This is a genomic window from Pseudonocardia sp. D17, from assembly GCF_036984265.1.
GTDB classification, from domain to species: Bacteria; Actinomycetota; Actinomycetes; order Mycobacteriales; family Pseudonocardiaceae; genus Pseudonocardia; species Pseudonocardia benzenivorans.
Map to the genome: position 1 here is coordinate 64,652 of NZ_BPRG01000168.1, position 57,459 is coordinate 122,110.

General features: G+C 74.9%; 56 protein-coding genes (2 of these 56 only partly in view). 25 read left to right on the top strand and 31 right to left on the bottom strand.

Annotated features, from left to right (window positions below; all coding sequences use genetic code 11):
• From era to hrcA, 13 genes are all read right to left on the bottom strand, one after another.
• Window positions 1–355: the start of a GTPase Era gene (era, locus tag PSD17_RS24000; RefSeq protein ID WP_339124614.1), read on the bottom strand. 575 nt of this gene lie to the left of the window's left edge; 355 of the gene's 930 nt are visible here — the first part of the coding sequence; its start codon is at window positions 353–355; its stop codon lies beyond the left edge, outside the window.
• Entirely contained in the window at window positions 352–1,611 is a 1,260-nt protein-coding gene (gene lhgO / locus PSD17_RS24005) for an L-2-hydroxyglutarate oxidase (RefSeq protein WP_013676551.1), read from the bottom strand. Before lhgO ends, era begins: the two co-directional genes overlap by 4 nt.
• Window positions 1,608–1,976, bottom strand: a complete 369-nt coding sequence (locus PSD17_RS24010) for a hypothetical protein (protein ID WP_013676552.1) — start codon at window positions 1,974–1,976, stop codon at window positions 1,608–1,610. The genes lhgO and PSD17_RS24010 overlap by 4 nt, the downstream gene beginning before the upstream one ends.
• The gene (locus PSD17_RS24015) at window positions 1,957–3,504 is read right to left on the bottom strand and encodes a hemolysin family protein (protein WP_379652993.1); all 1,548 of its coding nucleotides are present in this window, start codon (window positions 3,502–3,504) and stop codon (window positions 1,957–1,959) included. The genes PSD17_RS24010 and PSD17_RS24015 overlap by 20 nt, the downstream gene beginning before the upstream one ends.
• 4 nt (window positions 3,505–3,508) lie before the next feature.
• Entirely contained in the window at window positions 3,509–4,045 is a 537-nt protein-coding gene (gene ybeY, locus PSD17_RS24020) for an rRNA maturation RNase YbeY (protein WP_103382379.1), read from the bottom strand.
• Between the two features lie 113 nt (window positions 4,046–4,158).
• Window positions 4,159–5,178 carry a PhoH family protein gene (locus PSD17_RS24025; protein ID WP_103382380.1) on the bottom strand — a complete coding sequence of 340 codons (1,020 nt, stop codon included), beginning with the start codon at window positions 5,176–5,178 and terminating at the stop codon, window positions 4,159–4,161.
• Between the two features lie 217 nt (window positions 5,179–5,395).
• Complete coding sequence (locus PSD17_RS24030; protein ID WP_339124615.1) at window positions 5,396–5,929, bottom strand: isochorismatase family protein; 534 nt, start codon at window positions 5,927–5,929, stop codon at window positions 5,396–5,398.
• A 113-nt stretch (window positions 5,930–6,042) separates the two neighbouring features.
• Entirely contained in the window at window positions 6,043–7,707 is a 1,665-nt protein-coding gene (locus PSD17_RS24035; protein WP_103382382.1) for a thiamine pyrophosphate-binding protein, read from the bottom strand.
• A complete protein-coding gene (locus tag PSD17_RS24040) occupies window positions 7,704–8,477 on the bottom strand; it encodes a cyclase family protein (protein ID WP_339124700.1) in 774 nt (257 codons plus the stop codon). Before PSD17_RS24040 ends, PSD17_RS24035 begins: the two co-directional genes overlap by 4 nt.
• Before the next feature lie 128 nt (window positions 8,478–8,605).
• Complete coding sequence (locus tag PSD17_RS24045; protein ID WP_339124617.1) at window positions 8,606–9,400, bottom strand: alpha/beta hydrolase family protein; 795 nt, start codon at window positions 9,398–9,400, stop codon at window positions 8,606–8,608.
• Between the two features lie 242 nt (window positions 9,401–9,642).
• On the bottom strand, window positions 9,643–10,389 hold the full coding sequence (locus PSD17_RS24050; RefSeq protein ID WP_339124619.1) for a 16S rRNA (uracil(1498)-N(3))-methyltransferase: 747 nt from the start codon (window positions 10,387–10,389) through the stop codon (window positions 9,643–9,645).
• A gap of 22 nt (window positions 10,390–10,411) precedes the next feature.
• Entirely contained in the window at window positions 10,412–11,563 is a 1,152-nt protein-coding gene (gene dnaJ, locus PSD17_RS24055; RefSeq protein WP_339124621.1) for a molecular chaperone DnaJ, read from the bottom strand.
• 102 nt (window positions 11,564–11,665) lie between these two features.
• Window positions 11,666–12,685: a heat-inducible transcriptional repressor HrcA gene (hrcA, locus tag PSD17_RS24060; protein ID WP_041762075.1), complete on the bottom strand. Its 1,020-nt coding sequence runs from the start codon at window positions 12,683–12,685 to the stop codon at window positions 11,666–11,668.
• A gap of 134 nt (window positions 12,686–12,819) precedes the next feature.
• Between hrcA and PSD17_RS24065 the strand changes: the two genes are divergently transcribed.
• From PSD17_RS24065 to PSD17_RS24080, 4 genes are all read left to right on the top strand, one after another.
• Window positions 12,820–13,245 (top strand): hypothetical protein, encoded by a 426-nt coding sequence (locus PSD17_RS24065; protein ID WP_339124624.1) that lies wholly within the window; start codon window positions 12,820–12,822, stop codon window positions 13,243–13,245.
• 70 nt (window positions 13,246–13,315) lie between these two features.
• Window positions 13,316–14,443, top strand: a complete 1,128-nt coding sequence (locus PSD17_RS24070) for a hypothetical protein (protein WP_339124626.1) — start codon at window positions 13,316–13,318, stop codon at window positions 14,441–14,443.
• Between the two features lie 11 nt (window positions 14,444–14,454).
• The gene (locus PSD17_RS24075; protein ID WP_379652768.1) at window positions 14,455–15,387 is read left to right on the top strand and encodes an ABC transporter ATP-binding protein; all 933 of its coding nucleotides are present in this window, start codon (window positions 14,455–14,457) and stop codon (window positions 15,385–15,387) included.
• Window positions 15,384–16,214 carry an ABC transporter permease gene (locus PSD17_RS24080; RefSeq protein ID WP_013676566.1) on the top strand — a complete coding sequence of 277 codons (831 nt, stop codon included), beginning with the start codon at window positions 15,384–15,386 and terminating at the stop codon, window positions 16,212–16,214. Before PSD17_RS24075 ends, PSD17_RS24080 begins: the two co-directional genes overlap by 4 nt.
• A 17-nt stretch (window positions 16,215–16,231) precedes the next feature.
• On the opposite strand, the gene PSD17_RS24085 is transcribed toward PSD17_RS24080, so the two are convergent.
• From PSD17_RS24085 to PSD17_RS24110, 6 genes are read right to left on the bottom strand one after another with little or no spacing between them, the layout of a single operon-like run.
• Complete coding sequence (locus PSD17_RS24085; RefSeq protein ID WP_339124630.1) at window positions 16,232–17,029, bottom strand: esterase/lipase family protein; 798 nt, start codon at window positions 17,027–17,029, stop codon at window positions 16,232–16,234.
• A gap of 28 nt (window positions 17,030–17,057) precedes the next feature.
• A complete protein-coding gene (hemW, locus tag PSD17_RS24090) occupies window positions 17,058–18,227 on the bottom strand; it encodes a radical SAM family heme chaperone HemW (protein WP_339124631.1) in 1,170 nt (389 codons plus the stop codon).
• 10 nt (window positions 18,228–18,237) lie between these two features.
• Entirely contained in the window at window positions 18,238–20,571 is a 2,334-nt protein-coding gene (locus PSD17_RS24095) for an HlyD family efflux transporter periplasmic adaptor subunit (protein ID WP_339124633.1), read from the bottom strand.
• Window positions 20,571–21,803 carry an ABC transporter permease gene (locus PSD17_RS24100; RefSeq protein WP_339124634.1) on the bottom strand — a complete coding sequence of 411 codons (1,233 nt, stop codon included), beginning with the start codon at window positions 21,801–21,803 and terminating at the stop codon, window positions 20,571–20,573. Before PSD17_RS24100 ends, PSD17_RS24095 begins: the two co-directional genes overlap by 1 nt.
• On the bottom strand, window positions 21,800–22,528 hold the full coding sequence (locus tag PSD17_RS24105; protein WP_013676571.1) for an ABC transporter ATP-binding protein: 729 nt from the start codon (window positions 22,526–22,528) through the stop codon (window positions 21,800–21,802). The genes PSD17_RS24100 and PSD17_RS24105 overlap by 4 nt, the downstream gene beginning before the upstream one ends.
• Entirely contained in the window at window positions 22,525–23,958 is a 1,434-nt protein-coding gene (locus PSD17_RS24110) for an efflux RND transporter periplasmic adaptor subunit (RefSeq protein WP_339124635.1), read from the bottom strand. Before PSD17_RS24110 ends, PSD17_RS24105 begins: the two co-directional genes overlap by 4 nt.
• A 359-nt stretch (window positions 23,959–24,317) precedes the next feature.
• Here PSD17_RS24110 and PSD17_RS35430 point away from each other — a divergent pair, with 359 nt between their 5' ends.
• The 12 genes from PSD17_RS35430 (at window position 24,318) to PSD17_RS24165 (ending at window position 38,518) form a co-directional block, all read left to right on the top strand.
• Window positions 24,318–24,401, top strand: coding sequence for a putative leader peptide (locus PSD17_RS35430; RefSeq protein ID WP_379653349.1), 84 nt, complete (start codon window positions 24,318–24,320; stop codon window positions 24,399–24,401).
• 125 nt (window positions 24,402–24,526) lie between these two features.
• Window positions 24,527–26,206, top strand: coding sequence for a nitrite/sulfite reductase (locus PSD17_RS24115; RefSeq protein ID WP_013676573.1), 1,680 nt, complete (start codon window positions 24,527–24,529; stop codon window positions 26,204–26,206).
• 64 nt (window positions 26,207–26,270) lie between these two features.
• Window positions 26,271–26,447: a hypothetical protein gene (locus tag PSD17_RS24120; RefSeq protein WP_013676574.1), complete on the top strand. Its 177-nt coding sequence runs from the start codon at window positions 26,271–26,273 to the stop codon at window positions 26,445–26,447.
• The gene (locus PSD17_RS24125) at window positions 26,444–27,148 is read left to right on the top strand and encodes a phosphoadenylyl-sulfate reductase (RefSeq protein WP_013676575.1); all 705 of its coding nucleotides are present in this window, start codon (window positions 26,444–26,446) and stop codon (window positions 27,146–27,148) included. Before PSD17_RS24120 ends, PSD17_RS24125 begins: the two co-directional genes overlap by 4 nt.
• A gap of 8 nt (window positions 27,149–27,156) precedes the next feature.
• The gene (gene cysD, locus PSD17_RS24130) at window positions 27,157–28,059 is read left to right on the top strand and encodes a sulfate adenylyltransferase subunit CysD (RefSeq protein WP_013676576.1); all 903 of its coding nucleotides are present in this window, start codon (window positions 27,157–27,159) and stop codon (window positions 28,057–28,059) included.
• Window positions 28,059–29,408, top strand: coding sequence for a sulfate adenylyltransferase subunit 1 (locus tag PSD17_RS24135; protein ID WP_339124637.1), 1,350 nt, complete (start codon window positions 28,059–28,061; stop codon window positions 29,406–29,408). The genes cysD and PSD17_RS24135 overlap by 1 nt, the downstream gene beginning before the upstream one ends.
• A gap of 39 nt (window positions 29,409–29,447) precedes the next feature.
• Window positions 29,448–30,545: an ABC transporter substrate-binding protein gene (locus PSD17_RS24140; protein WP_013676578.1), complete on the top strand. Its 1,098-nt coding sequence runs from the start codon at window positions 29,448–29,450 to the stop codon at window positions 30,543–30,545.
• A 62-nt stretch (window positions 30,546–30,607) separates the two neighbouring features.
• Window positions 30,608–31,408 carry an ABC transporter ATP-binding protein gene (locus tag PSD17_RS24145; RefSeq protein WP_339124638.1) on the top strand — a complete coding sequence of 267 codons (801 nt, stop codon included), beginning with the start codon at window positions 30,608–30,610 and terminating at the stop codon, window positions 31,406–31,408.
• A complete protein-coding gene (locus PSD17_RS24150; protein WP_339124640.1) occupies window positions 31,398–32,300 on the top strand; it encodes an ABC transporter permease in 903 nt (300 codons plus the stop codon). Before PSD17_RS24145 ends, PSD17_RS24150 begins: the two co-directional genes overlap by 11 nt.
• A complete protein-coding gene (locus PSD17_RS24155) occupies window positions 32,293–33,045 on the top strand; it encodes a sirohydrochlorin chelatase (protein ID WP_013676581.1) in 753 nt (250 codons plus the stop codon). The genes PSD17_RS24150 and PSD17_RS24155 overlap by 8 nt, the downstream gene beginning before the upstream one ends.
• A 510-nt stretch (window positions 33,046–33,555) precedes the next feature.
• The gene (locus PSD17_RS24160) at window positions 33,556–33,741 is read left to right on the top strand and encodes a hypothetical protein (protein WP_013676582.1); all 186 of its coding nucleotides are present in this window, start codon (window positions 33,556–33,558) and stop codon (window positions 33,739–33,741) included.
• A 115-nt stretch (window positions 33,742–33,856) separates the two neighbouring features.
• Window positions 33,857–38,518, top strand: a complete 4,662-nt coding sequence (locus PSD17_RS24165; RefSeq protein ID WP_339124643.1) for an ABC transporter transmembrane domain-containing protein — start codon at window positions 33,857–33,859, stop codon at window positions 38,516–38,518.
• A 76-nt stretch (window positions 38,519–38,594) separates the two neighbouring features.
• On the opposite strand, the gene PSD17_RS24170 is transcribed toward PSD17_RS24165, so the two are convergent.
• Window positions 38,595–40,547, bottom strand: coding sequence for an FAD/NAD(P)-binding protein (locus PSD17_RS24170; protein WP_013676584.1), 1,953 nt, complete (start codon window positions 40,545–40,547; stop codon window positions 38,595–38,597).
• 392 nt (window positions 40,548–40,939) lie between these two features.
• Here PSD17_RS24170 and PSD17_RS24175 point away from each other — a divergent pair, with 392 nt between their 5' ends.
• A complete protein-coding gene (locus PSD17_RS24175; protein ID WP_013676585.1) occupies window positions 40,940–42,037 on the top strand; it encodes an LLM class flavin-dependent oxidoreductase in 1,098 nt (365 codons plus the stop codon).
• Between the two features lie 248 nt (window positions 42,038–42,285).
• Window positions 42,286–42,699 carry a hypothetical protein gene (locus PSD17_RS24180; protein WP_013676586.1) on the top strand — a complete coding sequence of 138 codons (414 nt, stop codon included), beginning with the start codon at window positions 42,286–42,288 and terminating at the stop codon, window positions 42,697–42,699.
• 16 nt (window positions 42,700–42,715) lie between these two features.
• On the opposite strand, the gene PSD17_RS24185 is transcribed toward PSD17_RS24180, so the two are convergent.
• The gene (locus PSD17_RS24185; RefSeq protein ID WP_339124644.1) at window positions 42,716–43,066 is read right to left on the bottom strand and encodes a MaoC/PaaZ C-terminal domain-containing protein; all 351 of its coding nucleotides are present in this window, start codon (window positions 43,064–43,066) and stop codon (window positions 42,716–42,718) included.
• 293 nt (window positions 43,067–43,359) lie between these two features.
• Entirely contained in the window at window positions 43,360–43,782 is a 423-nt protein-coding gene (locus tag PSD17_RS24190; protein WP_339124645.1) for a PaaI family thioesterase, read from the bottom strand.
• A 79-nt stretch (window positions 43,783–43,861) separates the two neighbouring features.
• Between PSD17_RS24190 and PSD17_RS24195 the strand changes: the two genes are divergently transcribed.
• Window positions 43,862–44,659, top strand: coding sequence for an enoyl-CoA hydratase-related protein (locus PSD17_RS24195; RefSeq protein ID WP_013676588.1), 798 nt, complete (start codon window positions 43,862–43,864; stop codon window positions 44,657–44,659).
• An 8-nt stretch (window positions 44,660–44,667) separates the two neighbouring features.
• Here the strand turns inward: PSD17_RS24195 and PSD17_RS24200 are convergent, their stop codons facing one another.
• Window positions 44,668–45,261, bottom strand: a complete 594-nt coding sequence (locus tag PSD17_RS24200) for a TIGR03086 family metal-binding protein (RefSeq protein WP_013676589.1) — start codon at window positions 45,259–45,261, stop codon at window positions 44,668–44,670.
• 78 nt (window positions 45,262–45,339) lie between these two features.
• Between PSD17_RS24200 and PSD17_RS24205 the strand changes: the two genes are divergently transcribed.
• Complete coding sequence (locus PSD17_RS24205) at window positions 45,340–46,188, top strand: NAD-dependent protein deacetylase (RefSeq protein ID WP_013676590.1); 849 nt, start codon at window positions 45,340–45,342, stop codon at window positions 46,186–46,188.
• Window positions 46,189–46,206: 18 nt separating this feature from the next.
• Here PSD17_RS24205 and PSD17_RS24210 read toward each other — a convergent pair whose 3' ends face one another.
• The 3 genes from PSD17_RS24210 to PSD17_RS24220 all read right to left on the bottom strand — a co-directional run bounded on the left by PSD17_RS24210 (window position 46,207) and on the right by PSD17_RS24220 (window position 47,428).
• On the bottom strand, window positions 46,207–46,569 hold the full coding sequence (locus tag PSD17_RS24210) for a barstar family protein (RefSeq protein WP_013676591.1): 363 nt from the start codon (window positions 46,567–46,569) through the stop codon (window positions 46,207–46,209).
• 117 nt (window positions 46,570–46,686) lie between these two features.
• Window positions 46,687–47,160, bottom strand: coding sequence for a ribonuclease domain-containing protein (locus PSD17_RS24215; RefSeq protein WP_041759965.1), 474 nt, complete (start codon window positions 47,158–47,160; stop codon window positions 46,687–46,689).
• A gap of 1 nt (window position 47,161) precedes the next feature.
• Window positions 47,162–47,428: a hypothetical protein gene (locus tag PSD17_RS24220; protein ID WP_339124648.1), complete on the bottom strand. Its 267-nt coding sequence runs from the start codon at window positions 47,426–47,428 to the stop codon at window positions 47,162–47,164.
• A gap of 43 nt (window positions 47,429–47,471) precedes the next feature.
• On the opposite strand from PSD17_RS24220, the gene PSD17_RS24225 reads away from it, so the two are divergent.
• Entirely contained in the window at window positions 47,472–48,437 is a 966-nt protein-coding gene (locus PSD17_RS24225; RefSeq protein ID WP_013676594.1) for a zinc-binding dehydrogenase, read from the top strand.
• Window positions 48,438–48,515: 78 nt separating this feature from the next.
• Complete coding sequence (locus tag PSD17_RS24230) at window positions 48,516–48,983, top strand: MarR family winged helix-turn-helix transcriptional regulator (RefSeq protein ID WP_049803483.1); 468 nt, start codon at window positions 48,516–48,518, stop codon at window positions 48,981–48,983.
• A 45-nt stretch (window positions 48,984–49,028) separates the two neighbouring features.
• On the opposite strand, the gene lepA is transcribed toward PSD17_RS24230, so the two are convergent.
• Window positions 49,029–50,885, bottom strand: coding sequence for a translation elongation factor 4 (gene lepA / locus PSD17_RS24235; protein WP_339124651.1), 1,857 nt, complete (start codon window positions 50,883–50,885; stop codon window positions 49,029–49,031).
• A gap of 424 nt (window positions 50,886–51,309) precedes the next feature.
• Here lepA and PSD17_RS24240 point away from each other — a divergent pair, with 424 nt between their 5' ends.
• The gene (locus PSD17_RS24240) at window positions 51,310–52,248 is read left to right on the top strand and encodes a hypothetical protein (protein WP_339124653.1); all 939 of its coding nucleotides are present in this window, start codon (window positions 51,310–51,312) and stop codon (window positions 52,246–52,248) included.
• 186 nt (window positions 52,249–52,434) lie between these two features.
• On the opposite strand, the gene PSD17_RS24245 is transcribed toward PSD17_RS24240, so the two are convergent.
• Window positions 52,435–53,022 carry a maleylpyruvate isomerase N-terminal domain-containing protein gene (locus tag PSD17_RS24245; RefSeq protein ID WP_013676597.1) on the bottom strand — a complete coding sequence of 196 codons (588 nt, stop codon included), beginning with the start codon at window positions 53,020–53,022 and terminating at the stop codon, window positions 52,435–52,437.
• Window positions 53,023–53,127: 105 nt separating this feature from the next.
• Between PSD17_RS24245 and PSD17_RS24250 the strand changes: the two genes are divergently transcribed.
• Entirely contained in the window at window positions 53,128–54,048 is a 921-nt protein-coding gene (locus tag PSD17_RS24250) for an SPFH domain-containing protein (protein WP_013676598.1), read from the top strand.
• Between the two features lie 10 nt (window positions 54,049–54,058).
• Window positions 54,059–54,268 carry a hypothetical protein gene (locus tag PSD17_RS24255; protein ID WP_013676599.1) on the top strand — a complete coding sequence of 70 codons (210 nt, stop codon included), beginning with the start codon at window positions 54,059–54,061 and terminating at the stop codon, window positions 54,266–54,268.
• A 179-nt stretch (window positions 54,269–54,447) separates the two neighbouring features.
• On the opposite strand, the gene PSD17_RS35435 is transcribed toward PSD17_RS24255, so the two are convergent.
• From PSD17_RS35435 to PSD17_RS24270, 3 genes are all read right to left on the bottom strand, one after another.
• Window positions 54,448–56,085 (bottom strand): NlpC/P60 family protein, encoded by a 1,638-nt coding sequence (locus PSD17_RS35435; protein WP_445261037.1) that lies wholly within the window; start codon window positions 56,083–56,085, stop codon window positions 54,448–54,450.
• A gap of 119 nt (window positions 56,086–56,204) precedes the next feature.
• Window positions 56,205–56,861, bottom strand: coding sequence for a response regulator transcription factor (locus PSD17_RS24265; protein ID WP_013676601.1), 657 nt, complete (start codon window positions 56,859–56,861; stop codon window positions 56,205–56,207).
• A 3-nt stretch (window positions 56,862–56,864) separates the two neighbouring features.
• Window positions 56,865–57,459 carry the 3' end of a sensor histidine kinase gene (locus PSD17_RS24270; RefSeq protein WP_339124655.1) on the bottom strand. 809 nt of this gene lie beyond the right edge of the window, so only the last 595 of its 1,404 coding nucleotides appear in the window; its start codon lies beyond the right edge, outside the window; its stop codon occupies window positions 56,865–56,867.

The following is a 57,459-nucleotide window of genomic DNA, read 5'->3' on the forward strand; positions in this document are numbered from 1 at the left end:
CCTTCATCTCGGCGGCGATGAACTCGTCACCACGGCCGACGGGCACGTCCGCGGGCACGCAGAACCCGATGACGTCGACCTCGGCCCAGGTCTCGCGGACCAGGTCGTTGAGCCGGGACCCGAGCAGGGTGCGTGGCTTGTGCAGCCCCGGGGTGTCGACCACGACGAGCTGCGCGTCGGGCCGGTGCACGATGCCGCGGATGGCGTGCCGGGTCGTCTGCGGCTTGCTCGACGTGATCGCGATCTTCTGCCCGAGCAGCGCGTTGGTCAGCGTCGACTTGCCGGCGTTGGGCCGGCCGACGAAGCAGGCGAAGCCGGAGCGGTGGTCGTCGGGCCAGGTGCCGAAGCCGGTCACGCGGCGGCCCGCCCGGTCAGCGGCCCGAGGGTCTCGCCCGTCAGGCGCTGCAGGATCTCGCGACCGATGGGCAGCGCCGCGGTCGCGGCCGGCGACGGCGCGTTGAGCACGTGCAGCACGGCACCGTCCCCGTGGCCCTGCTCGACGAACAGGAAGTCGTCGACCAGCGACCCGTCGGGCCGGACGGCCTGCGCGCGGACGCCGGCACCGGCCGGGGACAGGTCCTCGGCCCGCACCTCGGGCAGCATCCGCTGCAGCCGCCGGACCATCGCCTTCGGCGAGAGGGATCGGCGCACCTCGCCGAGGCCGTAACGCCAGTGCCTGCGGGCGAGACCGATCGTCCCGGAGTAGGCCAGCGAGCCCAGCAGCTCCTTGGGCTTCACCACACCCCACGAGTAGCCCTCCCGGGCCATCGCGAGGACGGCGTTGGGGCCGGCGTGGACGTGCCCGTCGATCCCGCGGGTGGCGTGCACGCCCAGGAACGGGAACGCCGGGTCGGGCACCGGGTAGATCAGGCCCTTGACCAGCTCGGCGGCCGACTCGGAGAAGCCTGCGTACTCGCCGCGGAACGGCACGATCCGCACGCCGGGGTCGGCACCCGCGGCCCGGGCCAGCTCGTCGCCGCGCAGGCCCGCGCAGACCACGACCTGACGGCCGAGGACGTCGCCGCCGACGGTGCGCACCACGACGTCGGACGCCCGGCGGGCGATCCCGGTGACGGCGCGGCCGGTGTGCACCTCGCCGCCCTCCTTGCCGACCAGCTCGCCGATCTTCTCCGCGATCAGCCGGAAGTCGCAGATGCCCGTCGACGGCACGTGGAGCGCGGCGAGCCCGCGCACGTGCGGCTCGTGGGTCCGCATGCCCGCCGCGTCGAGCTCGTGGGTCTCGACGCCGTTGGCCTTCCCGCGGCGGGCCAGCTCGGCCATCCGCGGCAGTTCGTCGGGCTCGGTCGCGACGACCAGCTTGCCGCTCACCCGGTGCGGCAGGTCGTGCGCGCGGCAGAAGGCGACGGTCTCCGCGCAGCCCGCGACCGCCAGCCGGGCCTTCGCCCCGCCCGGGGCGTAGTAGAGCCCGGAGTGGATCACGTTGGAGTTGCGGCCGGTCTGGTGGTCGGCCAGCCGCGGTTCGCGTTCCAGCACCACGACCGACCGGCCGGTGCGGACGACCGCGTGCGCCGTGGCCAGGCCGACGATGCCGCCGCCGACGACGACCACGTCGGCACGCGGCGTCGGCGGCAGCGCCGCGGGAGCGTTCACTCCGACGCCTCTGCCGTCCCGGCCGCTTCGGGGGCCAGCACGCGCACGACGGCGCCCGACGCGTCGGCCAGGATCACCGGCGCCGCGGGGGCGAGGTCGCGGACGGCCGCGACCGAGGCGTCGTCGACGGCGTCGGACGTGCTGACGACGGCCGCGGCCTCGAGGCCCGGCGCGCCGCTGGACACCGCTGCGGCCACGGCGGCCTGCAGCGCGGTGAGCTGCAGCGACGGCAGCCCGACGGTCGCGGCGGCGTAGGTGCGACCGTCGGTGTCGCGGACCGCGGCCCCCTCGGCGGCGCCGGTGCGCGCCCGCGACGAGCGGGCCAACGTGACGATCTTGGCGTCCTCAGGATCGAGGTCGGACATCGGTTCCTTCCCGACGGGTGGCACTTCCGCCCGTCCCGGTGCGTGCGTCGTGGGTCGGGTCGTGCCCGTTGCCGCCGGCCGCCGAGGACTCGCCGGAGCGGTCCGCGACGCCGTCGGGCAGCTCCGGTGGCGTCCCGTCGCCGGCGACGCGGTCGTCCCGGCCCGGCTCGGTCCGGCGCCGGTCCTCGCGCGACGGCGGCAGCTGCAGGGGCAGGTCGGCGTCGGGGTCGACCGGGCTGACCAGCACCGTCGTGATCCGGACCCGGCCACGCGCGTCCTTGCCGCCCTCGGCGAGCAGATGCAGCCCGGCGATCTCGGTCTCCGCCCCGGGCAACGGGACCTTGCCCAGCCGCTGCGCGAGCAGGCCGCCGACGGTGTCGACGTCGGCCGCCTCCAGCTCCAGCGTCAGCGGCGAGTTCCCGTCGTCGTCGACGCCGACGGCGAACAGCTCCCCGAAGTCCTCCACCGGCAGCCGCGCCGCCACCCGGACGCGGCGGGCGTCGAGCTCCTGCACGGGCGCGATCTCGTCGGCGTCGTACTCGTCGCTGATCTCCCCGACGATCTCCTCGAGGATGTCCTCGATCGTGACGACGCCCGCGGTGCCGCCGTACTCGTCGACGACGATCGCCATGTGGTTGCGGCTGCGCTGCATCTCCTTGAGCAGCTCGTCGACCTGCTTGCTGTCGGGGACGAACGTCGCGGGCCGCATGACGTCGACGAGTTGCGCGTCGGCGGTGCCGCGCACGCCGTGCTGTGCGGCGACCAGGTCCTTCAGGTAGGCGACGCCGATGACGTCGTCGATCCCGTCGCCGAGTACCGGGATGCGCGAGTAGCCGCTCTTGAGCGCGAGCCGCACCACCTTGTCGACGGGGGTGTCGCGGTCGGCCCACACCACGTCCGGCCGCGGGACCATGACCTCGCGGGCCAGCGTGTCGCCCAGCTCGAACACGGAGTGGATCATCTGCCGCTCGTCCTCGTCGACGACGCCGCGGGTGCTGGCCATGTCGACCAGCTCGCGCAGCTCGACCTCCGAGGAGAACGGGCCCTCGCGGAAGCCCGGCCCCGGGGTGATCGCGTTGCCGACGACGATCAGCAGCGTCGCGAGCGGCGACAGCAGGGTCGCCAGCGCGCGGATCGGGATCGCGACGATCAGCCCGACGCGGTACGGGTGCTGACGGCCCAGCGTGCGCGGGCCCACGCCGATCAGCACGTAGCTGACGACGACCATGATGACCGCGGCGAGCAGCAGGCCCAGCCACGGGGTGCCGATGCTGCGGGCCAGCGCGACCGCCAGCAGCACGGTCGCCGCGGTCTCGCAGATCAGCCGCAGCAGCAGGAGCAGGTTGACGTGGCGGGGGCGGTCGGCCACCACCCGGGAGAGCGCCCGCGCCCCCGGACGGCCCGCGCGGACGAGCGCGTCGACGCGGGCGCGCGACACCGAGCCGAGCGCGGCGTCGGCGGCGGCGAAGACACCGGCCAGCGGCACCAGCAGCACGACGATGACGATCATCGTGACGGTGCTGCTCACCCCGTCAGCCGTCCTCGAGCCCGGCGGTGCCGAGGACCCGCGCGTCGGTGCGGCGCTGGGCCTCCTCGCGGGCGACCCGCTCGCGCGCCGCCCGCCACTCCGCCAGCAACCGGTCCTGCAGGGAGAACATCTCGCGCTCCTGCTCCGGCTCCGCGTGGTCGTACCCGAGCAGGTGCAGCACGCCGTGGACGGTGAGCAGGTGCAGCTCGTCGGGCAGCCCGTGGCCGGCCTTGCGGGCCTGCTCGCGGGCGAACGCCGGGCAGAGCACGACGTCGCCGAGCAGGGCCGGGCCGATGTCGGGCGCGTCGGGACGGCGGGTCTCCTCGGCCAGCTCGTCCATCGGGAACGCCATGACGTCGGTGGGGCCCGGCTCGTCCATCCAGCGCTCGTGCAGCTCGCTCATCGCCTCCGTGGTGACGGCGGTGATGGCCAGCTCGACGGCCGGGCTGACGCCCATCGCGTCGAGCGCGAAGCGGGCCACGGACACGATCAGCGACTCGTCGACGGCGATGCCGGACTCGTTCGCGACCTCGATACTCACTCGGTTCCCCTGCGCCTGGTGCCCGGGACCGACCGTCCCGGTACTCCGAGGGTAGTCGGGGGCGCGGAAGTCCCGATCGCCGCATCCGCCGATCGGGACCGCGCCCCGGTCGGTCAGCGCCGGCCGCGGCGCCGCTGGTCGGGACCGGTGCGGGGGGCGCTGGCGAGGCCACGCCGCTCGTTGGCCGCGTCGAAGCGGGCGTAGGCGTCGACGATGTCGCTCACCAGCCGGTGCCGCACCACGTCGGTGCTGGTCAGCTGGGCGAAGTGCACGTCCTCGACGCCGTCGAGGATGTCGCGCACGACCTGCAGCCCGGAGCGGGTGCCGCCCGGCAGGTCGATCTGCGTGACGTCGCCGGTCACGACGATCTTCGAGCCGAACCCCAGCCGCGTCAGGAACATCTTCATCTGTTCCGGCGTGGTGTTCTGCGCCTCGTCGAGGATGATGAACGCGTCGTTCAGCGTGCGCCCGCGCATGTAGGCCAGCGGCGCGACCTCGATCGTCCCGGCGGCCATCAGCTTGGGGATGGACTCCGGGTCGATCATGTCGTGCAACGCGTCGTACAGCGGGCGCAGGTACGGGTCGATCTTCTCGTAGAGCGTGCCCGGCAGGTACCCGAGCCGCTCCCCCGCCTCGACGGCCGGCCGGGTCAGGATGATCCGGTTGACGACCTTGGCCTGCAGCGCCTGCACCGCCTTGGCCATCGCCAGGTACGTCTTGCCCGTACCGGCGGGGCCGATGCCGAAGACGATCGTGTGCGAGTCGATCGCGTCGACGTAGCGCTTCTGGTTCAGCGTCTTCGGCCGGATCGTCTTGCCCCGCCGCGACAGGATGTCGAGGCTCAGCACCTCCGCGGGCGACTCGCCCATCCGCTCCCGGTCGGCCGCGTTCTCGTCGGACAACATCTCGACGGTGCGCCGGACCGTGTCCTTGCCGACCTGCTGGCCGCGCTGGGCCAGCGTCACCAGCTCGGTGAACACACGCTCGGCGAACGCCACGTCGGCCGGCTCGCCGGACAGCGTGAGCTCGTTGCCCCGGACGTGGACGTCGGCGTCGAGGAGCTCCTCGGCGGCGCGCAGGCTCTCGTCGCGCGAGCCCAGCAGGGCCAGCAGCGCGGTGTCCGGCAGAGCCATCCTGGACTGGACTGCGTTCGGCTCGGTTCCGGTCAAGTCTCGTGCCGCCTGCTCTCTGCTCGCCCCGCCTCGGCGGGTCCTCTGCTCCACGGCCGCCGGACGACGCTCCCCGGCGCCGCCCCTGCGACGCCGCCGCTGCCCGGCGACGAGGCGATGCTACCGCCGGGCACCGACAGTCCGCCGTGCGATTACGGGCCGCGCGGCGAGCGGTCGGGCACTACCGGAGCAGCTTGGAGACCTCGCGGAACCGGGGATGGTGGGAGTCGCGCATCCACTCGAACAGGACCATCTCGGTGGTCACGACCTCGGCGCCGTGCTCACGCGCCCGCTCCAGCGCCGCCGCCCGGTCGCTCGGCCGCCGCGACCCGACCGCGTCGGCGACCAGCACCACCCGCACGTCGCGCTCCCGCAGCGCGATCACCGTCTGCAGCACGCAGACGTGCGCCTCGGCACCCGCCACGACGACCTCGTCGCGGCCGGGGGGCAACAGCATGTCGAAGCCCGGCTCGGCGACCGCGGAGAACGCGGTCTTGGGCATCACGAGCTGCGGGAACGCCGCCAGCTCCGGCACCGTGGGGCCGAGCCCCTGCGGGTACTGCTCGGTCGCCGCGACGGGCACGTCGAGCAGGTCGGCGGCCTCGGCGAGCAGCGCGGCGCGCCCGACGACCGCCTGCCCGTCGTCGATCGCGGGCATCAGCCGCTCCTGCAGGTCGACGAGCAGCAGGATGGACCGGGACGCGGTGACCAGCACCCGGCAACCCTAACGGCCGACCCGGCCGCGGGGGCCGCCCGAGGCCCCGAGCCCGCCGCACCCTCACGGTCCTGAATCCGCGTCGGGACAGCGGTGAGGTCGCGCTCGAGGGGTCAGTGCCCGCGGAACGCCTCCGCGAGCCACCACGAGCCGCCGTCCGAGGCGATCTTCGCGTCGACGAGCAGGGGCCTGGCGCGAGGGCCCGCGACCCACGCGCGGACGCCGTCGAGGTCGCCGGGCGCCCGGACCGTCACCGCGTCGAAGCCGTAGCCGCGACCGATCGCGGCGATGTCGGTCTCCGGGAAGACGACGGTGGCCAGGTCGTCGCCGTGCGGGCCGAAGTGGTGGACCTCGGCGCCGTAACCACGGTCGTCGTAGACCACGACCACCATCGCCAGCCCGAGCCGCGCGACGGTCTCCAGCTCGGCGGCGGCCATCAGCGCGCCGCCGTCGCCGAGCGCGGCGACCACGAGCCGGTCGGGTCGCGCGAGCGCCGCGCCGATCCCGGTGAACAACCCGAGGCCGATCGACTGGAAGCCCTGCGTGAAGCAGAACCCCGCCTCGTCGGGAACGTCGAGGTAGGCGGCGGGGTAGCCCATGAAGTTGCCCGAGTCGACGGTGACGGTGCGCTCGGCGGGCAGCACGTCGTCGAGCAGCGTGGAGAGCACGCGCGGGTCGATGCCCTCGGGACCGGTGAGGTCGGGCGGATCCAGCGGCACGTCGCGCCAGCGGCCCTCGGCCGCGATCCGGGCCCGCACCTCGGTGGTGCGGTAGCCGGGGCGGTCGGCGCCGTCGAGCGCGACGGCGACGTCGGCGGCGGTCGCCGCCACGTCGCCCAGGACCCCCAGGTCGACGGGGCGATGCGCACCGAGCGCGTCGGCGTCGAGATCGACCTGCACGACGGTGGCGTCGGCGCCGATCAGCGCGCCGTGCCGCATCGTCCACATGGTGAGGGCGCAGCCCCACCCCACGACGACGTCGGCGGCCGAGATCAGCTCGGCCGCGAGCGGGGTGGCGAACCCGCCCGAGATGCCCAGCGCCCACGGATCGCCGGTGAACAGGCCCGACGCGACCGCCGACGTGGCGAGCAGCGCCCCGCAGCGCTGGGCGAGCGCGGCGAGCTGCGGGCCGGCCGCCCGCGCCCCGCGGCCGGCGACGAAGACCGGGCGCCGGGCGCCGGCGAGGACCGCCGCGAGCGCGGACACCGCCTCCGCGGCCGGGCGCGGCGGCGGGAGCGGGACGACCTCGGGAACCTGCAGGTCGGCGAGCGTGCCCAGGTCGGGCACGGTGCCGGCCTGCACGTCGAGCGGCAGGTTGAGCACGACGGTGCGGCGCTGCTCGACGGCCGTCCGGTACGCCCGGACGGTGTCGGCGAGCGCACTGCCCGGACTGTGCACCCGCTCCGCGACGGCCCCGACGGCCGTGACGAGCGCGTCCTGGTCGATGCGGAAGTTCGACCGGACGGCGGCGCCGCCGGTGTCGGCCGCGAGCACCAGCATCGGGGTGCGGCTCTTCGCGGCCTCGGTGATGCCCGTCATCGCGTTGGTGAGACCGCAGCCCTGGTGCACCGACAGGGCGGCGGGCACGCCCGTGGTGCGCGAGTACGCGTCGGCCGCCGTGGCCGCGCCCGCCTCGTGCCGGGTCGCGGTGAACGGCACGCCCGCGGCGCGCAGCGCGTTGGTGACGTGGAAGTTGCCGCTGCCGATGACGCCGAAGGCGTGCCCGACCCCGAGCCGGCCCAGCACCGTGCCGACGAGCTCGGCGACGGTGACGGTCATCTCTCCACCAGCGCCAGCACCCTGGCCGGGCTGCCCGAGCCCGTGACGATCGGGAGCGGGCCGGCTACCAGCACCGCACCCATCGGCGGCAGGGTGGCCAGGTTCTGCAGCTGGGTGAGCCCGTACTTGCCCGCGCCGAGCAGGAACGAGTGGCACGGGAACGGCGGCTCGAAGCCGTGCGCGGCCCCCGCGTCGGTCCCGACGGTCTCCACGCCGACCCCCAGCAGCGCCGTCTCCTCGGCCAGCCAGCGCGCGCAGGCCACCGACATCCCGGGGGTGTGCGGACCCGTCTCGTCGGCGTTGAGGAACGCGGCGGCGTCCTCGGCGCGGGCGTCCCAGCCGGTGCGGTAGAGCAGCCATCCCCCGTCGGGCAGCGGGCCGTGCTCGGCCGTCCAGGCCTGCACGTGCTCGACCTCGAGCAGGAAGTCGGGATCCGCGGCGGCCCGCGCCGAGAAGTCGAGCACGACCGCCGGCGCGACCAGCTTGTGCGCCGGGACCTGCGAGACGTCCTCGCCCTCGCGGCCGGTGACCCAGTGGACGGGCGCGTCGAAGTGCGTGCCGGTGTGCTCACCGGTGTGGATGTCGTTCCAGTACCAGGCCGGGCCGCGCTCGTCGTACCGGCTGATCTCCGACAGCGAGAACGGGATCGTGTTCGCGAACGGGGGCGGCAGCTGCAGCACCGGCGTCCCCGGGTGCAGCGGCGCCGTCAGGTCGACGACCTCGATCCGCCTCTCGCGCAGCGCGGCGAGCAGGTCCTGCAGCACGGCCATGAGCTGTCCCGTCTGCCGCGCGCGGTCGGGCGCCGCCGCGGCGCCGCCCACGCTATGACGATGATCGTGTCGCGCGGAACCCCCGCCCGCGGCGCCTGTGGACAACTCGCCGGACCGCCACCGGACCGTCAGGAACAGAGCCGTTCGACCGCCGCCGCGCACTCGCCCCACGCCGCGGTCGACGGGTCGATCACCGCGAAGTGGTCGACGCCGGGCAGCACCACGAGCTCCACGGGGTCACCCGCGGTCCGCGCCGCGGCGGCGTAGCGCTCGCTCTGCCGCAGGGGGACGTTGACGTCCTCGTCGCCGTGCACGCACACCACCGGCACCCCCACGGGCAGCCGGGCCGCGGGCGAGGCCAGGGCGTAACGGTCGGGGACGTCGTCGGGGCCGCCGCCGAGCAGGTCGTCCACCGCGCCGCTGCCGACCTCCCGGCGGGCCGCGTCCTCGAGGTCCAGGACCCCCGCCTGGCTGACCGCGCCACGCAGCCGGACGCGCGGCCCGGCTCCCGGCGCGCCCGCCGGCAGCCCGGGGCGCGCGGCCAGCCACGCCGCGAGGTGCCCGCCCGCGGAGTGGCCGAGCGCGACGACGCGCTCGAGGTCGATCCGCCCCGCCGCCACGGCGCCGCCGTCGCTGCCCGTCAGGTCGCCGAGCAGGTCCACGGCCGCGGCGAGGTCCTCGAAGGTGGCGGGCCAGCCACCGCCCAGCCCGACCCTGCGGTACTCGACGTTCCACGCCGCGAACCCGGCCGAGGCCAGCGTCGTCGCGAGCGGACGGCCGAGCGCGAGGTCGTAGCGGGCGCGCCAGAACCCGCCGTGGACGACGACGACCGTGCCGCGCACGTCGACGCCGTCGGGCGGCAGGCTGAGCTCGCCGAACTGGGACGGGTCGCTGCCGTAGGCCAACCGGATGGGTGTGCTCACACGGAGATCATCGCCGGTCGGCGGGAGGCCGGGCGGACGGGGATGCCACGCCGCGATGAATGTGGGGGGACACCCACCGCGGCGTGGCGCCGCCGGACGAGGGGACTCTCCGGCGGGCCCGACGGGTGTGCGCCACCCGCGTTCTTCCCGGCCGCGCGACCGACCGGAAGTTGCGCGAAATATAGCCCCACGTCCGCGACGGCGGGACATTCGTCACCCGGATGCCAGCCGAGGTCGCACGGTCAGCCGTGTGGGGTCCAGCGGCTGGTCAGGGCACCGATGGCGCCGAGGGCGACGGCGGCCGCGGTGGACGCGCGCAGCACCTCGGGGCCCAGCCGCACCGCGCGGGCCCCCGCGGCGGTCAGCATCGCGATCTCCTCGTCGGCCACGCCACCCTCGGGACCGACGACGAGCAGCACCTCCGCGGGCGCGCCGGACAGGCCCGACGCGAGGCCCTCGGTGGCGGACTCGTGCAGCACCAGCGTCCGGTCGAACGTCGGGCAGAGCGCGGCGAGCTCCCGCGTCGACACCGGCGCGCCGACCTCCGGCACCCACGCCCGGCGAGCCTGCTTGGCCGCGGACCGGACGGTGGCGCGCCACCGGGCCAGCGCCTTGTCCCCGCGCGCCCCGTCCTCCCAACGGACGACGCAGCGCGCCGCCCGCCACGGCACGATCGCGTCGACGCCGGCCTCGGTCGCGAGCTCGACGGCCAGCTCCCCGCGCTCGCCCTTGACCAGCGCCTGCGCGAGCGTGACCCGCGGCGTCGGCGGCTCGAGCTCCGCCCGGTCGAGGACGCGCACGTCGAGCCGGTCGCGCCCGACCGTGTCGACCACCGCGCGCGCGAGGCCGCCGCGGCCGTCGGCGAGCATGATCTCCTCGCCGGGGCGCAGCCGCCGCACCGTGGCGGCGTGCCGGCCCTCGGGGCCGTCGAGGACCGCGTCGGGTCCGGCGGGCAGCTCGTCGACCAGGAACAGCGGCGCGGTGCCCACTGCGGCTGCGTCTCCTTCGCGGTCAGCGGCCGCCGAAGCGCAGCCGGGAGAACAGGCCGTGCCCGTTGCGGGCGCCGACGGCCAGGTCCGGCTGCTCCTCGCCGCGCAGCTCGGCCAGCTTGCGCAGCAGCTCGGTCTGCTCCTTGTCGAGCTTGGTGGGGACGGCGACGTCGACGTGCACCATCAGGTCGCCCTGACCGTCGATGCGGCCGTTGGACCGCAGCCGGGGCATGCCCTTGGCCCGCAGCGTGCGGACGGTCCCGGCCTGCGTGCCCGGCTCGATGTGCAGCTCCTCGACGCCGTCGATCGTCGGCAGCGGGACGGTGGTGCCCAGCGCCGCCGCGGTCATCGGGAGGGTGACCGTGCAGTGCAGGTCGGCCCCGTCGCGGGTGAAGACCTCGTGCGGGATCTCCTCGACCTCGACGTACAGGTCGCCCGCCGGGCCACCGCCCGCGCCGACCTCGCCCTGCCCGGCCAGCCGCACGCGCATGCCGTCGGCCACACCGGCCGGGATCCGGACGCCCACGCTGCGCCGGGAGCGGACCCGACCGTCGCCCGCGCACTGCCGGCAGGGCTCGGAGATGACCTCGCCGAAGCCGCGGCACGTGGGGCAGGGCCGCGACGTGACGACCTGCCCGAGGAACGAGCGCTGCACCGACTGGACCTCGCCGGACCCGCCGCAGATGTCGCACCGGGTGGGCTCGCTGCCGGGTGCGCAGCCGGAGCCGCTGCAGTCGGAGCAGAGCACGGCCGTGTCGACGGTCAACTCGCGCTGGACGCCGCTCGCGCACTCCTCCAGCGACAGCTGCATGCGGATGAGCGCGTCGGCACCCGGCTGGACGCGGCTGCGCGGGCCGCGGCCCCGCCCGCCCGTGGCCGAGCCGAAGAAGGCGTCCATGATGTCGCCGAAGCCGAAGCCCCCGCCGAACGGGTCGCCGCCGCCACCGCCGCGGCCGTTGTCGAGCGGGTCGCCCCCGAGATCGACGATGCGTCGCTTCTCCGGGTCGGTGAGGACCTCGTAGGCGGTGCTGACCTCGCGGAATCGCTCCTGCGCAGCGGCGTCGGGGTTGACGTCGGGATGCAGCTCCCGAGCGAGCTTGCGGTACGCCCGCTTGATCTCGTCGGGACCGGCGCCCGGCTCGAGGCCGAGGATCCCGTAGTAGTCGCGTGCCACCCTTGCGTTCCCCATGGTCCTTCGCTCGACGAGTCGCAGATGTGAGTCGGTTACAGAGTACGTGTCATGGAAGTCGAGCCGGACGGGCTCAACCCCGGGACGTCAGCGCCCCGACAGGATGTCACCCACGTAACGGGCGACGGCATGCACCGCCGCGATCGTGCCGGGGTAGTCCATTCGTGTCGGACCCAGCACACCCATGCCGCCCAGTACCGTCCCCGCTCCGTAGCCGATGGAGACGACGGAGGCACCGCGCAGGTCCTCGACCTCGTTCTCCTCGCCGATGCGGACGGTGACCAGCCCGGGGTCCTGCGCCGCGGCCAGCAGCTTGAGGACGACGACCTGCTCCTCCAGCGCCTCCAGCACCTGGCGCAGCGAGCCGGGGAAGTCGGCGACGTTGCGCGTCAGGTTGGCGGTGCCGCCCAGGACGATGCGCTCCTCGGGATGCTCGACGAGTGTCTCGATGAGCACCGTCGACAGCGTGATGACGACCTCGCGCAGCTCGCCGGGCACCTTGTCGGGCAGCTCGGCGACGGCGGCCGACGCCGCGGCCAGCCGATGACCGACGAGCGCGGCGTTGAGATGGCCGCGCACGGCGGCGATGTCGTCGTCGGACACCACGTCGCCGAGGTCGACGACACGCTGGTCGACGCGCCCGGAGTCGGTGATCAGCACGAGCATCACCCGGGCCGGGGTCAGCGAGACGATCTCGACGTGCCGCACGGTCGAGCGGGTGAGCGTCGGGTACTGCACGACGGCGACCTGCCGGGTGAGCTGGGCGAGCAGCCGGACGCTGCGACGCAGCACGTCGTCGAGGTCGACGGCGCCGTCGAGGAACGTCTGCACCGCGCGGCGCTCGGCCGAGGACAGCGGTTTGACGTCGGCGATGCGGTCGACGAACAGGCGGTAGCCCTTGTCGGTCGGGATCCGGCCTGCGCTGGTGTGCGGCTGGGCGATGAGCCCGTCCTCCTCGAGGACGGCCATGTCGTTGCGGACGGTCGCGCTCGACACGCCGAGGTTGTGCCGCTCGACGATCGTGCGCGACGCGACGGGCTCCTGCGTGGAGACGTAGTCGGCGACGATGGCCTGCAACACCGCGAACCGCCGTTCCTCGGCGTTCACCGCGACCTCCCCCGGCTGTCGACACGCCCGTTCTCTCCTCTCAGTCTAGGTGTTCCCGCGCGGTTCGCCGCCTCTCCCGACGGGCGGCACCACGACAGTGACGCCGCCCACGGCACCGCGGCAGACTGAGCGCCGTGCTGCTGCGCCGCCCCGTGCTCGACGCCGTCGTCGACGGCCGGGTCACCCGCGCCTACCGGCGGTGGGACCGACCCCGGGTCAAGCCGGGGTCGCGGCTGCGGACGGCCGTCGGGGTGCTGGAGGTGACGGGCGTCGAGGCCGTCGACTCCGAGACGCTCACCGACGACGACGCCCGCGCCGCCCTCGACGCGCGGCTCGCGCGGCTGGACCGGGCGTCGGCACACGGGCCGTGGACCGCCCGGACCCTGACGTTGATCGCCGAGAACCCCGAGGTCCGGGCGCCCGACCTGGCCGCGCGGATGGGCCGCGAGACGCTGCCGTTCAAGCGCGACGTCCGCAAGCTCAAGGAGCTGGGGCTGACCGAGAGCCTGCCCGTCGGCTACCGCCTCTCGCCGCGCGGACGGGCCTACCTCGGCCGCTGACGTCGCCGGGCCGCCGACGTCACCGGACGTTCACCCCGTTCCGACGCCTGCTGTGGCAGCGTCGGTTGTCGTGGTCCCCGCGAGCTCCCGCACCCCGGGCCGGCCGGCGCTGAGCCGGCGGGCGCTGCTCGTCGGCGCCGGGGCCGCGGCACTGGTCGCGGCCGGGTCGGTGGCCTGGCCCGCCGGTGCGACGAGCGCCCCCGGCCCCGCGGCCCTGCGGGACCTGGTCCTGGCGTCGGCCGGCCGGCCCTACACCGGGGTCGCCGAGGCGTCCGGCCGGCTCGGGCTGCCCGAGCTGCCGCAGCTGGAGCAGGCGACGGCGCTGTTCACCCGGACCACCCGCATCCGCGCGTTCCACGCCGGCCCCGACCGCTGGCGCGTCGACGAGCTCACGCCCGCGGGCGAGCGCGACACCTACCACCTCGGCGACACCGAGACGTTGTGGGACTTCGGCTCCGGGCGGCTGACCCGGGTCACCGGCAGCACGTCGCTGCGGCTGCCACGGGCCGCGGACCTGCTCCCGCCCGACCTCGCCCGGCGCATCCTCGCGGCCGCGGCCGCCGACCCCGTCACCGCGCTGCCGGCGCGCCGCGTCGCCGGCCGGTCGGCCGCGGGCCTCCGCGTGACCCCCGTCGATCCGGACACGACCGTCGCGCACGTCGACGTCTGGGCCGACGCGCCCACCGGGCTGCCGCTGCGCGTCGAGGTCGCGGGCCGTGCCGACCCCGGCAGGCCGGTCCTGATCAGCGAGCTGACCTCGGTCGACCTCACCGCGCCCGCCGACGACGTGCTCACCCCGGTCCTGCCGCCGGGCGGCACCGCCGCCGAGGTGCGGGCCGTCGACCTCACCGGCGCGCTGCGGGTGCTCGGCGCCGCCGCCCCGCCCGCGCGGCTGGCGGACCGCGACCGCAGGCCCCGCTACCCCGACCTGCCCGGCGTCGGCGTGTACGGCCCCGGGCTGTCCGGGTTCGTGCTCGTCCCGCTGACCGGGCGCGTCGCCGCGCAGGCGGTGCAGGGTGCCTCGGGTGCGGGGGCCGTGCCGATCGAGGTCCCGACGGGACGCGCGGTCGGGGTGTCGACGCCGCTGCTGTCGGTCGCGGTCCGCGCGGGTGGGCGGCGCGGGGCGCTGCTCGTCGGCACCGTCTCCCCCGACGTGCTCGCCCGGGCCGTCACCGAGCTGGCAGGACAGCCCCGGTGAGCGGACCTCCTGTGATCAGCACCGCCGGGCTGACCAAGCGTTTCGGCCGCGTCGTGGCCGTCGACCACGTCGACCTCGACGTGCCCGCCGGGGTGCGGTTCGGGCTGCTGGGGCCCAACGGGTCCGGCAAGACCACGCTGGTGCGGATGCTGCTCGGGCTCGTGCACGCCACGTCCGGCGGCGCGACCGTGCTCGGGGAGCCGATGCCACGCCGGGCGTCGACGGTGCTGCCGCAGGTCGGCGCCCTCGTCGAGGGCCCGGCGGCGTGGGGGCACCTCTCGGGGCGGGCGAACCTGCGGCTGCTCGACGCGGCCGGACCCGGGGGCCGCCGTCGGACCCGGCGCGCACGGGTGGCCGACGCGCTGGAGCGGGTCGGGCTCGGCGGCATCGACCGACGGCCGGTCCGCGCGTACTCGCTGGGCATGCGCCAGCGGCTCGGCATCGCCGCGGCCCTGCTGCGCGCGCCGCGGCTGCTCCTGCTCGACGAGCCGACCAACGGCCTCGACCCGCGCGGGATCCACGAGATCCGCGACCTGCTCGTCGCCCTCAACGAGGCGGGCACCACCGTCGTGCTGTCGAGCCACCTGCTCGCCGAGGTCGAGGTGCTCTGCACCCGGGTCGGGGTGATGGACGCGGGCCGTCTCGTCCTCGCCGACGACCTGGACGCCCTGCGCGCCCCCACCGGCCGGATCCGGGTCCGCACCCCCGATCCCGGCGCCGCGCTCGCGCTGCTCGACGGGCGGGTCGAGGCGCACGACGGCGGGATGCTCACCGTGCGCGGCGACGATCCGGCCGAGCTCAACGCGATGCTCGTCGGGGCCGGGGTCCCGGTCGACGCGCTCGACCGGGAACGGCGCACGCTCGAGGAGGTCGTCCTGGAGGTCACCGGCAGCGGCTCCGACCGGTTCGACGGACGGGGACCCGGGACGGGGCGCCACGCATGATCGGTACCGAACTCGCCCTCATGCTGCGCCGCCGCCGGGTGTGGCTGTGCTGGGCGCTGCTGTGCCTGCTGCCGACCGTCGTCGCCGTCCTGCTCGCCACGACCCGGCTCGCGCCGCCGCCCGGCAGCGGCGGCGCGTTCCTGTCGGCCGTGCTCTCGGACGGCCAGCTCTTCCCGGCGGCGGCGTTGGCCCTGGTGCTGCCGGTGTTCCTGCCGATCACCGTCGCGATCGTCTCGGGTGACGCGGTCGCGGGCGAGGCGTCCGCGGGGATGCTGCGCTACCTGCTCGTCCGGCCCGTCGGGCGGCTGCGGCTGCTCGTCGCGAAGCTCGTGTCGGTCGCGGCGTTCACCCTGCTCGCGGTCGTGTTCGTGACGGTGACGTCGTACGTGGTCGGCGTGCTGGCGTTCGGTGTCGGACCGGGCGCGGAGATCGGCGGTGCGGGGACGATCACGTCGCTGTCGGGGGCCACGCTGACGCCGCTGCAGCTCGTCGGCCGCACGGCGGGCACGGTCGGCTACCTCGCGCTGTGCATGCTGACCCTCGGAGCCGTCGGCATCTTCTTCTCCACGCTCACCGACTCGCCGCTGGCCGCCGCGCTCGGGGTGCTCGCGGTCGTCGTGACGAGCGCGGCGTTGCAGCCGCTCGACGCCGCCGAGGCCGTCCGCACCTTCCTGCCGACCCAGCACTGGCTCGCGTGGATCGACCTCTTCCGCGACCCGCCGCTGCTCGACGCCGTCCGGACGGGTGTGGAGGTGCAGCTGGGCTGGATCGTCGTCGCGTTCGGGGCGGCGTGGGCCAACTTCACGACGAAGGACGTGACCAGCTAGAAGGTCGTGGGCGCTGGTCAGCCCGCCGCGCGGAGGGTCGCGCAGTCCGCCGGGCCGGGCACCGTCAACGGGCCGGTGCCCAGTGCGCGCAGGACGGCGCCGGTGACGACCGGGTCGGTGGGCAGGCCCGAGTGCGTGACCCGCGCGCCCGGGCAGACCGCCTGGACCGAGGTGTCCAGCGCGCCCGCGAGCCGCGCCGAGTCCGGCGGGGTGACGGTGTCGTCGTCGGTCGTCCACAGCGACAGCCACGGCACCTGCGACCCCACGTCCGCCTTCTCGATCTCGGTGAGCTCGGGCGAGCCGGGGACGAGCTGGCGGCACGCGGTCGGGCAGGCGTCGGGGGCGAGCGAGACGCCGGCCGTCGCCAGGGTCGTGCCGTGCAGCGGGGCGCCCAGCGTCACGACCCGGCGGGCCCTGGTGGCGCCGTCGTCGCGGGCGAGCCAGAGGCCCGTGACGACCCCGCCCGCCGAGTAGCCCACGACGTCGACCGACGGCGCGCCCGCCGCCAGCGCCGCATCGACCGCGGCGTTCAGCACGGTGACCTGCGCGGACAGGTCGCCCGTGCCGTCGCCGACGAGGGTGAGCACCTGCGCCTGCCGGCCGGTCGCCTCGATCCTGCGCGCCAGGGCCAGCAGTGACGTGCGGCTGCCACCGTAGCCGGGGACCAGCAGCACCGTGCCGGGGCGGTCCTGCGCGGGTCGGCTGCCCGCCGTCGGTTCACCGGGGCCCCCGGCCGCCCTGATGCCGACGACGACGCCCACCACGACCAGCACGAGCACCAGCACCGCGACCAGCACCCTGCGCCGCGGGCTCACCCCGACGTCCCCGGCACGTGCCGTCGGTTCATACCGGGACCGCGGTGAGCAGGTCGGTGACGACGCGGTCGGCCAGCAGGCGGCCGCGGCGGGTCAGCACCGCGCGTCCGGTCTCCAGGGCCGCGCCGTCGAGCAGGCCCTCGGCGGCCGCGCGACCCGCGGCGGCCCGGCCGGGGGCGTCGAGCAGGTCGAGCGGCAGGCCCGTCGCGAGCCGCAGCCGCAGCATGACCCGCTCGGTCGCCCGCTCCTCGGGGCCGAGCACCTCGTGCCCCGCCTCCGGTGCCTCACCGGCGGCCAGCATCGCGGCGTAGCGGGCCGGGTGCTTGACGTTCCACCAGCGCCGCCCGGCCAGGTGCGAGTGGGCTCCGGGTCCGGCGCCCCACCAGTCGCCGTCGAGCCAGTAGCCGAGGTTGTGCCGGCACGCGGCGGCGTCGTCGCGCGCCCAGTTGGACACCTCGTACCAGCGCAGACCCGCCTCCGACAGGGTGTCGTCGAGGATCTCGTAGCGCGCGGCGGCGACGTCGTCGTCCGGGGCGGGGAGCTCGCCTCGGCGGACCCGTCGCGCCAGCGCCGTGCCGTCCTCGACGATCAGCGAATACGCCGAGACGTGGTCGACCTCGGCGGAGAGCACGGCGTCGAGGGAGGCGCGCAGGTCGTCGTCGGTCTCGCCGGGCGTGGCGTAGATGAGGTCGAGGTTGACGTGCCCGATCCCCGCGGCGCGGGCCTCCCGGGCGGCGGCGACGGCGCGGCCCGGGGTGTGCCGCCGGTCGAGGACCGCCAGCACGTGCGGCGCGGCCGACTGCATGCCCAGCGACACCCGCGTGTAGCCGGCGTCGACCAGCCCGGCGAAGAACTCCGGTGACGTCGACTCCGGGTTGGACTCCGTCGTCACCTCGGCGCCCTCGGCCAGGCCGAACTCGGCGCGTACGGCGTCGAGCACGGCGCCGAGACGCTGCGCTCCGATCAGCGACGGGGTGCCGCCCCCGACGAACACCGTGTCGACCCGCCGGTCCCCCACCACCGCCGCCGCCCCTGCGAGCTCGCGGCGCACCGCCTCGAGCCAGCCGTCGGGAGACGCGCCGGAGTCGGCGAGCTCGTCGGCGGTGTAGGTGTTGAAGTCGCAGTACCCGCAGCGTGACGCGCAGAACGGCACGTGGACGTACACGCCGAACGGCGTCGGGACCTCTGGGTCGGGCACTCCGTCGAGGTTAGCCGCCGGATCGGGGGCCGCCACCTCCGCCGCCTCCACCACCGCCTCCACCACCGCCCAGCGTCCGCAGACCGGGGGCGCCGCCGGTGGGCAGCGGCTGCGACAGGTCGGCGAGCACGACCTGGTCGCCCTGACCGACGCCCGAGAGGATCTGGGTCGACGTCGCGCCGGACGCGCCGATCCGCACCGGCACCGCCACCGGCTTGCCGCCGCGCAGCACCTCGACCGTGCTGCCGGCCGGGCCGGTGTGCACCGCCGAGGTCGGGACGGTGAGCACCGCGGTCGCCGACGCCACGGTGAGGGTCACCGTCGCGCCCGAGCCGGCGGGCAGGGCCGGCGGCGTGCCCGTGAGCGCGATCGTCACGGGGTAGGTGACAGGAGAACCCGTGCCGCCGGGCAGCAGGCCGACCGAGGCCACCGAACCCGTGATCGGCTGGGCCGAGCCGTCGGACACGACGGTCGCCCTGTCGCCGACGTGCACGCTGCCGATCGAGCTCTCCGGGACCTGGACGGTCACGTCGTCGGCGCCCTGGCCGAGCACGACGACCTGCGCCGCGCCCGTGCCCCCGCCGACCTGCTGGCCGACGGTGAGGTTCACCGCCGCGACCGTCCCCGCGATCGGGGCGACGAGCTGGGCCTGGTCGAGGTTCTGCTGCGCGGTCGTCAGCGCGGCCGAGTCGGCGTCGACCTGGGCCTGGTCGGCGGCGAGCTGGGCCGCGGTGACGACGGTCGTCCGGCCACCGCCCGAGCCCGCGCCCCCGGCCCTGGCACCCGCACCGGCGAAGGCCTGGATCCCGGCGACGCCGCGGTTCGCGGCCGCCGCACCGCCCGCACCGCCCGCACCGTGACCGGCCGCACCGTTGCCGCCCCCGGCACCGGCAGCGCCGGCTCCGGAAGCAGCGCCGGCTCCGGAAGCACCGCCCGGTCCGCCCGCACCCGCCGCCCCGCCCGCTCCGCCCGCTCCCGGGGCACCGCCGGAGCCCGCGCCGGTTCCACCTGCACCCCCGGCACCCGCGCCCGTCCCGCCCGCGCCCGGTCCCCCGGGTCCGCCGGTCCCGCCCGCGCCCGGCCCCCCGGTCCCGGTGCCACCGGTCCCGGACCCGGCGGACCCGCCGGACCCGCCGGTCCGGGGCCCGCCGGGCCCCGAGCCGCCCGTCCCCGAGCCGCCCGTCCCGGTGCCGCCCGTGCCCGAGCCGCCCGTGCCGGGGCCGCCCGTCCCGGAGCCGCCCGTCCCGGAGCCGCCCGTGCCGGAGCCCGAACCCGGAGCGACGGCCGCGAGGGCGGCGTCGAGCGCGGCCTCGTCGGACGCGAGGGTCTTCTGAGCGGCGGCGACGGCCTGCTGGTCGGCCATGACCGTCCTGATCGCGGCCTGGCAGGTCACGAGCAGTGCCGCGGGCCCCGAGGCCGCCGACGCGTCGACGACGCCGGACGTGCCCGTCGTGAACACCGCGTCCGACGCGTGCGCGCCCCTCGACGACGACGGCGCGGTCCTCGGAGCCGTGGTGGGACGAGCCGTCGTCGCCGGGGCCGCAGTCGTCGGCGCTGTCGTCGGGGCGGTCGTCGGGACGGTCGTCGGGACGGTCGTCGTCGGGACGGTCGTCGTCGGGGCGGTCGTCCCGGTCGCCGGGGTGACCGCGGTGAAGCCCGGCGCCAGCACCGGCGCGCAGGCGGTGGTCGACACGGTGAGGTCCCGCTGGGCGACCGCGAGCAGCTCATCGGCCTTGCGCTGGTCGGCCAGGACGGCGGTCTGCGCGGCGGGGATGCCGCCCGGCGCCGCGGCGGGGACGACGTCGGCCGCCGCGACCGCGGTCACCCGGACGGCACCGGGAGGTACGCCGTCGACCGGACCGAGGTCCGCCGACGGCACGGCTCCGGCCCCGACGCCGGCCGGCTCGGTGGACACGACGTACGAGGCCGGGACCGCACCACCGGCGCCCGCCGCCGACGCCTGGCCCGACCGGTCCGCGGCGAGCCGCGCCTGCGCCGCCGCGAGCTGCGAGCGGGCCTGCGCGACCTGCGCGTCGAGCGACGTCGTGTCGAGCGTCGCGAGCACCGCGCCCGCGCCGACCTGCTGCCCGACCGTCACCGGGACCGTCGTGACCTGCCCGGAGATCGGGAAGGAGAGATCGGCCTCGGACGTGGGCGTGACGGTCCCGGCGGCGTCCAGCGTGGCGGCGACGTCTCCGGTGCGGGCGACGGCGGTCCGGTAGTCGCCCGAGTCGCTCGCGTTCGCCACGCCCGTGATCACGAGCGCGACGACCAGGACGGTCACCGCCGCGGCGGCGATCCAGACCCGGCGGCGGACCCCGGTCCTGCCCAGGGCAGCGGTCATCACTCGCTCCGCAGTGCGTCGATGGGGGCGAGCCGTGCAGCACGGCTCGCGGGGTACACGCCGAACACCAGCCCGATCGCGATCGCGACGACGATCGCGCCGATCGTCACCGGCACGGACACGACGATCGGCTGTCCGATGGCGTGGGAGAGCAGGAAGGCGGCGAGGCCGCCGAGGATCGCGCCGGCGACGCCGCCCGCGAGCCCCAGCACCCCGGCCTCGACGAGGAACTGCCGGCGGATCACCGACGGCGTCGCGCCGAGGGCCTTGCGCAGGCCGATCTCGCGGATCCGTTCGGTGACCGACACCAGCATGATGTTCATGACCCCGATGCCGCCGACCAGCAGCGAGATCGCGGCGATGCCGCCGAGCACGGCGGTCAGGGCGCCGGTGATGGCGTTGGCCGTGTCGAGGATCGACTGCTGGCTGGTGATGGTGAAGTCGGCGTCGGCCGGGTCGGTGATCCGGTGCAGCGCCGTCAGCTCGGCGTCGGCCTCCTGGTAGGCGCCGGGCAGGACCTCGTTCGACGCCGCCTGCAGGTAGATGGCCTGCACCGCGGTGCGCGCCGAGCCGCCGATGATCCGGTCGGCGGCCGTGGTGAAGGGCAGGATCGCCTGGTCGTCCTGGTTCGTCGCGGCCGACGACCCCGCGGACGCGAGCACCCCGACGACGGTCATCGGCACCCCGGCGACGTTCACCGTCCGCCCGACGGCCTGCCCGCCGCCGAACAGCTCCGACGCGGTCACCGACCCGAGCACGACGACGGGCGAGTGCGCGGTGACGTCGTCCGTGGTGAGGAAGCGGCCCTCGGCGACGGTCCGGGCGCGGACGCCCGCGTACTCGGGCGTCGTCCCGACGACGGTCGTCGTCCAGTTCGCCGTGCCGGCGGTGAGCGCCTCGGAGCGCTGGACGGTCGGCGCGACGGCGGCGACGTCGGGCGCGACGTCGTGGGAGGCGAGCGCGGTGGCGTCGGCGAGGGTCAAGGTGGAGGCGCTCCCGGCACCGCCGCGCAGCCCGTTCGCCCCGGTCGTGCTCCCCGGGGTGACGACGAGCAGGTTGCTGCCCAGCGCGTTGATCTGCGACGTCACGGTCCGCTGTGCGCCCTGGCCGAGCCCGACGGTGAGCATCACGGCCGCGATGCCGATGAGGATGCCCAGCATCGTCAGTCCCGACCGGAGCCGGTGGGACCGGACGGCGTCCCAGCCGGTCCGGATGGTCTCGCGCCAGTTCACGCGGCGACCCCCGCACCGGTGTCGGAGTGGATCTCCCCGTCCAGGATCCGCACGACGCGCGAGGCCGCCGCGGCGACGTCCTCCTCGTGCGTGATCAGCACGACGGTGCGGCCGAGCGCGTTGAGCTCGGCGAGCAGCGCGAGCACGTCGGTGGTCGCGGCGGAGTCGAGGTTGCCCGTCGGCTCGTCGGCCAGCAGCAGGGCGGGTTCGGTGACCAGGGCCCGCGCGATCGCGACGCGTTGCTGCTGGCCGCCGGAGAGCTCACCGGGACGGTGTTCGGCGCGCGCGGCGAGGCCGACCCGGGCCAGTGCCGCGAGGGCCCGGTCCCTGCGCTCGGCGCGCGCGACGCCGGCGTAGCTGAGCGGCAGCTCGACGTTGCGCCACGCCGGCATCGACGACAGCAGGTTGAACTGCTGGAAGACGAACCCGATGCGCCGGTTGCGGACGGCGGCGAGCTCCTCCTCGTCCATCTGCCCGACGTCGGCGCCCGCCAGCCGGTAGCTGCCGGTCGAGGCGACGTCGAGGCAGCCCAGTACGTGCATCAACGTCGACTTCCCGGAGCCCGACGGTCCCATGATCGCGACGTACTCGCCCTCGTCGATGCGCAGGTCCACCCCGCGCAGGGCGTCGACCTCGAGTGGGCCGCTGCGATAGGTCTTGCCGACGCCGACGAGCTCGATGAGGGCCTCGGCGCGGCCGGGCGGGGAGCCTGCGGCGGTGGTCACGAGCCACCGCCCACGACCGGGCGCGGGCCGCCGCCCCCTGCACCGCCGCCGCCCCCGGCACCGCCGCCGCCCCCGGCACCGCCGCCGCCGAAGCGGCCGCCGCCGCCACCGCCGCCGCCACCACCGCCACCGCGGCCGCCGAACCCGGCGCCGCCGCCGAACCCGCCGAAGCCCCCGCCCCCGCGGCCGGCCGTCGCGCCCGGCGTCCCGGTGGGCACGACGACCTCGGTCCCGGCCGTGATCCCGGAGAGGATCTGGGTGCGGGCGCCGTCGGTCGCACCGACCTGCACCGGGACGGTCTTCTCCGAGCCGGCGGAGTCGACGAGCACCGACGCGTTCGCGCCGGACCCGCGCACCGCGGCGGACGGCACGAGCAGCGCGCCGTCGGTCTGCGACGTGGTGATCGTGACCTGCGCGGTCTCACCGGCCCGGAGGCTCGACGCGTCGCCGGTCACCGTCAGCGTCACGGGGTAGCTCGCCACCCCGGAGCTGGACGACGCGACGAGCCCGACCGTCGAGACCGTGGCCGCCACGGGCGTGGTGGTGCCCGTCGGGACGACCTGCGCGCTCTGCCCGGCCTTGAGCGAGGCGACCTCGGTGTCGTCGACGGTCGCGTTCACGACGAACGTCCCGGTGCTGATCACGACGACGTCCGCCGTCGCGGACGAGGACCCGGCCGCGGACGACCCGCCGCCCGCCCCGGCGCCGCCACCGCCCCCCACCGCCGATCCGGTACCGGATGACCCTCCCGACGACCCGCCTGCCGACCCGCCGCCGGAGACCTGCTGCCCGGCCGTGACGTTCACGGCCGCGACCGTCCCGGCGAAGGGTGCGGTCAGCGTCGCCTGGGACAGGTTGCGCCGGGCCACGGCGAGCTGGGCCTGGGCCGCGGACAGGGCGGCGGCGTCGGCGTTGCGCTGGGCGGCGCTCGCCCCGGAGTCGGCGTCAACCTTCGCCTGCGCGCTCGCGACGCTCGCGTTCGCCTGGGCGACCTGTCCGGGCAGGCCGGCGGAGTCGACCGTCGCGAGGGTGGCCCCCGCGGCGACCTGCTGGCCCACGGTCACCGACACCGACGTCACCTGCCCGGAGACGCCGAAGTCGAGGTCGGCGCGCTGTGCGGGCGCGATCGTGCCCGTGGCGCCGACGGTCGTGCGCAGCGTCCCCACCTGGGCCCGCACCAGCGTGGGTGCCGGGCCCGCCGACGAGCCCGGCAGCGTCACCGCCAGCACCACGCCCACGACGACGACCACGACCGCCGCGACGACGATCCAGCGCACCCGACGCGACCAGGACCGCGGCGCGAGCGCCCGCCGCCGGGCCGCACCGGCCCCCGGTGGCGACCCGCCCGCTGCCGGCCCGGCCCCGATCGGCGCCGTGTCCGCCGCACCGGCGACACCGGGCGCCGTCTCCTCGACGGGTGACTCGGCCAACTCGAACTCCCACCGCTCGCACACCCAATCCAGGCCGGTGCCCCGCGGCCGGCGGGCCGACGCTAACCGCGGTCCCTGAGAGCGGCACCAGGCGAGTCTGGGAGTGCGCTGAGAGTCGGCGCGTCCGAAAAGGACGGTGCCGGACATCGGGGTACGAACGGGCCGAGACCGCGTCGGCGAGGCGCCGGTGCGACCGATCACGTCACATCCGCGGCGGCCGGGACGGGCGGCCCGGTCCCCCGCTCGCGTGGATCAGCACGTCGGAGTACCCACCCTGAAATGTCCGGACAATTAACCGGACACTCCCAGGGGCCAGACGGTCTTTGGCCTCAGCCGTCCGGACATGGCACCCTGAACGCGTGAATGCGCTGACCCTGCGGCTCGTGGCCCGTCGCCACGTCGATCTGCAGCGTGTCACCAGCGCGATCTGTCGCGCGAGCTGAGCCCGCGCGCCGCCGTCCCACCACGGATCGATCACCGGCGCAGGGTGAGCCGCGCTCCGGTTGTCGTTCGCTGCCGCACGATTCCCGGGGGTCGGTGAGCCCTGCCCTCCTCCGGAGGCCCCGAATTGCCGCCCACCACCCCGCCCGCGAAGTCCCCTGCGCGCCCGAAGCGCGGTGAGGGCCAGTGGAAGCTCGGCCACCGTGAGCCGCTGAACCCGAACGAGCGCGTCAAGCGCGACGACGACGGGCTCAACGTTCGTGCGCGGATCGAGAACATCTACTCCAAGCAGGGGTTCGACGCGATCGACCCGTCCGACCTGCGCGGCCGGATGCGCTGGTGGGGTCTGTACACCCAGCGCAAGCCCGGGATCGACGGCGGCCGGACCGCGGCGCTCGAGCCCGAGGAGCTCGACGACCGCTACTTCATGCTCCGGGTCCGCATCGACGGCGGCGCCCTGACCACCGAGCAGCTGCGCGTCGTCGGCGAGATCTCCGAGCAGTACGCCCGCGACACCGCGGACGTCACCGACCGGCAGAACGTCCAGTACCACTGGATCGCCATCGAGGACATGCCGGCGATCTGGAAGCGGCTGGAGGGCGTCGGCCTGCTCACCACCGAGGCCTGCGGCGACACCCCGCGCGTCATCCTCGGGTCCCCCGTCGCCGGGATCTCCGCCGACGAGGTGCTCGACCCCGAGCCCGCGATCCGCACGATCCTCGACCGCTACATCGGCAGCCCCGAGTTCTCCAACCTGCCGCGCAAGTTCAAGACCGCCATCTCCTGGCAGCAGGACGTCGCGCACGAGGTCAACGACGTCTCGTTCATCGGCTCGGTGCACCCCGAGCACGGGCCGGGCTTCGACGTCTGGGTCGGCGGCGGGCTGTCGACGAACCCGAAGATCGCGCAGCGGCTGGGCGCCTGGGTCCCGCTCGACGAGGTCCCCGACGTGTGGGCCGGGATCATCTCCGTCTTCCGCGACTACGGCTACCGCCGGCTGCGCCACCGCGCCCGCATCAAGTTCCTGATCGCCGACTGGGGCGCCGCGGAGTTCCGCCGGGTCCTGGAGGAGGAGTACCTGGGCCGCCCGCTCGTCGACGGCCCGGCACCCGCGACCCCGGAGCGCCCGATCGACCACATCGGCGTCCACAAGCAGACCGACGGCCGCAACTACATCGGCGTGGCGCCGGCGTCCGGCCGGGTCTCGGGGACGACGCTGGTCGCGCTCGCCAAGGCGGCGGAGTCGGTCGGCTCGCGCCGGGTCCGGCTCACCCCGCAGCAGAAGATCGTCGTGCTCGACGTGCCCGACGAGAGCGTCGCGGCCCTCACCGAGGAGCTCGCGGGCCTCGGTCTGCAGGCCGATCCGTCGCCGTGGCGGCGAGCGACCATGGCCTGCACGGGCATCGAGTTCTGCAAGCTCGCGATCGTCGAGACCAAGGAGCGGGCGATCCGGCTGGTCGACGAGCTGGAGCAGCGCCTCGCCGACGTCCACCCGGACGTCCCGATCTCGATCCACCTCAACGGCTGCCCCAACTCCTGCGCGCGCACCCAGGTCGCCGACATCGGGCTCAAGGGCCAGATCGTCACCGACGCCGACGGCAACCAGGTCGAGGGCTTCCAGGTGCACCTGGGCGGCGGGCTGGGTCTCGACGCCGGGTTCGGCCGCAAGCTGCGCGGCCTCAAGGTCACCAGCGCCGAGCTGGGCGACTACGTCGACCGGATCGTGCGCAACTACGTCGCGCAGCGCACCGAGGGCGAGCGGTTCGCACAGTGGGTGCTGCGCGCCGACGAGGACGCCCTCACGTGACCGAGCTCGCGCTCGGCACGGCGGGTCCGCGGACGCGGCGGACGAACGCAGGCGAGGAGGTCGCGTGAGCGCGCCGACGAGGGCAGTGCCGTTCTACTGCCCGTACTGCGGCGAGGAGGACCTCCGCCCCGCCGAACAGACCGAGAAGGTGCCGCACGGCGCGTGGTACTGCGCCGACTGCCTGCGCACCTTCACCGTGAAGATGATCGGGATCGGAGTGCCCGAGGTGACCAAGCGATGAGCGTCGCGACGGAGACCGACCTGCGCGCGCTGGCCGAGCGCGGGGCCGACGAGCTCGGTCCCGACGCCACCGCCGAGCAGGTGCTCGCCTGGGCGGCGGAGACGTTCGGCGACCGGCTGGTCGTCGCGTCCAACATGCAGGACGCGGTACTGGTCGACCTGGCCGCCAGGGCCAGGCCGGGCGTGGAGATCCTGTTCCTGGAGACCGGCTACCACTTCGCCGAGACGATCGGCACCCGCGACGCCGTCGAACACGTCTACGACGTGCGGATCGTCAACGCGACGGCGGCGCAGACGGTCGCCGAGCAGGACGCCGAGTGGGGTAAGGACCTGTTCGCGCGCGACCCCAACCAGTGCTGCGCGCTGCGCAAGGTCGCGCCCCTGCAGTCCACCCTCGCCCGTTACGACGCCTGGGTCACCGGTGTCCGCCGCGTCGAGGCGCCGACCAGGGCCGCCACCCCCCTCGTCACCTACGACGAGAAGTTCGGCCTGGTCAAGGTCAACCCGATCGCGGCCTGGAGCGACGACGACATGGAGGCCTACATCGCCGAGCACGGAGTCCTGGTGAACCCGCTGGTCGGTGAGGGGTACCCGTCCATCGGCTGCGCGCCGTGCACGGCCAGGCCGCTGCCGGGCGCCGACCCGCGCTCGGGGCGCTGGGCGGGCACCGGCAAGATCGAGTGCGGGCTGCACGTCCAGTGAGCGCCTCCGTGAGCATCCCGACGGTCGACGCGCTCGACGCGCTGGAGTCCGAGTCGATCCACGTCTTCCGCGAGGTCGCGGGCGAGTTCGACCGGCCCGTGATCCTCTTCTCCGGCGGCAAGGACTCGACGCTGCTGGTGCACCTCGCGGTGAAGGCGTTCGCGCCGGCACCGGTGCCGTTCCCGCTGCTGCACGTCGACACCGGGCACAACTATCCGGAGGTCATCGAGTTCCGCGACGCGCTCGTCGCGAAGCTCGGGCTGCGGCTCGAGGTCGCGCACGTCCAGGACTGGATCGACGACGGGCGCCTCGTCGAGCGCGCCGACGGCACCCGCAACCCGCTGCAGACGGTTCCGTTGCTGGACTCGATCGTCGAGAAGAAGTTCGACGCCGTGTTCGGCGGCGGCCGCCGCGACGAGGAGCGGGCGCGCGCCAAGGAGCGCGTCATGAGCCTGCGCGACGCGTTCGGCCGCTGGGACCCGCGCAAGCAGCGTCCGGAGCTGTGGAACCTCTACAACGGCCGGCACGCGCCGGGCGAGCACGTCCGCGTCTTCCCGATCTCCAACTGGACCGAGCTCGACGTCTGGCGCTACATCCAGCGCGAGGGGATCGAGCTGCCGTCCATCTACTACGCGCACCAGCGCGAGGTGTTCCGCCGCGACGGGATGTGGCTGGCCGAGGGCCCGTGGGGCGGGCCGCGGGGCGACGAGACGCTCGAGCGGCGGACCGTCCGCTACCGGACGGTCGGCGACGGTTCCTGCACCGGCGCCGTCGAGTCCACGGCGACGACGCTCGACGAGGTGATCGCCGAGGTCACCGCGTCGCGGCTGACCGAGCGCGGCGCCACCCGTGCCGACGACCGGCTGTCCGAGGCAGCGATGGAGGACCGCAAGCGTGAGGGGTACTTCTGATGGGTGAGAACACCCGCGACCTGCTGCGGTTCGCGACCGCCGGATCCGTCGACGACGGCAAGTCCACCCTGGTGGGCCGGCTGCTCTACGACACCAAGTCGGTGCTGGCCGACCAGATCGAGGCCGTGCAGCGCGCCTCGGTCGACAAGGGCCTGACGACGCCCGACCTGTCCCTGCTGGTCGACGGCCTGCGCGCCGAGCGCGAGCAGGGCATCACGATCGACGTCGCCTACCGCTACTTCGGCACCCCGACCCGCGAGTTCGTCCTCGCCGACACCCCGGGCCACGTGCAGTACACCCGCAACACGGTGACCGGCGCGTCGACGGCCGAGCTCGCGGTGCTGCTGGTCGACGCGCGCAACGGCGTCGTCGAGCAGACCCGCCGGCACGCCGCCGTGCTCGCCCTGCTGCGGGTCCCGCGGCTCGTCCTGGCCATCAACAAGATCGACCTCGTCGACTACGACCAGGCGGTCCTGGAGGCCATCGCCAAGGACTTCGCCGGGCTCGCCCGGTCGCTGGGCTTCGCCGACGACGCCGTCGTCACGATCCCGGTGTCGGCGCTGGTCGGCGACAACGTCGTCGAGCGCAGCCCGCACACCCCCTGGTACGAGGGCCCGACGCTCCTCGGCCACCTGGAGTCGGTGCCCGTCACCGGCCCGGAGGCCGACGCACCGTTCCGGCTCCCCGTGCAGTACGTGATCCGTCCCCGTACCGCTGCTGATGCGCGCTCCGCTGACGCTTCGCGCTGGGGGGACCTGCACGACTACCGCGGCTACGCCGGCCAGGTCGCCTCCGGCACGGTCCGGCCCGGCGACGAGGTCGTCGTGCTGCCGGGTGGGCACCGGACCACCGTCGCATCGGTCGAGACGGCCGACGGACCGCTGGCGGCCGCGGCCGCCGGGCGCAGCGTCACCATCCTGCTCACCGACGACATCGACCTGTCGCGCGGCGACGTCATCGCCGCCGCCGACGCGCCGCCGCGGGTCACCGACGAACTGGACGCGACGCTGTGCTGGCTCGCCGAGAAGCCACTGCGTCCCGGCGCCCGGCTACTGCTCAAGCACGGCACTCGCACGACGCAGGTGATCGTCGGCGACCTGCGTGACCGGCTCGACACCGACACGTTCGCCCTCGAGCAGCCCGCCGAGCTGGCCATCAACGACATCGGCCGGGTCGCGTTGCGCACCGCCGACCCGCTGCCGGTCGACGACTACGCCGACATCCGCGCCACCGGCGGGTTCCTGCTCATCGACCCACCCACGGGCAACACCCTCGCCGCCGGGCTCGTCGGCGACCCACTCGTCCTGGTCGACCTGCCCAGCCGGGCGCCGTCGACCCCCGGACCGTAGTCCCCGCTCTTCCCATCCCCCGAAAGGAAGTCCCGTCCGATGCGCCTGCGTTCCAGAGTTCCCATCGCCGTCCTCGCCGCCCTCGCCGCGGTGGGGGTGCTGGCGTCCTGTTCGCGGGCCTCGGACTCCGAGTCCAGCGGCTCCGGGTCGGCGGCCGCCACGTCGCCGGCCGCGGAGCTGCGCCTCGGATACTTCCCGAACATCACCCACGCGCCGGCGCTGATCGGCGTCGACAAGGGCTACTTCGCGCAGGAGCTCGGCTCCACGAAGCTGACGACGCAGACGTTCAACGCGGGTCCCGACGAGGTCAACGCCCTGCTCGGCGGCTCGCTCGACGTGGCGTTCATCGGGTCCAGCCCGGCGATCAACGCGTTCGCCAAGTCCAACGGCGAGGCCGTCCGGCTGATCGCGGGCGCCGCGTCGGGGGGCGCGCAGCTCGTCGTCTCCAAGGACATCACCAGCCCCGAGCAGCTCAAGGGCAAGACGATCGCGACGCCGCAGCTGGGCAACACCCAGGACGTGTCGCTGAAGAAGTGGCTCAAGGCCAACAACCTCGAGATCGCCACGGCGCCCGACCCGAACAAGGTCGTCGTCCAGAACCTGGACAACCCGCGCACGCTCGACCTGTTCAAGTCCGGCCAGATCGCGGGCGGCTGGCTGCCCGAGCCCTGGAGCTCCCGGCTCGTCGACGCGGGCGCCTCGGTGCTCGTCGACGAGCGCACGCTGTGGCCGAACGGCCAGTTCCCGACGACCGTCGTGATCGTCCGCACCGCCTTCCTGCAGCAGCACCCCGACGCCGTCGAGGCGCTGCTGCGCGGTGAGCAGAAGGCCATCGACTTCATCGCGAGCGATCCGGCCGGCGCGAAGACCGCGGCGAACAACGCGATCAAGCAGCTCTCCGGCTCGGCGCTGGCACCGAACATCGTCGACCGGGCCTTCACGGAGCTGTCCTTCGGCCTCGATCCCCTCGCCGCGACGTTCCCGCAGCTGTCCAAGGACAGCGTGACCGCGGGCGCGACGCAGAAGGAGACCGACCTGCACGGCTTCCTCGACGTCACGGCGGTGAACGCGGTGCTGAAGGCCGCGGGCAAGCCCCCGGTCGACGCCGCGGGCCTCGACAGGCCGAAGAGCTCCTGACCCTCGGGGGCGGCTCCCCACCGGGAGCCGCCCCCACCCCAGACGAGAAGGGTGACGGCCCGATGACCACCACCACGACCGGGACCGAGACCACCGCGACCCGTACGCCGGCCGCCCCCGGGCAGCCGGAGGCGGTGCGGCTCGAGGGTGTCGGCAAGACGTTCGGCAGCGGCTCCGACGCGGTGACGGCGCTGCAGAACGTCGACCTGGCCGTCGCGCCGGGCGAGTTCGTGTGCCTGCTCGGCGCGTCGGGCTGTGGCAAGTCGACGCTGCTCAACCTGGTCGCCGGGCTCGACGAGCCCACAGCGGGCACGCTGACCAGGCCGGCCGGCTCCCCCTCGTTCATGTTCCAGGAGGCCGCGCTCCTGCCGTGGCTGACCGCGGGCCGCAACGTGGAGCTGCCGCTGCAGCTCTCGGGGCTGTCCCGGTCGGCGCGGCGGGCGCGCGCCGCCGAGCTGCTCACGCTGGTCCGGCTGGACGGCCTGGCCGACAAGCGTCCGCACGAGCTCTCCGGCGGCATGCGCCAGCGCGTCTCGCTGGCCCGTGCGCTCGCCGCCGCGACGGGGCCCGACGGCGCCGGGGGCGGGGTCCTGCTGATGGACGAGCCCTTCGCCGCGCTCGACGCCATCACCCGCGACGCCCTGCAGGGTGAACTGCTGCGGGTGTGGCGGGCCACCGGCACCACGATCGTCTTCGTCACCCACGACGTCCGCGAGGCGGTCCGGCTGGCCCAGCGCGTCGTGCTGCTGTCGTCGCGGCCCGGCACCGTCGTCGGCGAGTGGGCGGTCGGCGACGACCGCGACCGGCTCCACGACGAGATCACCGGGCGGCTGCGCCAGGTCATCGCGAGCCATGCAGCCTGAGACCGCACCGCGCCCGGCCGGCGCACCGCTCGCCGACGACGAGTCCGCCGCCGAGCTCGCCGGGCTCGACGCCCTCGACACGCCCACCGTCCGCCGGGTGCCGTGGTGGCGCCGGTTCCTGAGGACCGGGGTGCCGCCCATCGTCGCGTTCGCGCTGTTCATCGGCGTGTGGCAGGTGATCTGGGCGTCGGCGATCGTGCCCGAGTTCAAGATCCCCGCGCCGCTGGCGGTGTGGGACTCGTTCGCCACCGTCGTCGGCGACGGGCAGGTCCTGTCGATCCTCTGGACCTCGATCAGCCGGGCGTTCGTGGGCTTCGCCATGGCGCTGGTCATCGCCGTGCCGCTCGGCCTGCTCGTGGCCCGCGTCCGCGTCGTGCGCGCGGCGATCGGCCCGCTGCTGTCGGGCCTGCAGAGCCTGCCGTCGGTCGCCTGGGTCCCCGCCGCGGTGCTCTGGTTCGGGCTGACCGACTCCACGATCTACTTCGTCGTGCTCGCCGGGTCGATCCCCTCGATCGCCAACGGCCTGGTGTCCGGCATCGACCAGATCCCGCCGATCTTCCCGCGTGTCGGCAAGGTCATCGGCGCGAGCGGGCTGGCCACCGCGCGGCACATCCTGCTGCCCGCGGCCCTGCCCGGCTTCCTGGCCGGCTGCAAGCAGGGCTGGGCGTTCTCCTGGCGGTCGCTGATGGCGGCCGAGATCATCGCGGCCGGACCGCTGCTGGGCATCGGCCTGGGCGCCTTCCTCAAGGAAGGCAGCGACTTCAACGACATGCCGAAGGTCATCGCCGCGATCTTCCTGATCCTCATCGTGGGCATCGGGATCGAACTGCTGATCTTCCGGCCGATCGAGCGTCGCGTGCTGCGCGTGCGCGGGCTCGCGGCCGGTGTCTGAGCCCGCGCTCGTCGCCGTCGCACACGGCAGCCGCGACGGCCGCTCGGCGGCGACGATGCACCGCCTCGTGCGCGAGGCCGCCGCCCAGGCGCCGGGACTGGACGTCCGGCTGTCGTTCCTCGATTTCAACGCCCCCCGGCTGCCCGACGTGCTGCACGCCGTCGCCGCCGACGGGCACCGGCGCGCCGTGGTCGTGCCGTTGCTGCTGGGCACCGCGTTCCACGCCCGGGTCGACGTCCCCGCCGCCGTGGAGGCCGCCTCGACGCGGCTGCCACGCCTCGACGTCGCCGTCTCCCCGGTGCTGGGCGCCGAGCCCGCCGCACTGCTCGCCGCCGCGCGGGCGCGCCTGGCCGCCGCCGTCACCGCCGCCGACGCCCCGCGGACCGGTGTCGTCCTCGCCGCCGCCGGATCGAGCCACGCCGCCGCGAACGACGCCGTCAGCGCCCTCGCCGCCGGGCTGCCGCGGGCGTCGGCCGCGTTCGCCACCTCGGCGGGACCGACCGTCCCCGAGGCGATCTCCCGGCTCCGCGACGGCGGGGCGCGGCGGATCGCCGTCCTGCCGTGGTTCCTCGCCCCGGGCCGGCTGCTCGACCGCGTCCGGGACCAGGCTCTCGCCGCCGACCCGACGGCCGTCGTCGCCGAGCCGCTGGGCGACCACCCTCTCGTGGCCGCAACCCTGCTCGCCCGCCACGGCGTCACGATCCACGCAAGTGTTACACCCTCCGCATTCGTCGACGCGGGCTGACAAATCACGTTGCGCCGTTCGGCGCATTTCCACGCATCCGTTTGCGCGCGCGATTCCGACGAACAGTCGCGGGACGAAACGGACGGTCTCACGGAGCGCATTCGGCCGACTCGGATCGGTGGTGGAGAGGGCGCCCGCGCGGAAAAGTTTCGTGGTGCCACGTCATTCCGACGCCGCCCGCACGTCCCCGAACGGACGCCAACCCGTGCGGCGTCCACTCGTTCGGCGCAACGGGCGGCGGTCCGTGGCGAACCATGATCACTGCATGCCGAAGACGGTGTAGAGCAGCGTGAACGCCGCCGCGGACGGCACCGGCGGAGAGCGCCACGGGGGCCGTCGGTGCCACCGCACCATGGGTCGGGGAGACGTTGGCCACCGACCGGGTGACCTGTTCGGGGGGTTGCGACGGGCAGGTGAATGTGTGTGTCGGCTGAAACGTGGCTGTGCGGAATACGAAAGAGTGTGCAGCGGCGCCAATCGCGCGCTGCACGAGTTCGAAAGGAAGTGCCAATGTCTGTTCGTCGTTCGCACAAGCCGGCGCCCCCGAAGCCGACCTGTGGGCTGCCGAAGCCGCCGTCGCACCACGACGACGACCACCACCACGGACACCACCACGGCCGTCGTCACCACCACCACGACGACCCGTGCGCCCGCAAGTCGAAGCGCCAGCACCACCGCGACCACTGCGGCCGCTGATCTCTCGCCCCAGCAGAGACCAGCACGCCTGACTCAGCCTGGCTGAGTAGCGGTTCCGGCGGCCCCGCGCGAAGCCCCAGCGGCGCGGGGCCGTCGGCATGAACGGAGTTCGTCGATGTCCACCACCGCCGCCGGGGGACGCCCGTCCCCGCCGCGCCGGGCTTCGGAGATCCCGGACCACGAGCACGAGCACGACCACGAGCACCGGGACCACACGCACGGCGCCCGCGACCGGCCCGACACCCGCGACCGCGACCGCGACCGCGACCGCGACCGCGACCGCGACCGCGACGATGACTCGCACCGCGAGCCGTACGACGGCGAGGACGACGACGGCGAGGACGACGGTCCGTACGAGCGCAGCACGATCGCGGACGTCCGCGAGGCCGCCAAGGTCCCGATCCGGCACATCTTCCGCCGGTTCTGGCCCGACACCAAGCCGTTCCGCGGGCGGATGCTGCTCAGCCTGGCACTGGTCGGCGTCGGGCCCGCGCTGGGCACCGTCAACATCTACCTGTTCAAGATCCTCGTCGACGACGTCCTCACCCCCCACGACTTCCGGCTCTTCCCGCTCATCGCGGGCGCCTTCCTCGCGATCACCGTCATCGGTGGGCTGATCAACTTCGCCGACGAGTACATGACGGCGTGGGTCGGCGAGAAGTTCGTGATGGCCGTGCGGCAACGGGTGTTCGACCACCTGCACCGGCTCTCGTCCGGCTACTTCGAGACCCGCCAGCTCGGCGACCTGCTCTCCCGGCTGACCGGCGACGTCTCCTCGATCGAGCAGCTCATGCTGACCGGCGTCAACATGGCGCTGACCTACAGCTTCCAGATCGTCTTCTACGCGGGCGCCATGTTCGTCCTGAACTGGCAGCTCGCGCTCGCGGCACTCGTCGCCGCGCCCTTCTTCCTGCTCGTCGCGCGGGTGTTCGCGAAACGGATCCAGTCGGCCGCGCGTGAGAGCCGCCGCCGGGCCGGCTCCATCAGCGCGGTGGCGGAGGAGAGCTTCGGCAACGTCGCGCTCGTCCAGGCCTACGACCGCGCCGCCGACGAGGGCCGCCGCTTCCGCGACCAGAACCTCGGCAACTTCCGCGCCCAGATGCGCGCCATCAAGATCGAGGGGATGTTCTCCCCGATCAGCGCGCTGGTCGAGTCGATCGGGACGCTCGTCGTCATCGGCATCGGCGTCTGGGAGCTCTCGCAGAACCGGATCACCCTCGGCGGCCTGCTCGTCTTCCTCGCCTACATCACCCAGCTCTACGGCCCGGTCCAGGGCTTCGCAGGGCTCACCAACTCGATCTTCGCCGCGAGCGCCAGCGCCGAGCGCATCATCGAGGTCCTCGACGAGAAGCCGCTCGTCGAGGACCCGGCCGAGCCGGTCCGGATCGGCCGGGCGACCGGCAGGATCGCTCTCCAGGGCGTGAGCTTCGCCTACCCGGGCACCGACCGGCAGGTGCTCAGCCACCTCGACCTGACCATCGCGCCGGGGCGCAAGGTCGCGGTCGTCGGCGCGAGCGGCGCGGGCAAGTCGACGCTGACCAAGCTGCTCATGCGCACCTACGACCCGGACCAGGGCACGGTCAGCCTCGACGGCGTCGACATCCGCCGGCTACGGCTGGCCGACCTGCGCCGCAACATCACCGTCGTGCTGCAGGAGACGCTCGTCTTCGACGGCTCGATCGCCGACAACATCCGGTGGGGCCGCCCGGACGCGACCGACGAGGACGTCGCCACCGCCGCGGCAGCCGCCGACGCCCACGACTTCATCACCCGGCTGCCCGACGGCTACGACACCCGCATCGGCCAGCGCGGCCGGATGCTGTCGGGCGGGCAGCGCCAGCGCATCGCGATCGCGCGGGCGATGATCCGCGACGCGCCCGTCCTGCTGCTCGACGAGCCGACCACCGGCCTGGACGCCGAGTCCAGCCGCCGTGTGCTGGAGCCGTTGCGCCGGTTGATGACCGGCCGCACGACGGTGATCATCTCCCACAACCTGGTCACCGTGACCGATGCCGACGAGATCCTCTTCGTCGAGCACGGCGAGATCACCGCACGCGGTACGCACGAGGAACTGCTGGACCGCAGCGAGGGCTACGCCCATCTGTACGAGCTGCACCATCCCGAGGCGGCGCAGAGCGGACTGGGACAGGGCGGAGTGGGACAGGGCGGAGCGGGACAGGGCGCGGGGCGGGGCGCCGCGGGACCGGGCACTGCGCGACCGGGCACTGCGCGACCGGGCACTGCGCGACCGGGCACTGCAGGACCGGGCACCGCGGGGCGGGGCGCGACGGTCGCGCCCGCGTCGCCCTTGCCGGCGATCGCGGCGCCCGTGCCGGCGATCGGGGCGCCCGTCCCCGCGGCCGCCGCGTCCGTATCGGCGATCGCGGCGGCCGAGGAGACGGTGCTGGTCCCGATCCGGTCCGCCGCGCGGCCCGGCACCCCCACCGATCCCGTGCCGGTCCCCTTCGTCCGGCCCCGCCCGGTGGCCGAGCCGGCACCGGCCGCGGAGCGGCGGTTCGTCGCCCTCCCGCTCGCGGCCCGTACGACAGGGCCGGGCGCGCCGCAGCCGCCCGACCACGACCGCGGACAGGCGGCCCCCCGGCTCCTCCCGGCCGAGCGTTCGGCGGTGTTCGCCGCCGCGGCGTCCGGCGCGCCGCGCCCCCGGCCCTCCCACGTCGAGGACACCTCGCTGCTCTCGCCCGACGGCCGGCCCCGCAGCGGTGGCGCCGGGAACGGCGAGAACCCGGCCGAGGCGACCCGGGCCGTCACGTCACGGTCGCGCACGCCCGGTCCACGCTCCGCCGGGGTCGACGCCGGCGATCGCCGGGGCGAGGAGCCCGGGTTCCCGGTGGGCGACGGCCGCCGCGCGCCCGCCGCCGGCGCCGTGCCGAACGAGACGCGCCCCGGCGCCCCGCGTTCGGTCCGCAGCGACGGGCCCGGCGACCGCGGCCGGTCGGCCGAGAACAACGGGCACAACGGGTTCGCCCCGGACGGGCGCCCCGCGCCATCTCCGCGGGGACCGCTCGGAGCCGGTGGGCAGGCGGGCCACCGCGGCGGGTCACGCCGTCCGGGCGACACCCGGCACGATTGCGCCGACCACGACGGTCCCGTCCCCGACGGGCGTCCCGCGAGCCGCCCCGGCGCCCCGGCGCCCGACCGCAGCGCACGCCGTGTCAACGGCCACGACCTCGGCGTTCGCAGCGACAACGGCACCGCTCCGGACCGCCGCGACCCCGCCCACGACGACAGCGCCGCACGCCGCATCAACGGCCACCCCCGTGGGTTCCGCAGCGACAACGGCACCGGCCCCGACCGCCCCTCGCCGCGTCGCGACGGCCGACCCGACCGCGCCGCGCACGTCGACGACCGCACTCCGGGCGAAGCTCGGCCGTACGACCGCACCGGCGCCGACCGGCGAGCCGGCGACCAGCGGTCCGGTCGCAGCCGGCGCGCCCTCGACGGTCACCGGGCCGACGACGTCGACCGGCCGGGGCTGCGCCCCACCGGCGTCGGGTTCGGTGAGCCGCGGCGTGGCCCCGCGGACCAGGCGCGACCCACCGGTCTTCGCGCCGACCGTGCAGGCCGCCCCGCCGACGACGCGCCCGCACGCACCGACCGCCCCGCGGCCACCGGCGACGACCGCGCCGGCGACTGCCCTGTTGGCACCGCCCGCCCCGACCGGGGCCGGTTCGACGCCGGCCGCACCGACGACCGCCCGAGCAACGGCACCGCGGTCGCTGCCCGACGCGTCGACCGCGACGGGGGCCAGGACCGCCCAAGCGTCGCCCACGCCGACCGGGGCCGACACGACGCCGCCCGCGTCGACGACCGCCCGGGCGACGGCACCGGGTTCGCCGCCCTCCGCGACGGCGGCCGGAGCCACGACCGCCCGATCGACGCCGGTCGCGTCGACGACCGCCCGATCTGCCCCATCCGCGTCGACGGCCGCCCGGCCGGCACCGGCCGGGGAGCCGACCCCGTCGCCGCCAACCCCGTGAACGGCACCCGGACCAACGGCACCCGGCTCGACGCCGACCGAGCCGCCGGCGACCGAGCACACGGCGACCGGGTCAACGGCCGTCCGGTCGGAGGCCTGCAGGCACGAGGACGCGGGACCGAGGGCCGCCCGGTCGACAGCCGGCACCCGGACGACCACGAGGTCGGCGCCGGGACGGGTCGGGACGCGCGCCCGACGCGGCACCGCGCCAGGACGACGGCGGACCCCGCGGACCACCTCGCCCGCAGCCGGCATGCCGAGGAGAGCGGCGATCACGCCCGTCCGCCACGCCACACCCGGCCGGACCCGGAGCGGGCAGGCACGCCCGCGCGACGCCGCCGGGCTGCGGACGCCCCGTCGCGGACCGGGCGGCCCCGCGACGAGCAGGACCCGGAGACGACGGCGTTCCCCGCCACGGGCGCGCGCCGACCGTCGTCGAACGACCCCGGCACGTCCGAGGGGCGCCGTGCCCGGCACTCCGGCGACGGGCCGCGGCGCGGACGATCCCGGGGTCGCGCCGAGGGTGCCGACCACCTGCGTCGTCCCGATCCCGACCGGCACGCGGTGCCCGACCTCGACGAGCCGACGCGCGCGCTGCCCCTCGCGCACCTGACCCAGGCGTTCGAGAAGCTCACCGTGCCCGACCCGCGGGTCCCCGAGGACGACGCCGATCTCGACCCGGAGACGACGGCCTTCCGCGCGATCCCTCGCCCCCGGCGACGGTCGCTGCTCACCGGCGAGCTCCCCAAGGTCCCGCCGGCGCCGCGCCGCCGCCGCTGACCTCGGGCGCGCCTGCGGGACGGCCGGCCCGTCGTCGGGCACCGGGCCGACGGGCATCTCGACATCGCGAGTGGCGTCAGGCCGCCGCGGCCTCCTCGACCGGCAGGCTGCGCAGGATCGCGCGGGCGACGGCGTCGTTGTAGCGCAGGCTCTGTGCGTTCATCCCTGGCCGGGTGAACGCACCCGCGACCTTCACCTGGGTGTGCGGCCCGACGGCGAACCGGCGCGGGTGGGCGGCGCCGGTCGCGTCGACGACCGCACCGTCGGCGGCCCGGACCTCGATGAGCCCGGTGTTGCGCAGGACCGTCCCATCGGCGGCGCGCAGGACGTGTTCGACGACGTCGCCGGACCGCAGCAGCGACGCCAGCAGCGGGTCGGTGCTGCGGGAGGCGCTCGGGTCGGGGAGCCGGGCGTCGACGAGGATCGTCGAGGTGACGGTATCGGGTGTGGCGGCGCTGCCGGCCCGGAAGACCGCGCTCCCCGGCCCTGCGTCACCCTCCTCGGGGCCGACCTGCTCGACCCACATCCCGGGCCCGAGGAACCGGACGAGCCCGGCGTCGGCGAGCGCGAGGATCTGGCGCACCCGGAAGCCGGGCGGGCCGCTGGCGACGCCGTTGAAGAACCCCTGCCACCAGGAGACGTCGCGGGCCTGCGACTCCGGCGTCAAGGCGCTCTCGCCCTGCAGCCGGGTGAGCTCCCCGTAGATCGACAGCATGGCGACGAAGGCGCCGAGGTGCGGCGTGTGCCGGGGATCGACGTGCTGGCGCAGGTCCTCAGCGATCCGTGCGACGACCAGCGGCTGCAGGCTGTCGAGGTCGGGCGCGGTGACGCCGTCGAGCGGGCGGTCGAGCGCGTCGAGGTCGAGACGGTCGAGCGGGTCGGGGGCGAGCTCGGCGAGGAAGGTGTCCATCTGCGGGGTGGCCCAGTCGAGCGCGTCGAACCGGGCGGTGAACGCGTCGAGGTCGAGGGTGACGCGGTCGGGGTGCCCGGCGACGAGCTCGTGGTACCACCCCCACGCGATCTCCTTGGCGATCAGCGGCCACAACGTCGCCCGCAGGTCGACGGGCCCGGTCGCGGTGTGCACGCCGATCTGGTCGGGGCCGAAGTAGCGCGGCAGTGGCGGCCGACCCGCACGCAGCGCGTAGTGCGTCTTCGAGTGGTAGGGCGCGCCGCGGGGGCTTCCCGCCACGAGCACGGGCTCTTGCCCCGACGCGATGTAGCGCAGCCCACCGACGGCGTCGTCGTCGGCCACGAACCGGCCGCCGCGGCCCTCGAAGAGCAGCACGACGAGGTCGACGAACGCCAGTCCCAGGCCGCGGACCAGCACCGTCTCCCCCGGTTGGACGACCGACAGGTCGGTGTCGGTCGTCTGTTCCGGCGGCAGGTACCGCAGCCCGGCGTCGACGGCGCGGGCGAGGAGGGCGCGCTCGTCGTCGGTGGGGACGGCGTCGAGGTGCCCGGAGGCGAGCACGACCGAGTCGGCGCGGATCGGGACGTCCTCGCCCTCGACGGTCAGCCACTGGTCGTCGCCGGTCTCGGTCAGCCTCGTCGCGCGGCCGGTGTGGACGTGGACGCGCACCCGCGACGGCAACGAGGCGACGACGTCGCGCAGCACCCAGCCGAGGTAACGGCTCTGCAGCCGACGGCTCGGGAACGTGGCGGCGTCGACGGACTCCAGCTCGGCCCACAGCGCCGGGCCGTAGGCGTCGGCGGTCTCCGTCGGCAGCTCACCGGCGCGGACCCGCTGCACCCACTCCCACAGCGACGGCCCGGGCACGATCGGCCCGGCGCACACGACGGAGTCGTCGGTGTACATCGTGACGTCGGCGGCCATCGAGTTCATCGCCAGCAGCGGCGACTGCGCGTGCCGCCAGATGCGGCCCGCACCCGGCGGGAAGGGGTCGACGAGGTGGACGTCGAGCTCGCCGTCGCCGAACAGCTCGGGCAGGCTCGCGGCGAGGCGCTCCAGGATGCCGGCGCCGCGTGGCCCGGCGCCGACGATCGCGATCGAGGAGGGACGACGGGGCATGACGGTCCTTGCGGCCGGGGACGGGTGGGCGGGGGGCGCGTCAGCCCGTCAACGCCGCGCTGGTCCGGCAGAAGTCGACGTGGCGGCGGCGGGCCAGCAGCGTCACGGGCATGCGGGGGCCCCGGCGCGCGTCGTTCCGGTCACCGGACATCGTCTTCGAGGGTAGGCGTCGCGACCGGGGTGCGCACCGTCGTCGGTACCGCGAGATCGTCACACCGGGCACGCGGTTGACCGGGCGCGGCCGCGGTGCTGCAGTGGAGGGGTGACTCCCGGCCCGGGGACGGCACTGGTGACGCGCCGGCACGTCGACTTCGGTCGCGTGTGGTCGGCGGCCTGTCGACGGTCCCGCTGACAGCCCCCCTGCCCGTCCCCGACCATCCAGGAGCACACCCATGCCCGTCGAGTTCCTCGGCATCGGCGCCACCAACGACGGGACCGAGACCCACGCCCGGTCCGGCCCCGCCTTCGACAAGGACTTCACCCTCGCGCTCGCTCGCGCCCACGAGGAGAGCGGCTGGGACCGCGTCCTCACGGCGTACTCGTCGGGCAGCCCCGACCCCGCGCAGGCCGCCGCCTACATCGCCGACCACACCGAGCGGCTGCAGCTGCTGCTCGCCCACCGGCCCAACGTCTCGGCGCCCACGTTCGCCGCGAAGACCGTCGCGACCCTCGACCAGATCAGTGATGGCCGGCTCACCCTGCACGTGATCACCGGTGGCAACGACCACGAGCAGCAGCGGGAGGGCGACACCCTGCCCAAGGACCGCCGCTACGACCGCACCCGCGAGGCGATCCAGATCCTCAAGCTCGCATGGACGTCGCGAGAGCCGTTCGACTACCACGGCGAGCACTACGACATCGCCGACTTCGTCCTCGACGTCGAGCCCGCGCAGAAGCCCCGGCCGCGGATCAGCTTCGGGGGGTCGTCGCAGGCGGCGTACCGGGTGGGCGCGGAGGAGGCCGACATCTACGCGCTGTGGGGCGAGCCGCTCGCGGGCACCGCCGAGCAGATCGCGACGATCACCGCGCTCGCGCGGGCCGCCGGCCGGCCTGCGCCGACGTTCCAGGTGGCGTTCCGGCCGATCCTGGGCCGCACCGAGGAGGAGGCCTGGGAGAAGGCGTACGCCACGGTCGCGCGGATCCGGGAGCGCACCGCGGGCGGGACGACACCGCTCACGCGCCGGCACTCGCTCACCGCCCCGGAGAATGCGGGCTCGCAGCGGCTGCTCGCCGCGGCCGGGTCGGGCGAACGTCACGACCGGGCACTGTGGACGGTCACCGCCGCGGCCACTGGCGGCGCGGGCAACTCGACGGCGCTCGTCGGCACGCCAGAGACGGTCGCCGCCGCCCTGCTCGACTACTACGACCTCGGCGTCCGGATCCTCTCCGCGCGCGGGTACGACCTGCTCGAGGACGCCCGCGAGTTCGGCCGCGAGGTGATCCCGCTCGTCCGCGCCGAGGTCGCCCGGCGCGACGCCGCCGCGGCCTGACCCGGCGCCGCTCGCGCGGCGGCCGTAACGGCCGGGCGGGCGCGGGCGATTCCACGAGCCGACGGGCGGTCGCTGGGGCGTCGCCCGTCGCCGGGTCCGGGCCGGGCGACCGGCCCGGACCTCGGGCGGACCAACCGTAACGGTGTGGTCGTTCCCGGCGAGTGCACTGCTGCCAGCACTCCCGGCGCCGGGAGAACGCACGCTCCGCCGCCGCGGGACTCCGCACGCGATCGGAGGAGCGTCTCGTCATGAGCACCGCCAACGTCACACGTCCCGGCAGCGTCACCGTGGTCGTCGTCCTGACATGGATCTCGGCGGTCCTGCAGATCCTCATCGGCGTCATGCTGTTGGTCGTCGCGGCCGCCGTCGCCCCGGACGTCGACCTCACCGTCGGGCGCGGAACCGTGGTCGCGATCGGGATCCTCGTGCTGCTCGTCGGCATCGTCACCGCGGCGGTCGCCTCGCGGCTGGGCAAGGGCGGCAACGGCGCCCGGATCCTGGTGTCGGTGCTGGAGGTGCTGCAGGTGGCGGGCGCGCTCGCGACCCTGTTCACCTACGGGCGCACCGGCCCCGGTTCCGGCGCGATCGGCACCATCGCCATCGCGGTGCTGATCCTGGTCCTGCTGTGGAACCGGCGGGCCGACGCGTTCTTCACCCGCTGACCGTCGCACCTCGAGGTCAGCCGCGCGGGACCAGCTCGACGCTGCCCTGCAGGACGGTCGCGCCGTCCGAGCGGGTCGAGCGGAAGCCGATCACGTGCCCGGCCGGGTCCGGCCGTGGGTCGGTGCGGTGCACGGTGACGGTCTCGCCGGGCACGCCCATGCCCGTGCACCGCGTCGCGAGACGGCCGACGGTCCACCGCCCGAGGTCCTGGTCGTCGAGGACCGCGGTGACCGCCCGGGCCATGGTCTCGGTGCCGTGCACCACGATGTCCGGGAGCCCCGACGCGTGGGCGACCCGGATGTCGGTGTGGATGGGGTTCCAGATCGTCGAGCACTCGGTGTAGACGGTCGGGCCCTCGCGGGTCACGCCGTAGTCGCGGTGCGGCCGCAGCTCGCCCGCTCCTCGGTCCTCGGTCCTCGGTCCTCGGTCCTCGGGGCGCAGGGCCCCGGACCGGCGGCCGGCCCGGGGCCCTGCCCGTCGATCGTCACGCCCGGGTACACGCAGGTGTAGTACGTCGTGACGGCGGAGCGGCCCGACGGGAGGCCGCTGCGAGGTGTCGGGTGTCGTCCCGGGGGGTGCTGGTCACCGGTCGCCTCCTCGGCTGTGTCGCGTCGTCGTCGGCCCGATCGGGTCGTCGGCCCGATCGGGAGGCCTCACGGTCAGGGCAGGACCGCCTGCGTCTGGGTGACCCGGGCGACCAGCCGATCCCGCGGGTCGCGCAGCTCGGTGTCGACGACGATCGTCGTGCGTCCGCGGTGCAGCGGCCGCGCGACGGCCTCGACGTAGCCCTCGACCACCGGGCGCAGGAAGTTCGTCGCCGAGGAGATCGTCGCCGTGCCCGTCGCGCCGTCCGGCAGGTTGAGGAACGCCGCCCAGCCGCCCGCGGTGTCGGCCAACGCCATCAGCGCGCCGCCGTGGAGCACCCCGGCCGTGGTCGTGCGGGTGGGATGCCAGTCCAGGCGCAGCCGCACCTCGTCCGGTCCCGCCGCGACGGCGGTGGCGCCGATCAGTGCCGCGAAGGGCATGGCGGAGTGGAGGAACGCGTTCGGGTCGTCGGCAGGGTCCTCGGTGACGTCGGCCATCCCCGCAGCCTGCCACGGGTGATCGTGACGTGTGTCCGGGCGTGGGACCGGCGCGCACGGCGTCGGCTACGGTCCGGCCATGACCCCTCCCGACGCCGACGCCGCCCCCTCGGAGCTCGTCCACCTCGACGTCACCGCGGGCGTCGCGACGATCACGCTCGACTCCCCCGGCAACCGCAACGCGCTGTCCGCCCAGCTGCGCCGCGAGCTGCTCGATCGGCTGGAGCGCGCGATCGCCGACGAGACCGCGCGGGTGATCGTGCTGTCGCACACCGGGTCCGTCTTCTGCTCGGGCATGGATCTCAAGGAGACCCGCGGCGCGGGCGCCGACCAGCAGGGGATCAACGAGGTCCCGGCGATCCTCGAGACGGTGTGGAGCTCGCCGAAGCCGGTCGTCGCCCGGGTCGGCGGGGCCGCGCGGGCGGGCGGCGTCGGCCTCGTCGCCGCCGCCGACATCGCGGTCGCCGTCGACCGGGCGACGTTCGCGTTCACCGAGGTCCGGCTCGGGCTGGTGCCGGCCGTCATCTCGGTGACGGTCCTGCCGCGGCTGCTCCCCCGCGCGGCGCACGAGCTGTTCCTCACCGCGGAGGTGTTCGACGCACCGCGCGCCGCGGCGATCGGGTTGATCAACGCGTCCGTCCCGGCCGACGAGCTCGACGCGGCCGTCGACCGTTACGTGGCCGCGCTGAAGCTGGGCGCGCCGGCGGCGCTGGCCGGAACCAAGGAGATGCTGCGCGCCGAGCGGCCGTCGTCGATGCGCGAGGACTTCGCGCAGATGCAGGAGCTGTCGGCGTCGTACTTCGCCGGTCCCGACGGCCAGGAGGGGATGCGGGCCTTCGCCGAGAAGCGCAGCCCCTCCTGGGTCGTGCCGGACTGACCTAGCACCTAGCCGCGGGTCCAGCCGGGGTCGCGGCCGCTGGCGCCGACCGCCCGCTCGAACGCGGGCGCGTCGGGACGGACCGGCACCTCGGCGCCGAACCAGCCGCCCTCGCGGCCCATCGGCGCGACCGCGAGGATCCCCTCCAGTACCGCCTCGCCCAGCGCCGCGGGGACGTCGAGGTCGCGCCCGGTCGCGGCGGCGACGTCCCAGGCATGGACGGCGAACTCGGAGGTCATCATCTGGCCGATCACGGCCGCGGGCATCGGCGATCCACCCATGTGCGAGTCGCCGTCCCACACCCCGGGCTCGGCCCACGCCCTGGCCGTGGCCTCGCCCTCCTCGGCGCAGCGGGCAGCCCACTCGGACTCCGGCACGCCGATGAGGAACGGCGCGCCGTCCTCGATCTTCCAGCTCTCGTCCCACGGTTCGCGGGTCGCCGAGCGCTGGGCGAGGACGAGCCCGAAGGCGATGTGGTTGACGACCTCGCGCACGGTGAACTCGGCGCACGGCGACGGGTCGCCGTATCGCTCGACGGGTGTCCCACCGATGACCGAGACCGCGAGGTCGATGCTCTGGCGCATGTGGTCGGTGTGGTCCATGACGACCATGCTGCTCGGGCACCGGCCCGCGGTCTTGTAGGAACGCGACACCTCGCCGCGGCGCCTACCCTGGACGTCGTGACCGCCGTTCCCGCCGCGCCCGCGGTGTCGCACGATCCCACCGCGGCCCTGGAACTGCTGCTGGGGCGCCCGCTCGTCGCCCTCACCGGCGCGGGTCTGTCGACCGACTCCGGCATCCCCGACTACCGCGGGCCGAACTCGCCCGCACGCGCCCCGATGACCTTCGGCGAGTTCCGCTCGGGGCCCGCCGCCCGCCGCCGCTACTGGGCCCGCAGCCACGTCGGCTGGTCGCGGATGCGCCATGCCGTGCCCAACGCCGGACACCACGCGCTGGCCGCCCTGGAGGACGCCGGGGTGCTGCGGTCGGTGATCACCCAGAACGTCGACGGGCTGCACGGTGCCGCCGGCAGCCGCGACGTCGTCGACCTGCACGGACGGATCGACGAGGTGGTCTGCCTCGACTGCCGCGCCGTCACCGCCCGCGACGTGCTGCAGGCCAGGCTGGCCGCGCTCAACCCGGGCTTCGCCGAGGCCGCGGTCGCCGCGGAGGCCGCCCCGGACGGCGACGCGGTGCTCGACGACACCGACGGCTTCGTCGTCGCCGACTGCGCGGCGTGCGGCGGTGTGCTCAAGCCGCACGTGGTGTTCTTCGGCGAGAACGTCCCGCGCGAGCGGGTCGAGCGCTCCTACGGGCTGGTCGAAGGACTGGCCGCCTGCGGGGGTGCGCTGCTCGTCGCCGGGTCGTCGTTGACCGTGATGTCCGGACTGCGGTTCGTCAAACGCGCCCGCGCGCTCGACGTCCCGGTCGTGATCGTCAACCGCGGCGCGACGCGCGGCGACCCGCTCGCGACGCTGCGGGTCGACGCCGGCTGCTCCGAGACGCTCGTCGCGCTGGCCGCGGCCTGAGCCCGCCGCCGGGGCGGGTCAGGTCCGGCCGGTCAGCACGATCCTCAGCGGGCGCTCGCCGTGCGAGGTCGCGACCGCCGCGTCGGCCAGCACGTCCAGCAGCCGCTCGTGCCCGTCGGCGTCGGTGGCCGCGAGCGTCGCCGGGTCGTCCCACACGAGCACGACCTCGCCCGGCGGCAGCCAGGACAGGTCGGTGAGGACGTCGCGCAGCGCGTCGAGGTTGTGCCCGAACCAGTCGGGCACGTCGAGCTGCGCCGCGACCGCCGCGTAGAAGCCGCTCCGGTCGGCGGGCCCGTCGACCTCGACCACCCGTGCGCCGCAACGCCGGGCCGTGTCGGCGACCTGCCCCGCCTCGCGCGGGCTGCACTGGAGAACGCTCACGACTGCACCGTCATGTGGTCATCATCACTGAGCCGGGCCCGGTTCGCCAGAGCATCGCCCGGGTGGACCTGCCGTGTCCGTCCGGTGACGGTCCGGGTCCTGCTCGGCGCCGGTCCCTCAGCCGCCCGTCGCCGCCCCGTCGACGACGACGAAGCTCCCGTAGTGGTCGCCGGTGTAGTACAGCTCCTGGCCCGCACCCGTGACGAGCCGGCGCGCCCCGCGGTCGGTCTCGCCGGGCGTCGGGACGGTGAACTCGTGGTAGTAGCCGCGCGGTTCGGCGGGCAGCAACCTCTCGGCGTTGGCGAAGACGACGCCGTCGCGGTCGTAGCGGTAGGGACCGCCCGACCTGATCTGCGAGTACACGGTGGCGGCCTCGGGTGGCAGCGCGCACAGCGGCTGGACCGGCAGTTTCGACGCCGACGCGCCCGGGACCTGCGATGAGACGACCACGCAGCCCGTCGACGCGGAGCCCGGGTCCGCCGCGGGCGTCCCGCTGCGCCCGGTGACCAGTCCGACGGCGACCAGCCCGGCGAGCACGGCGAGGGCGACCAGCGCGACGCGCACCGATCCGCCGCGACGCGGTGAGGTCACCTCAGGGCTCGTCCGTCCGCGCCGGCAGCAGGTCGGCCGGGGCACCTGCCACCGGGTCCAGCAGCGGCTCCGGCGCCCGGCCGAGCCGGTTCGCGCGCGGCAGCGCGTCGTAGATCGTCTCGACGACGCCGGACACCCGGTCGACGAGGATCGCCAGGCCCGCGCACACCGGCAGCACGACGACCGCGGCCAGCACGACCTGCAGCGGGAAGGCCAGCTGGGTCACCCACAGCTCGACCGCGTCCCACCAGTCCGCCACCGCCCGCACACGTCACACGGTAGACCCGGGCCGTGTTGGCTAGGTTCTGGGCATGTTCGCCGTCTACGCCGCCGCGCCGAATGCCGACTCCCCCCTCGACTCGCTCACCGTCGGGGAGCGACCCGATCCGGAGGTGCCCGAGGGCTGGGTCGCGGTGAAGGTGGGGGCGGCGAGCCTGAACATGCACGACCTGTGGACGCTGCGGGGCGTCGGCATCAAGCCCGAGCAGTTCCCGATGATCCTGGGCTGCGACGGCGCCGGCACGCTCGAGGACGGCACCGACGTCGTCATCCACTCCGTGATCGGCGACCCGGCCTGGCGCGGCGACGAGACCCTCGACCCGCGGCGCACGCTGCTGACCGAGAAGTACCAGGGCACGATGGCCGACACGGTCGTCGTGCCCGCGCGCAACGCCGTGCCCCGCCCCACCGGGCTCTCCGCCGCGCAGGCCGCCGTCATGGGCACCGCGTGGCTGACGGCCTACCGGATGCTGTTCACCAAGTCCGGCCTGCAGCCGGGCCAGACGATGCTCGTGCAGGGCGCCTCCGGCGGCGTGTCGACGGCGCTGGTCCAGCTCGGCCGGGCCGCCGGCATGCGGGTCTGGGTCACCGGCCGCAGCGAGGAGAAGCGTGCGCTGGCCGAGAAGCTCGGCGCGCACGCGACGTTCGAGTCGGGCGCGCGGCTGCCCGAGCGGGTCGACGCGGTCTTCGAGAGCGTCGGCAAGGCGACGTGGGGGCACTCGATGCGCTCGGTGCGCCCGGGCGGCGCGATCATCTGCTGCGGCTCGACGAGCGGCCCCGACGCGAACGCCGATCTGCAGCGGCTGTTCTTCCTGCAGATCCGGGTCGAGGGCTCGACCATGGGCACCCGCGACGAGCTCGCGAACCTGCTGCAGTTCGTCGCGAACGCCGGGATCGACCCCGAGATCGGCCTCGAGCTGCCCATGAGCGAGGCGACCGAGGGCTTCCGCGCGATGCTCGAGGGCAATACAGCCGGCAAGATCGTGTTCACTCACTGACACCGAAAACGACCTTTTCCCGGCATCTTCCCAGCAAAGTGGCCGAGATAGCTCAATCGTCAAGTACAGTCGGTCACCGTGTCTGAGCCATTCAGTCGATCGGCGCCGGGGGCTGTCGCCGCCGCCCCGGCGCCGCGCGTACCCGGCCTGGTCGAGCTGCTCGACCGCGTTGACCGTGCCGTCGCCACGGCACTGGTCCCCGCGACCACGTCCGAGGGGGTCAGCCGCGACGGCTGGCGGGTCCTCCTGATGCTGGCCAGGGGAGGTGGCCGGAGCATGGGTGAGATCGCCGGCCACACCGCTCTGCCGGCCCCGACGGCGACCCGCGTCGTCGACCGGCTGGTCGCCTCAGGGCTGGCCTACCGCCGCCACGACCCCGTCGACCGGCGCCGCGTGCTCGTGCACCTGGCGGCCGAAGGGCGCGGCGTGGTCGAACGGGTGTGCGGGATGGTGGAACGCCGGATCGGCACCGCACTGGGCGCCCACCCCCGCGAACGCGCCCAGCTGGCCGACCTGCTGGCGCACCTGGCCGACACCTCGGCCTGAGGTCCGGACGGCCCGGGCGGCGCGGTCGCCACCCGGGCCCCGGTCCTACTTCTTCGCCTTGTCCGCCGACGAGTCCGTCGACAGCGCCGCCACGAAGGCCTCCTGCGGAACCTCGACCCGGCCGATGGTCTTCATCCGCTTCTTGCCCTCCTTCTGCTTCTCCAGCAGCTTCCGCTTGCGGGTGATGTCGCCGCCGTAGCACTTGGCCAGCACGTCCTTGCGGATCGCGCGGATGTTCTCGCGCGCGATGATCCGCGACCCGATGGCCGCCTGGATCGGCACCTCGAACTGCTGGCGCGGGATCAGCTCGCGCAGCTTCGTCGTCATCGAGGTGCCGTAGGAGTAGGCGTCGTCCTTGTGCCGGATCGCCGAGAACGCGTCGACCGGCTCGCCCTGCAGCATGATGTCGACCTTGACCAGGTCCGACTCCTGCTCGCCCGCCTCCTCGTAGTCGAGGCTCGCGTAGCCGCGGGTGCGCGACTTCAGCGCGTCGAAGAAGTCGAAGATGATCTCGGCCAGCGGCATCGTGTACCGCAGCTCGACGCGCGTCTCGGACAGGTAGTCCATGCCGCCGAGCTGCCCGCGCCGGTTCTGGCACAGCTCCATGATCGTGCCGACGAACTCCGACGGCGCCAGCACCGTCACCTTGACGACCGGCTCGAAGACCTGCGCGACCCGCCCCGTCGGCCAGTCCGACGGGTTGGTGACCAGCTGCTCGGCGCCGTCGTCGCGCACCACCCGGTAGACGACGTTCGGCGCCGTCGAGATCAGGTCGAGCCCCGCCTCGCGCTCCAGCCGGTCACGGGTGATCTCCAGGTGCAGCAGGCCCAGGAAGCCGCACCGGAACCCGAAGCCCAGCGCCGCCGACGTCTCCGGCTCGTAGGTGAGCGCCGCGTCGTTGAGCTGCAGCTTGTCGAGCGCCTCGCGCAGGTCCGGGTACTGCGAGCCGTCGACCGGGTAGAGGCCCGAGTAGACCATCGGCCGCGGCTCCCGGTAGCCGGTGAGCGGCTCGCTCGCGCCGTGCCGCTGGCTGGTGACCGTGTCACCGACCTTCGACTGCCGGACGTCCTTCACCCCGGTGATCAGGTAGCCCACCTCGCCGACGCCCAGGCCGTCCGACGGCTTGGGCTCCGGCGAGACGATGCCGACCTCGAGAAGCTCGTGCGTCGCGCCCGTCGACATCATCCGGATCCGCTCGCGCGGGGTGATCTTCCCGTCGACGACCCGGATGTAGGTGACGACGCCGCGGTAGGTGTCGTACACGGAGTCGAAGATCATCGCCCGGGCCGGTGCGTCCGGGTCGCCGACGGGCGGGGGCACCTGCCGGACGACCTCGTCGAGCAGCTCGCGCACGCCGTCGCCGGTCTTGGCGCTCACCCGCAGCACGTCCTCGGCCTCGCAGCCGACGATGTGGGCGATCTCGGCGGCGTAGCGGTCGGGGTCGGCGGCGGGAAGGTCGATCTTGTTGAGGACCGGGACGATCGTCAGGTCCTTCTCCAGCGCCAGGTACAAGTTCGCGAGCGTCTGCGCCTCGATGCCCTGCGCCGCGTCGACCAGCAGGATCGCGCCCTCGCACGCCTCGAGCGCGCGGGAGACCTCGTAGGTGAAGTCGACGTGGCCGGGGGTGTCGATGAGGTGCAGGACCACGTCCTGCTCCGAGCCGTCCTCGCCGGTGACCTTCCACGGCAGCCGGACGTTCTGCGCCTTGATCGTGATGCCGCGCTCGCGCTCGATGTCCATCCGGTCGAGGTACTGCGCCCGCATCGCGCGCTCCTCGACGACCCCGGTGAGCTGCAGCATCCGGTCGGCCAGGGTGGACTTCCCGTGGTCGATGTGGGCGATGATGCAGAAGTTCCGGATGCGCTCCGGCGGGGTGAACGTGCGGTCGGCGTACGTCGTCACTCAGGTTCCTTCGCTGCGGGTGACCTCCATCGTCCCATGTCCGTCGCCGCGGCCTGCGGCCTCCCGGCCGCCCACCGATCCGGTGACCTGCGCGTGCGTCGGGTGTGAGCGGCGACACCATCGGGAACGTGGGGATCAGGAGGTGTCCCCCATGACCACGACGCCGAACCAGACGCCGTACGAGCCGCGGCACCGCGCGGCACCGTCGCCGCACGACCCGCCGCCACCCGATATGCAGGACGCGACACCTCCCGACGACAGGCCGGGGGCACGGCACGCCGCCGTCGACCCTCCGACGGCGCCCGGTCCACACGTGGCACCCGGCCCGGCCAGGCCTCCCCGCGATACCGGTCCGGGTCCCTCCGGTGCACGAGCCGACGCCGCGCCGGGATCCGGTCCGCCGATCGGCGCCGCTCCCGAGACCGTGGCCGGCCGAGGCCCGGTCGACGGCGGCGGTCCGCAGGCCGGCGCCGCTCCGGGGGCCGTGGTCGACGGGTCCGCGCCGGGCGCCGGGGACGGGCGCGGCCCGGCCGGCTGGGTCGGCCGGACCGTCCACGGCCGCGACGGTGTCCGGCTGGGCACGCTCTCCGGGGTGCATCCGCCGGCCGACGGCTCCACGGTGCCGTGGGGCGTCGTCAAGGAGAGGTTCGGCAGGCGCCGGCTGGTACCCCTCGACCGCGCGACCCCGCACGGCGACGACGGCGTCGCGGTGCCGGTCGACCGCGCGGCGTTCCGCACCGCGCCCGCGGCCCGCTCCGGCGAACCCGACGCCCACACCCGCTCCGAGCTCGACCGGCACTATGCCGGGCGCAGCGCTCTCATCATGGCGCGCGAGCGGCAGCACGAGCGGTTCGGCGGGGTCAAGTTCGGTGCGGCGTTCTTCGGCTGGATCGTCGCCGTCGGGCTGACGGTCATCCTGCTCGGGATCGCCGCGGGCCTCGCCGCGGCCCCCGGATTCTCCCTCGACCTCTCCGGGTCCCCCGCCAACCCCGCGCCCGAGACCGTCGGGCTGGTCGGCGCGATCACGATCGTCGTCGTGATGGGGCTGGCCTACCTCGGCGGCGGGTACGTCGCCGGGCGGCTCGCGCGGTTCGACGGCGCCCGCAACGGCACGGCCACCTGGGTCCTCGGTCTGATCGTGACGATCGTGCTCGGTATCGCCGGCGCGGTCGCGGGCGCGGAGTACGACGTCATGGACCGCATCGTGCTGCCCTCGATCGCGCTGCCGACGGGCGCGCTGACCATCGGCGGCATCGTCCTGCTCGTGGTCGTCGCGATCGTCACCCTGCTGACCGCGACCCTCGGCGGGCGGCTGGGCGAGCGCTACCACCGCCGCGTCGACCGGGCCGGCGCGCCCGCCTGACCCGGGCACCGGCGCCCCGGCCCCTCGCGCCCGGGGCCGCCCCCGAGCCGCAACCCCACTGCTCTCCTCGGGCTGGGAGAGAGCAGCGGGGTTGCGGCCGGTCGGTGGCGCGCAACCCCACTGCTGCCGACCGCATGCGAGACGACCGTCAGGTTGCGACCGGATGCCGTGGCGGCGTGCGGGCGTTCAGACGGGACGACCGTCCGGCGGGGCACTGTGCCAGCGCCATTCCTGCAACCGGGGATGGTCGGCGTCGAGGGCGCAGCGGCCCGTCGACCAGCGCAGTGTGGGCCAGGAGCGCGCCCCTCGCGGCGCCGCCGGGAACAGGCGGTGCAGGACGTGCTGGGCGAGATGGGCGTCGGGCTCGAAGACGAGCCCGAGCCCGCGGGCGGCGTCGTCGGTGTGCACCAGCAGCTCCAGGCAACCCATCGCGGCGAAGCCGGCCGGATCGGCGGCGCCGAAGGGATGATGCCCGCGGACCTCGGGCGGCATCGTCTCGACGACGCAGGCGAGCACCTCCGCGCAGACCGCCGTCGTGGCCAGCAGCTCGGCAGCCGGGACCGCGGGGTCGAGCCGCACGTGCAGCGCCGCGACCGGCGAGCCGCCGGCGGCGAGGTCGGCCGCGAACTGCAGCAGCGTCTGCCCGACGTGCGCGACCACCCCGGCCACGGACATGTCGACGCCGCTCGCCGCGACCGACCAGTCCCGCTCGGCAGCGGGTTCGAGCAGCGTCGCGCTCGCGGCAGCGGCCTGGCGCACGTCGTCGGCGTCCATCCGGAGAGGGTAGGACCCCCGTCGCAAAAAGTGATAGCACGTTCCGCCGGAAAATAGCTATCATCTAGATAGCGGCCGGACACCCCGGCCCGGGGGAGGAAGATCATGAGCGCGCAGGACACCCGTAGCGCCGAACTCGACGTCACGCCGGTGCGGATGCCGGACCCGGCCGTCCGCGAGCACAGGGCCTGGGGGCCGAACGGTTTCGTGGGGCTGCTCGTCGGGCTGGTACTCGTCGGCGCCGGGATCGCGGCGATCGCGGCCGGCACGGGGGTGCTGATCGGCCTCGGCGTCGTCGCGCTGGTCGCCGGGCTGTTCACGCTGCGCGGCCTGACCACGGTCGCGCCCGGCGAGGCGAAGGTCGTGCAGTTCTTCGGCCGCTACGTCGGCACGGTCCGGACGTCGGGGCTGCGCTGGGTCAACCCGCTCACCAGCCGGCAGAAGATCTCCACCCGCATCCGCAACCATGAGAGCGACGTCCTCAAGGTCAACGACCTCGACGGCAACCCGATCGAGATCGCCGCCGTGGTCGTGTGGCAGGTCGAGGACACCGCCCGCGCGGTCTTCGAGGTCGACTCCTTCGTCGCGTTCGTGCACACCCAGACCGAGACCGCGATCCGGCACATCGCCACCAGCTACTCCTACGACTCGCACGACGACGACCGGCTCTCCCTGCGGCAGAACGCCGAGGAGATCACCGAGCGGCTCTCGCGCGAGATCGGCGACCGCGTGGAGTCCGCGGGCGTGACGATCATCGAGTCGCGGCTGACCCACCTCGCCTACGCGCCCGAGATCGCCGGTGCGATGTTGCAACGCCAGCAGGCCGGGGCCGTCGTCGCGGCCCGGGGGCGGATCGTCGAGGGCGCCGTGGGGATGGTCGAGATGGCACTGGCCCGGCTGTCGGAGCGCGAGATCGTCGAGCTCGACGAGGAGCGCAAGGCCGCGATGGTGAGCAACCTGATGGTGGTGCTGTGCGGCGACCGGGCGACACAGCCGATCGTCAACGCGGGCTCGCTGTACCACTGACCGGACGACGATGCCCGATCGCAAGAGCTTCCTGCTCCGGCTCGACCCGGCGGTCCACGACGCCCTCGCCCGTTGGGCCGCCGACGAGCTGCGCAGCACCAACGCGCAGATCGACTTCCTGCTCCGCGAGGCGCTGCGCCAGGCCGGCAGGCTGCCCTCCGGGGCCACGGGCCCTCGCCGTCGCGGGCGACCGCGCAACGACGAGCCCGCAGAGCCCTGACCCTCCGGCTGGTGAGCCACGTGCGGCCCGGCCCTCCGACCGTGCTGCGGGATGCGCTTCCGCCGCCGGTCGACGGGTCGGCCGGGTGTGTGCGGGCGTCGGGTGAGTCGGCCGAGCCGTCGCGACCGAGGCGCCGAGACCTGACCTGCGTTCGTCGGCGTACGGGGCGTTCGTGACGGTCAGGTGGCGACGACGACCAGCGCGGCCGCGGCCCCGGCAACTCCCGCGGCTCCCGCGGCTCCCGCGGCTCCCGCGGCTCCCGCGACGACGAGCAGCCCGCCCGCCGCGACGAGGTCGGGCCCCAGCACCGCGGCGTCGCGGGCGCCGACGGCCCGGACCGTCCAGGTGCGGACCGTGTCGATGCCGCGGATCGTCAGCGTCGCGCCTGGAGCCAGCCCGGTCAGCGTCTCGGGTGCAGCGAGCACGACCACCGTTCGGCCGTCGTCCTCGACGATCCGGCCGCCCGTGGCGGGCGGCGCCGGGACACCACCTGCGGCGGGCGCGGGCACGGGCACCAACGCGACGGTCGTCCCGCCGACGACGAGGTGCGTCGCCGCCGTCGGCGCCTCTGTACTCGACGTCGGGGTGCCGGCACCGGTGGCCGTGGCGGCGGCCGGCGGCAGGGCCGTCGTCGGGGTCGTCGGCGGTGTGGTCGTCGGCGGTGTGGTGGTCGGCGGCGCGGCCGGTGTGGTGCCGCCCGGGTTCGCCTGGCTGCCCGGGGGCCCGCCGCCGGGATCAGCCGTGACGGGGTTCGGCACGCCCGGGTTCGTCGCGGAGTCGGGCGGGGACCCCGCGCCGGGAGCGGTCGTCGACGTGTCCGGCGCGCTCGACGGCGCTGCCCCACCGGCGGGGCTCGTCGTGAGGGCCGAGGCGGACGATCCGGTCGTGGTCGCCGTGCCGGACGGCGACGTCTCGCCGGCGGCGACGGCGGCTGCGGCGGTCACCGGCTCCGGTGGGAGCGAGGTCGACGGGACCGGCACCTCGGTCGGCGGCGGCGCAGGCGGGGCCTCGAACACCGCGGGCGGCGGCCGACGGGTCGACGGGGCGCCCTCCGGCGGCGCGGAGGGCAGCAGCCCGGGCGTGGTCGCACCGGTCGCGGCGGGACGGGTGGCGCCGAGGTAGTCGTCGCCGGACCACCGGTAGTAGGCGGTCTGCACCGGCCGCCCGAACGTCGGCGCGTTCACCATCTTCCCGTCGCCGATGTACATGCCGACGTGGTGCACGGCCCCGGGCGCGCCGTAGAAGACCAGGTCACCGGGCTGCAGCGCCGCGTCGGGCGCTACGTGCGGGCCGCGGGCGTACTGCGTCGCCGCCGTGCGCGGCAGCGTGATCCCGGCCGCGGCGTAGGCGAAGGTCGTGAGCCCCGAGCAGTCGAACCCCTCGTCGCCCGCGGCGGGCCCGTTGCCACCCCACTGGTAGGGCAGCCCGATCTGGGCCATGGCCGTGCGGACCGCGACGGCGGCACGGTCGTCGGGCAGGCCGCTGGTGAACTCCGCCGACGTGAGCGCACCGTCCGCGGCGGGGCGCGCCGGCGTGAGCGGCACCGTCACGGGTGCGATCGACGGCCCGGCCACCGCCAGGGGCAGCGCCGTGGCCGGTGGCTGCGGGAGCACCGGCGGGAGGGCGAGCTCCTGCTGCTGGGCCAGTGGCCGGACCGGGACCGCCGACGGCATCCCGCATGCCGCGCAGCCGAGCAGGAGGGCCAGCGCCCACGAGGCGAGGACGCCGTCGCGTTCCCCGCGCCGGGCACGGGCGCGGTGCCGTCCGCCGCGCGCACGCGGGTCGGGACGAACCCACCCCTCGTCACCCGCCGTCACCACCGCTGCCCCCGGAACGGTCGGCCCCCTTGACGACGAGCATGCCCGGTGCGCGTGCCGGGCGACAGCCCCTCACCCAGGGGATCGATCGTCACCCGATCAGCGGGGCGCGTCGACGATCAGGCTCGTAACCAGGTCAGGACCGCCATCACCCGGCGATGGTCGTCCCCTGACGGGGGAAGGCCGAGTTTTCCGAAGATCGACGAGATGTGCTTCTCCACCGCTCCGGGCGTCACCACGAGTGCCCGACCGATGGCGTTGTTGGTCCTGCCCTCGGCCATCAGGGCCAGCACCTCGCGCTCACGCGGGGACAGCTCCGCGAGCGGATCACGCCGTCGTCTGCGGGTGAGCAGCGCGGACACCACCTCGGGATCGAGCACGGTGCCGCCCTCTGCCACCCGGTCGAGCGCGTCGGACAGGTCGGCCAGCTTGGAGACCCGGTCCTTGAGCAGGTAGCCGACGCCCCCGCGACCGCCCCCGGTGCCCGACGCCAGCAGGTCGGCCGCGTAGCTCTCCTCGACGTACTGCGACAACACGAGGATCGCCGTCGCCGGCACCTTCTCGCGCACCTCGACCGCGGCGCGCAGCCCCTCGTCGGTGAACGTCGGCGGCATCCGCACGTCGACGACCGCGACGTCCGGCGAATGCTCGACGACGGCTGCCACCAGCGACGTCCCGTCCCCCACCGCGGCGACGACCTGCGCCCCGGCCTCCTCCAGCAACCGGACCAGGCCCTCGCGCAGCAGCAGCGAGTCCTCCGCGAGGACGACCCTCACCCGTCACTCCCCCTCGTCACCCACCAACGGGATGTCGGCGGTCAGTACGGTCGGGCCGCCGGGTGGGCTGTCGACGTCGAGCATGCCGTCCACCGCCGACAGTCTGTCGGCCAGCCCGGCCAGACCATGTCCCTTGCCCAGGTGCGCGCCGCCGACCCCGTCGTCGAGGACCTGCACCAGCACCCGTTCGCCGTCGAGCCGTACGGTCACCGCGCAGTGCGACGCGGCACTGTGCTTGGCGACGTTGGTCAGCGACTCCGTGACGACGAAGTACGCGGCGTTCTCCACCTCCCCCGGCAGCCGGCCGTCCGCGGGCAGGTCGACGTCGAGCGAGACCTCGACGGGACAGCGTGCAGCCGCCGCCGCGAGCGCCGGGCCCAGTCCCCGGTCGGCCAGGATCGGCGGGGCGATGCCGCGCGAGAGCGCCCGCAGCTCCGTCAGCGCCTCACGGCTCTGCTCCAGCGCCTCGGCGACGAGCGAACGGGCGCGGTCGGGGTCGTCGTCGAGCCGCCGGGTGACCGCCTCGAGGTCCATCGTGAGCCGCACGAGCCGCTGCTGCGGGCCGTCGTGGATGTCACGCTCGAGGCGGCGCAGCGTC

Bases quoted from the DNA above. Each gene is read 5' to 3' on its own strand.
- PSD17_RS24010 (WP_013676552.1), bottom strand. From the start codon at position 1,976: ATGTCCGACCTCGATCCTGAGGACGCCAAGATCGTCACGTTGGCCCGC.
- PSD17_RS24025 (WP_103382380.1), bottom strand. From the start codon at position 5,178: ATGGCTCTGCCGGACACCGCGCTGCTGGCCCTGCTGGGCTCGCGCGAC.
- PSD17_RS24035 (WP_103382382.1), bottom strand. From the start codon at position 7,707: ATGACCGTCACCGTCGCCGAGCTCGTCGGCACGGTGCTGGGCCGGCTC.
- PSD17_RS24040 (WP_339124700.1), bottom strand. From the start codon at position 8,477: ATGGCCGTGCTGCAGGACCTGCTCGCCGCGCTGCGCGAGAGGCGGATC.
- PSD17_RS24080 (WP_013676566.1), top strand. From the start codon at position 15,384: ATGATCGGTACCGAACTCGCCCTCATGCTGCGCCGCCGCCGGGTGTGG.
- PSD17_RS24095 (WP_339124633.1), bottom strand. From the start codon at position 20,571: ATGACCGCTGCCCTGGGCAGGACCGGGGTCCGCCGCCGGGTCTGGATC.
- PSD17_RS24125 (WP_013676575.1), top strand. From the start codon at position 26,444: ATGAGCGTCGCGACGGAGACCGACCTGCGCGCGCTGGCCGAGCGCGGG.
- PSD17_RS24135 (WP_339124637.1), top strand. From the start codon at position 28,059: ATGGGTGAGAACACCCGCGACCTGCTGCGGTTCGCGACCGCCGGATCC.
- PSD17_RS24140 (WP_013676578.1), top strand. From the start codon at position 29,448: ATGCGCCTGCGTTCCAGAGTTCCCATCGCCGTCCTCGCCGCCCTCGCC.
- PSD17_RS24145 (WP_339124638.1), top strand. From the start codon at position 30,608: ATGACCACCACCACGACCGGGACCGAGACCACCGCGACCCGTACGCCG.
- PSD17_RS24150 (WP_339124640.1), top strand. From the start codon at position 31,398: ATGCAGCCTGAGACCGCACCGCGCCCGGCCGGCGCACCGCTCGCCGAC.
- PSD17_RS24160 (WP_013676582.1), top strand. From the start codon at position 33,556: ATGTCTGTTCGTCGTTCGCACAAGCCGGCGCCCCCGAAGCCGACCTGT.
- PSD17_RS24165 (WP_339124643.1), top strand. From the start codon at position 33,857: ATGTCCACCACCGCCGCCGGGGGACGCCCGTCCCCGCCGCGCCGGGCT.
- PSD17_RS24170 (WP_013676584.1), bottom strand. From the start codon at position 40,547: ATGCCCCGTCGTCCCTCCTCGATCGCGATCGTCGGCGCCGGGCCACGC.
- PSD17_RS24175 (WP_013676585.1), top strand. From the start codon at position 40,940: ATGCCCGTCGAGTTCCTCGGCATCGGCGCCACCAACGACGGGACCGAG.
- PSD17_RS24180 (WP_013676586.1), top strand. From the start codon at position 42,286: ATGAGCACCGCCAACGTCACACGTCCCGGCAGCGTCACCGTGGTCGTC.
- PSD17_RS24190 (WP_339124645.1), bottom strand. From the start codon at position 43,782: ATGGCCGACGTCACCGAGGACCCTGCCGACGACCCGAACGCGTTCCTC.
- PSD17_RS24195 (WP_013676588.1), top strand. From the start codon at position 43,862: ATGACCCCTCCCGACGCCGACGCCGCCCCCTCGGAGCTCGTCCACCTC.
- PSD17_RS24200 (WP_013676589.1), bottom strand. From the start codon at position 45,261: ATGGACCACACCGACCACATGCGCCAGAGCATCGACCTCGCGGTCTCG.
- PSD17_RS24225 (WP_013676594.1), top strand. From the start codon at position 47,472: ATGTTCGCCGTCTACGCCGCCGCGCCGAATGCCGACTCCCCCCTCGAC.
- PSD17_RS24245 (WP_013676597.1), bottom strand. From the start codon at position 53,022: ATGGACGCCGACGACGTGCGCCAGGCCGCTGCCGCGAGCGCGACGCTG.
- PSD17_RS24250 (WP_013676598.1), top strand. From the start codon at position 53,128: ATGAGCGCGCAGGACACCCGTAGCGCCGAACTCGACGTCACGCCGGTG.
- PSD17_RS24255 (WP_013676599.1), top strand. From the start codon at position 54,059: ATGCCCGATCGCAAGAGCTTCCTGCTCCGGCTCGACCCGGCGGTCCAC.